Here is a 57,671-nt window from a genome sequence, read left to right as displayed (position 1 = left end):
TACTATCTAATAGTATGGGATTTCATAAACTACGCCAAAAGCCACGATATCCCTGTTGGTCCCGGCAGAGGTTCGGGCGCGGGAAGCCTTTGCGCCTACTGCATCGGCATCACCGATATCGACCCGCTTAAATATGACCTGCTGTTTGAACGTTTCCTAAACCCCGAAAGAGTTACCATGCCCGACTTTGATATCGACTTCTGCGTTGAGGGCAGGCAGAGAGTCATTGATTACGTTGTTGAAAAATACGGTGCTGACCACGTTGCACAAATAGCGACTTTCGGCACACTTGGTGCAAAGCAGGCACTCCGCGATGTTGCAAGGACTATGGGCGAGCCCTATGCCACAGGTGACAAACTGGCAAAAGCCGCTCCACGCTCAATGGCGCTGAGTGTTTCGGTGGAAAAGATACCCGAGCTGAGAGATATGTACAACAGCGATATGAAGCTCAGGAAAATAATCGATACAGCCATACTAATAGAGGGTATGCCGAGGAACGTTTCCACCCATGCGGCAGGCGTTGTTATCACAAAAGAGCCTGTTGACTTCTATGTGCCGCTGTATGCCCGCGACGGTGCAGTTTCCACCCAGTACACCATGACGGTGCTTGAACGGCTGGGGCTTTTGAAAATAGATTTTCTGGGGCTGAGCAACCTTACTATAATCAAGCACTGCTGTGACGAGATAAAAAAGACTCACCCCGACTTTGATATCGAGCATATCCCGCTGGACGACAAGGCAGTCTACGAAATGCTCTCCCGCGGCGAGACAGAGGGTGTTTTTCAGTTTGAATCAGGCGGAATGACGGCAACTATAATGAAGCTTCGCCCATCGGGTATAGAAGACCTTATCGCGGTGCTTTCGCTGTACCGTCCAGGACCTATGGATTCCATACCGAACTATATCCGCTGCCGCCACGACCCAAAACTCGTGACCTACAAGCACCCCATGCTCCGCCCGATACTTGAAGTCACCTACGGCTGTATAGTCTATCAGGAGCAGGTAATGCAGATATTCCGCTCACTGGCGGGGTACTCATTCGCAAGGGCTGACCTTGTAAGGCGTGCCATGTCGAAGAAAAAGGCTGATGTGCTTGAAAACGAGCGCAAGGCTTTCGTGTGGGGCGATGATGATGTCTGCGGTGCGGTAGCCAACGGCGTACCCGAAAAGACAGCCAACGAGATATTCGATGAGATGACAAGCTTTGCCAGTTACGCATTCAACAAATCCCATGCGGCGGCATACGCTACTGTAGCTTACAGAACAGCTTATCTTAAATGCCACTTTTTCAAGGAATATTTCTCGGCGCTGATGACGGACGCTATCAACGAAAGTACGGAAAAGCTTTACGGATACATCTCAGCCGTTAAAAAGCGGGGCGTGGCTGTGCTCCCCCCGGATATCAACAAGAGCTTCGGCGGTTTCAGGGGCGAGGGCGATTCCATACGCTTCGGACTTCTGGGGATAAAGGGGCTTGGAAGCAATTCGATAGCTTCGATAATAAGAGAGCGTTCCCTCAGCGGCGAATTTGTCAGTCTACAGGATTTCTGCCGACGTATGCAGGGCAGGGATATCCACACCAAAACAGCCGAAGCCCTGATAAAAGCGGGGGCGATGGATTCTCTGCCGCTGAACAGGCATGAAAAGCTGATAAACTGCGGCGTGATACTTGGCGACCTCAGCAGGTCGGCAAACGACAGACTTGAAGGTCAGCTGGACTTTTTCAGCAGCGGTTCAGGCGGTGGAGATCTTGAAAAGCCACTCATTGATGCAGAGGAGTTTTCATCGGAAGAACTTCTCGCTTTCGAGCATGAAGCGCTGGGAATGTATCTTTCAGCCCACCCCATAGACCCCTGCGAGCCTTTTGCAAAAGCGGCGGGCTTCACGGCGGTAAGGACTATACTTGACGCAGGACTGAGCGGCGAGGGCAAAACGGCTGATATACTCGTCATGGTGACAAAGAAACGCGCTTTCGCCACCAAAAAAGGCGATATGATGTGCTTTGCCGCCTGTGAGGACAAGTCAGGCGAGATCGAGATGGTGGTATTCCCGAAAGTATACATGGCTACAGGCAAACTGATAAGCGAGAACGCAGTCCTCCACGTAAGGGGCAAGGTATCGGTGAAAGACGACGAACCCCCGAAGATTATGGCTGACCTTGTGGAAACAGGCGAAAGATTCGTAACACAAGCGCTGGGCATGGGGATATGTCTGCGACTGGATTCAAGGGACAAGCCCCGACTTGAAGCATTGAGCGCGGCGGCACACAAATACGCCAGCGAGAGCGGCACCGGGCTGACGGTCTATTTTTCAGACCTGAACCGCCGAACCGCCATAAAAGGCGCCCGCAGGATACGAATAAACGACAGGATAATGAACGAACTCACCGAGATAGTCGGCGAGGGCAACACAGCATTCGGATAAGGAGAATAAACTATGGGACCTATAATTTACAAAGTTGCAAGGATAGACGGCGATTACGCTCATCTTACAAACACCGAAACAGGCGAGGATATCCTCGTTGCGATGGCACTTCTGCCCGATGAGACAGACGAAGGCATGGTGCTCAGGTGGGAGAATTTTGAATACAGCGTGGAGGATTAACCGTATCGCAACTAACTTCAAACACAGCGTATGCAATTATTTCTTCATCAAGTATGACCCCGAACCTGACATAAGTCATCTTTAATACTATTTATCGGGTGAGGGAGCCGCGTGTCCGCGCGAGGGCTTTACTTTTATCGAAAAATATGCTATAATTACTTTATAAGATAAAAGGCAAAGGTGAATATATGATATTTTTTTTCAAACCGACATATGTTTTTGACAAGGTGAAGGATATTACTCCCGATTTTCTTAAAAAGCATGGTATAAAAGGGCTTCTGCTCGACCTTGACAACACACTGACTACCCACAACAATCCCGTTGTGCCGCAGTCGAGCCTTGACTGGATAGAGCTTATGAAGCAGAGCGGCATAAAGCTGATGATAGTATCCAACAACCACGCACCGAGAGTTACACCCTTTGCACAGCAGCTGGGTATCAACTTTGAGTGCGAGGGCGCAAAGCCCCTTACTTTCGGGTACAGCAGAGCTATTAAGCGCATGGGGCTGAAAAAAAGCGAGGTTGCCGCCGTTGGCGACCAGATATTCACGGATATAATGGGGTCAAACCTCAAGGGTATACGCTCGTTTTTCGTTTTTCCCATCAAGCCCGAGGAAAGCCTGCCTTTCAGGTTCAAGAGAGCCTGCGAGAAGCCGTTTCTGCCAAAGCTGAACAAGTAGCTTACGGTCGGAAGGACCGAATAAATAAACGGAGGTATGTAACATGAGTGATTTTTTCAGAGAGCTTATAGGAGTCAAATGCAACTTTGCCACCAATGACGGTGAGTACCGCAATTATGTGCTGAGAGATATCTCAAACGAATGGATAGTTGTTGAAAAAGGCGCAGAATCAGTATATCTCAATCTTTCTCACGTTATTTCCATCAAAGTTGCAAACAGCAAGGAAGAAGCATGATCTTCTGACACAGGACAGCAAAAAGCCCGTGCATCACGCACGGGCTTTCTTATTTCGATCAAAATACAAACATATATCCTGCGGCGGCTACCTTATCGCCTATCTGCATGCGCTGCCACTGGCAGATACAGCTGCCGTGGTTTTTGGAGAACTCTTTCTGTGCTTTTTTGAGCATATCTCCGCCTATCTGCGAGGCATTAAGATACGTCTCCGAATCATCGGCTTCTTCAAGCGACCAGCCCTCAGGGTCTTCGGGAATGATATACACATTCATGGAACGCTTATCAAATGCGGCTTCCATAACATTAACTATATCCTCGGTGGAACTAACTGTTACAAGTTCGTGTGCGGCGTAGCTGTCCTCATCTGTATCGCAGACAGGGTCGCTGCTGCTGTCCCAGAGGTGACGGTCAGCCATTACCTCCTTTGAGGTGTTGAAATACTTGTGCTGTTCGGGTCTGCCCTTACTATCCGGTACAGGGTCGTCCCAGGTAACATCCATATAGTACCAGTGACCGTTTATCTGCACCATGTTCCATGCGTGTGCTTCATTAGCGTCAGCAGCCGCAAGTGTGGAAGTGCAGGGTATCTCCAGCATATCCATGAACATATTGAACGTAGTGGTATATCCGCTGCATATGCATTTGCCGTCAACAAGTGCGCCGTAGGGGTCGGCGGCGTGTTCGCCGTGTTCTTCAAATATGCCCAGCATATTTATATCATAGGTGACGTTCTGCACGATAAAATCGTGTATCGCAAGTTCCTTGGCATAATCGTCCATATCATCGGTGATAACTTTATCGATAACATACGATGCCCTTTTGTATATCTCTGTCTGCATCTCATCGAGACCCGAGGGGTCGCCTGCAAGATACGCCTTTGATATGGGTGTCCAGTCATAGAGGGTGTCTTCCTCATCACTTGTGGTATCCTCAGCCGGGCTGGGAGTGTCATCTGCCTTGGCGGTGACTGCTGTTGTCTCGGCAGTGCTTTCCTCTGCCGAACTGTTTTCTGCTTTTTCGGGTGTTTCAGAACAGCTGCCCAGCATGAGCGCTGCCGCGAATATCGCTATCGTTTTGTTTCTTCTCATCTTTATTCTCCTGTCTTTTTATTTTGCCTTGCCTTTGACAATGGCAGCTATCTTTGTAAGGTCGGTGATATTCACCTTGCCGTCGCCGTTCATATCGGCATACTTAAAGTTTTCTTCACTGAGGAGCTTCTTGCCTTTTATATTGGCAGCGGTGATCGTGATATCGGTAATGTTGATAAACCCATCGCCGTTGACATCACCCTTTACTCTCGATTTTTTTATCGCAGAAGCGTCATAATCCGTATCCGAGATATCGGGGAGCTCAATAAAGAACCGCATGGGGTCATCTGTCGGGACATCGACTGTGTGATCTTTGCTCATGGTGTTTTCGCCCTTTGCAAAGTAGAAATCTGTCTCCAGCATATCGTTCCAGGTGCAGTCAACATAATAACATTTGCCGTCATCAAGCCTTACTGCGTTCCATGCGTGGTCACCGCCTTCGGCTATGCCCGAAACGATATAATTGTCGATGTCAAGATAGTTAAGCACAGCCTGATATACCCTTGCATAGCACTCACAAACACCCTTGCCGTTCTGACAGGCACCCAGAACATTGTGCGCCCAAGCCTCACGTTCGGGTTCACCGTATGTGTCATATGCAAATTCCAGGTCTTCATTTATAGCATCATGAACTATCTTTGCTTTTTCATAATCCGAACCTGCATCCTCGGCTTTTTCGGCTACGCTTATGATATAATCCATTATATCCTGCTGAGCCTGAGCCCTTGTGCTGCCATTTGCATAGCTGCTGTCAGATATCAGATAAAAATTCGTCTTATCCCCTACCATCATACAATCAGTAAAATAATAAAGTGGGAAATCGTTCCTGAAAGTCAGGTAGACTATGCCGACAGTATTATAATCAAGACCGTCGTAGGGAATAGCTGCATAGGTGTGGTATACCGATATTTTGTCAAGAGTCTTGTTGGTATTGCACCATAGCTCTGCAGCGGCTTCGCACATACGGTCATAGGCTGCCTGCAGGGCTTCGCCGTTTTCCATAGTGCCCAGATAGTCATAGCCTGCCCTGCTTCCGCAGTCCAGCAGAAAATTGTTGCTGTCCTCAGCCGCAGGTATACCCGCAGCGGCTGCGCTGATGCCACTAACAGCCGTAGCTAATGTCATTACCGCTGCTGCGGCAAGTGCAGTTATCTTCATTTTCATTTTTACCCTCTCCTAACTAAGTCGGGAATAACATTTACTGAAAACCCGCAGGTGCGGTACGAATGGGGGCAGTCAACTTTGAACACTGCTGCCTTATCGGGAATTATCCTCCACCAGCATAGCATAAAGCTCGCCTTTTGAGAATCCTGTTGACTTCGCTATCTCACGGCAGGCATCTGTGCCGCGCACGCCCTTTTCCACAAGAGCCTTCACCTGCTCATATGCCTTTTCTATTGTATCAGCTTCTTCTGTATCCTCGGGGGCAGCACCCTCGATGACAAGCACGAACTCGCCCTTTGCGGTTTTATTGTCGGGATACATCTCCAGCGCCTGCGAAAGTGTTGTGCGTATCACTTCCTCGTGGAGCTTTGTAAGCTCTCGGCACAGAGATATACGCCTGTCGCCGAAATAATCCAGCATATCTCTCAGGGTCTTGTGAAGCTTGTGGGGTGCTTCGTAGAATATCAGGGTTTCCTCAGCGTCACGCACCTGGGCTAAGTGATCGAATCTCTGGCGCTTGTTTACCGAGAGAAAGCCCTCGAACCTGAACCTTGATGTATTCAGTCCGCTTATTGCCAGTGCGGATATTACCGCCGATGGTCCCGGAACTACCTCGACTTTGATATCATTCTCGGCGCAAAGCTTCACCAGCTTCTCACCGGGGTCGGATATACAGGGCATACCCGCATCGGTGACGATAGCGGCATTCTCTCCGCCTATCAGCCTTGCGAGTATCTGCTCGCCAGCCTTTGCGGCATTATGTTCCTGATAGCATATCAGCTGTTTTTTTATCTCAAAATGGTTCAGCAGTTTAAGAGTGACACGGGTATCCTCGGCACAGATGAAATCCACATTTTTAAGGGTCTCAACTGCACGGAATGTCATATCCCCAAGATTGCCTATGGGAGTTCCCACAACATAAAGCTTGCCCATCAGACCTTATCCCTCCCCACTGTTTTTCCGCCTATCATCACAAGGACGGGACTGCTCATTACCTCGAATGGGTTGCCCTCAAAAAGTACCAGATCGGCATCTTTTCCAACTTCGACAGAACCTGTTCTGTCGAATATCCCCGCGATCTTTGCGGGTGTGCAGGTCACGGATCTGAGACCGTCATAAAAGCTGAGACCATGCTTTATGCAGATACCCACCGATATGGGCAGATACTCTATAGGTACTTCCGAATGATCGGTGCATACCGCAACTTCAAGACCATGGCTTTTAAGCACAGCCGCATTTGCTGGAGTAAGTCCTGCCATTTCGGGCTTGCATCTGTCGCATATCACAGGTCCCACAACACAGCTGACCTTTTCATCAGCAAGTTCTTCCGCTATGATGTGACCATCGGTACAATGGATAAGGGTGTAGTCAAGGTCAAACTCATTTGCTATCCTGACCGCGGTGAAGATATCATCTGCGCGGTGGCAGTGGAAATGCGCCTTTATCTCACGTCTAAGCAGAGGAAGAAGAGCTTCCATAGCGCTGTCATAGTCGGGCAGGTCGCTTTCGCTCTCAGCCTGCTCGATATCCTGCATATATCTCTGCGCCTTATAAAGATTATCCCTGATAATGCTTGCCACAGCCATTCTGGTTGCGGGGGACTGCTCGTGATCCATATAAGTCAGCTTGGGATTTTCACCCAGCGCCAGTTTCATGCCCACGGTCTTGACGACCATTTTATCTATGCGCTTGCCTGCTGTCTTTACAGCGGCTATACTGCCCGCTATGGGGTTTGTTGACCCGGGAGATACTATAACGCAGGTGATGCCCGCCTGCCTTGCCATCTCAAAGCTGTGGTCTATGGGGTTTATACCGTCGATAATCCGCAGCTGAGGTGTGCAGGGGTCGAATTCCTCGTTCAGGTCTTCACCCTCGATGCCAACGCCTGCCGAAGTCAGACCCATGTGGGTATGTGCATCGATGAATCCCGGGTAAAGGGTCATTCCTCTGCCGTCGATATCATCCTCACCGCACTCCGAGGGACTTCCCTCTTCCACCGCTGTGATAATGCCGTTTTCAACTGTGACAAAACCATTATCTATCACGCGGTCATTATCGTCCATCGTATATATCCTGACATTTTTTATGCGCATTTCATTTCCTCCGACGTATTTGGTTAAATATATTATATCATACAAATTTATATATTTCAAGCCCCCTAGCCCGGGGCATCGTTTCCCTCGCCCTGTACATTGCAATACAGGTAACTCTCGCAAGGCTCGGGAACAGGTGTTAGTGTATATGACAGCTAAAGCTCGGTTTAATTTTGAACAGCAAAAAAGCGGACACATTATGTATCCGCTTCCTGATGTCATTATCAATACTTGCGCTTACGAGCAGCTTCGGACTTCTTCTTACGCTTTACCGAAGGCTTTTCGTAGTGTTCTCTCTTACGGACCTCAGCGATAACGCCGTCTCTTGCGCATGATCTCTTAAAACGCTTAAGAGCGGTATCCAGAGTTTCGTTCTTGCCAACACGAATTTCTGCCAAAATGTTTCCCTCCCTTTGCCACCTATGACAGAGGTAATCCTCCGACCGCTCCCGCACACCGCAAGGGTGATAGTGAAGGTCTGCTAGTGCAAACTTAAACGCTTTACGCTTTCTCTGTCTAAGATATGCGAGAACCTTGCAGCCGAAATAATTACAAGATAAATTATACTATATTTTGCCTGAAAAGTCAATAGCATTGAAGAAAAATTTAAAAATTATCTGAAAATATTTTCGTTCATAATTTGGTTATTTTGACAATAAAATACACGACTCACATAAAATCGAATTGATTCAGAAGGTCATAGTATACCTCGCTGTGACGCTGTTTTGTTCTTCAATGTCTGTATGCTGTACAATCATAATATATTTCTAACAGGTTCTGCACATTATCCTTAATTTTCACGAAAACGAGCATACATCAACAGGAAGATGCCTCAACCGAAGCATCTGCCTGAATTGTACTTATTTAACTACGATGTTAACCAGCTTGTTGGGAACGACTATCTCCTTGACAACGTTCTTGCCTTCCATGACCTTAGCAACTGCTTCATCAGCCTTAGCCTTTGCGAGAACGCTTTCCTTATCCTCGTCCTTGGCGATGTTCAGCTTAGCCTTGATCTTGCCGTTGACCTGTACGACTATCTCAACGGTATCCTCTATCAGCTGTGCCTCGTCGTAGGTAGGCCACTTCTCGAATGCGATGGTATCATTATGACCCATGATGCTCCAGATCTCTTCACCGATGTGGGGCGAAATGCAGGAAAGCATCTTGATAAGACCCTCAGCATACTCTCTGGGGCAGGTGCCGTTCTTGTATACTGCATTGACGAATATCATCATCTGTGCGATAGCTGTGTTGAATGCCAGTGTCTCGAAATCGTCGGTGACTTTCTTAACAGTCTGGTGGTATACCTTTGTGAGTGCGCCGTCGTTATCGTCGGTGAGGTTCTTGTCCTCAGTGAAGAAATTCCATACACGGTTGAGGAACTTCTTTGCGCCCTCAACACCGCTCTGGCTCCAAGGCTTGGAGACTTCCAGAGGTCCCATGAACATCTCGTAAAGTCTCAGTGTATCAGCACCGAAATCTCTGATGATATCCGAAGGATTTACAACGAACTCAGGGAAACGCTTGCCCATCTTTATGCCGTTTGAACCCAGTATCATACCCTGATGAACCAGCTTCTTGAAAGGCTCCTTGGTAGGTGCAAGACCCTTATCATAAAGGTATCTGTTCCAGATACGTGAATATATCAGGTGACCTACGGTATGCTCAGGTCCGCCGATATAGAGGTCAACAGGCATCCAGTGCTTCAGAAGCTCGGGGTCTGCGAACTGCTTATCATTTTTGGGGTCGATATATCTCAGGAAGTACCAGCTTGAACCTGCGCTTCCGGGCATAGTAGATGTTTCTCTAACGCCATTTACGCCGTTGCGGTCGTACTGCTTCCACTCTGTTGCATTTTCAAGAGGAGCCTTGCCGTTCTTGCCCTTGTAGTCATCAAGCTCGGGCAGTACCAGAGGCAGCTCTTCATCATCAAGTACGTGAATGCCGTTCTCGGTGTGTACCACAGGTACAGGCTCGCCCCAGTATCTCTGACGTGCAAATATCCACTCACGGAAATGATAGTTAACAGTGCGCTTAGCTCTGCCCATCTTTTCCAGCTTAACGGTGATAGCTTCCTTGGCTTCCTCAACGGTAAGACCTGTGAACTCCTCGGAATTTATCAGCTTGTAGCCCTTGCCGAGATACTCGCCCTTTTCCATAGCAGCTTCGGAAACGTCAATGTGACCGTCCTTGCCGTCAATTACCTGTATCATATCTATGTTGTGAGCAACAGCATACTCAAAGTCACGCTGATCGTGGCTTGGCACTGCCATTACCGCACCAGTGCCGTAGCTTGCAAGTACGAAATCGCCGATGAACATACGAACTTCTTTGCCGTTAACAGGGTTTATACAAGTAACGCCCTTCAGCTCGCAGCCCGACTTTGTCTTGTTGAGTTCGGTACGATCCATATCGTTTTTCTTCTTGGTCTCGTCGATATAAGCCTGAACTTCCTCGCGGTTCTGTACTCTGTCAAGAAGTCTCTCGGTTATCTCGCCATCGGGAGCCAGTACCATGAAAGTGATACCGTAGATGGTCTCGATACAAGTGGTGAATATGGAGAACTTTCCGCCGCCGACGATATCGAACTCTACCTCAACACCTGTGGATTTGCCTATCCAGTTGCGCTGCATACTCTTTGTAGACTCGGGCCAGTCGATCTCGTCAAGACCTTCCAGCAGCTTTTCAGCGAAAGCAGGCTGGTCGATTACCCACTGCTTCATGTTCTTTCTTACAACAGGGAAACCGCCGCGCTCGGATTTGCCGTCGATAACTTCATCGTTGGAAAGAACTGTACCCAGTTCCTCGCACCAGTTTACGGGCATATCTATATACTTAGCATAGCCGTCAAGATACAGCTGCTTGAATATCCACTGTGTCCACTTATAAAAAGCAGGGTCAGAGGTCGCAAGCATCTTAGACCAGTCATAGTCAAAACCCAGCTCCTTCAGCTGCTTGGAGAAAGTCTTGATATTCTCCTGAGTGAAGCCGTTGGGGTGATTGCCTGTATTTACAGCATACTGCTCTGCGGGCAGACCGAAGGAGTCATAACCCATTGGGTGCAGTACGTTGAAGCCCTGCATACGCTTCATACGCGATACTATATCAGTAGCGGTATAGCCCTCCGGGTGACCAGCATGAAGACCCACGCCCGAAGGATAAGGGAACATATCCAGCGCATAGAACTTAGGCTTGCTGAAATCCCATACATCAGTCTTGAAAGTTTCATGCTCTTCCCAGTACTTCTGCCATTTCTTTTCAATGGCACTGAAATCGTAATTGCTCATATTGATTCATCTTCCTTAATTTTAGTATATGCTTCCAATGAAGCAAAAAATCCGTTTACTATTATAGCATAGTTTTCCTAAAATGTAAAGCCGGCGTTAGGACTCCTTTGTGATGAACTTGGAGATATCTACCTCTTTGCCGTCTGTCCAGAGTCTTTCCAGCTTGTACTGGTCGCGTGTTTCCTTGTTGAAAACGTGTACCACGATATCGCGGTAATCCAGCACTATCCAGTTGTTGGGACCGTAGCCCTCGGTATGATGAGGCTCGATGCCCTGCTGAGAGAGCTTGAACTCAACTTCTTCAGCCATAGCCTTTGTCTGCACGGTAGAACCGCCGTTTGCTATGATGAAGTAGTCTGCAAGTATCGTAAGGTCGCCTATGCCTATCGCCTGTATATCTTCTCCGCGCTTTGAATCCAGCGCCTTGACTGCAATTTCGAGTTTCTGCTCGGTTGTTAACTCTGCCATGTTATTCCTCCTGATTTCGGTTTGTTTTGAACTTTATTATATCACGACTTCCTGCCATTGTCAATTTGTGTTCCATGCAGCAAGTCCTCGTATTTGACAAATAATTATGAATTATAGATCACTTCTTGTACTTTATGTACTCGTTGTATGCGTCAAGGGTGGCTGTGGGAATAGTGTTGCCCTTGCTGACGGAATCCGATATGGAAAACCTCAGCGCTTCGCACATGGCGCGTTCAAGGCTCTTGTCAGCCAGCTTGCGCATACGGTTAACGTCCTTGTAATCCCTGTCAGCGGATATCAAGTCGGCAAGATATATTATAACATCCAGCTTGCTCATGTTCCCTGCTGCCACGGTATGCCTGCGTATCGCAAGTATTATCTCTTCATCGTGTATATCGAAAAGCTTCTGTATCAGTTCCGCTCCCGCTATCGCGTGGAAAAGCGGGGCTGCTTTTGTTTCTATCTCGCTGACATCCAGCGCCGAAGCCATCACAAGTTCAAGCTGTTCATCAGCGGGAAGTTCCTTTGCAATATCGTGCAGAAGTCCTGCCGTGTATGCCTTGTCGGTATCTCCGCCATACTTTTTGGCAAGCTCCACTGCGGAAAATGCCACATTCAGCGAATGGGTGTACCGCTTTTTCGATAAATGCTCCCTGAGATACTTTTTGTATATCCCTATCTGCTTGGATTCTTTCAATTTTACCCCTCACGCTTTCTGTAAAGACCTTTGCTGTTTATATACTTTCTCACCCTGCTGTCAAGATACTCCTTGCAGTCATCACCCTGAGCGATAAGCTTTCTCAGCTGTGAACTGGAGACCTCAAAAGCTTCGGCGGGAAGTATCTTTATCTCTCCGCCTTTTGCGCGAAGTTCTTCTGCCGCCGCTTCAAGCTCATCACTGTCACCGCTGTACCTAGTCAGACATATCAGCCCTGCCAGTGTGAGTATCTCCTCATAGCAGTACCACTGTGTAAAGCTTGTCAGCATATCACTGCCCATTATGAACCACAGCCTGTCCCGGGGATACATCTTTTTCAGATGCCTGAGCGTCAGCACGGAATAACTCTTGCCTTCCTGACGTATCTCGTAATCGCTGACTTCGATATCATCCTGTCCCGAAAAAGTCAGCCTGCACATTTCAAGCCTGTCCTCGGGTGAAGCCATATCGTCCCGCTGTTTGTGTGGCGGTATCCTGTCGGGCATGACTATAACCTTGTCAAGTCCGCCCAGAGTTTTTGCAAGCTCCAGCAGCCTTGCATGACCCTTGTGTATCGGGTCGAAAGTGCCGCCGTATACGCCTATATCCATCATTTGCTCTTGAACTTGATAACAGGATCTTCCTCGTTGCGCTTATAAAGCACCAGATTTGAACCTATCACCTGAACTACCTCAGCATTGATCTTTTCTGCCAGTTCCTCAGCTGCTTCCCTTGCGGTGTACAGCGAGTTATCCAGCACCTTTACCTTTATTATCTCGTGTACCCTGAGATAATCGTCTATCTGAGCGATCTGCGCATCATTAAGACCGCCCTTGCCTATCTGGAATGACGGCTTCATTTTCATTGCTATACTTTTAAGTTCTGCTCTCTGCTTAGTTGTTATCATATTCTTTTCCTTTCATTATATCATCGAGCCTGTCGAATATCCTCTTCCGTGATTTGGAAGCTCATTGGATCTCATCTTGCTTTAAGCTTTTCTTCAAGCTGTTTCAGCGCATTTGCTCTGTGTGATACCCCGTTCTTTTCCTCGGCAGGTATCTCAGCAAAGCTTCTGCCCTCGTACATGAACACAGGGTCATAGCCAAAGCCGTTTCCGCCCACTGGCGCACGGTTTATACTGCCGTATACCCTGCCCTCGACACATATCTCGCTGCCGTCGGTATCTATAAAATGTATGGTGCAGACAAAGTGTGCTCCCCTTTTGTCATCGGGAACGTTCTCCATCTTTTTAAGCATATACAAACATCTTTCCTTGTCGTCATCGATGCCGCCGTACCTTGCCGAGTATACTCCCGGTTCGCCGTTCAGCGCATCAACCGAAAGTCCGCTGTCATCTGCCAGTACAGCACAGCCAAGTTCTGCATAAGCCGCCCTTGCTTTCAGCGCTGAATTCTCCGCGAATGTAGTGCCTGTTTCCTCAACTTCAAGGTTCAGCCCTGCCTCGGACTGGCTCATGACCTCATAACCCAGAGGTTCGAGTATCTGCTTGTATTCTCTTATCTTGCCCTTATTGTTGCTTGCTATTACAAGTTTCATTATTTCACTTCCGCTCTATTATTTTCGCCGATGTTATACAGCTCGTTCCACCTGATATCTCCCGCTTTCAGCTTATCCATGAACTCATCGAGAGTACATTCGGCATGGGTCACGTTTGCTGACCTGTCCTGTATCCTCGGCAGTACCGCTATCTTGTGTATCGGTGATGCCTTGAGATAAAACGCAAGTATCGCCCTTACAGTTTCTTCCCATTCGGGAACGGCATAAATCCACGGACTGCCTTTATCCGCAATATCGAAGAAACTCTGTTCAAGAAATATATCATCGGTAAGCCATGCAAAATACCATATGCCTGTAAGCTTGTCGGCAGCTTCAAAATGGTAGAAATCATCGTACATGGCCTCGGAGTTCTCTCTCCTGATATGGCTCTGAAACCGCACTTTGGGTATACTGCGCGGAAAGGAACGCTTTTTCTGTTCACGGCATATTATACCAAAATCGATAAGTATCATTTATTCAAACAGTGCGTCAACAAAATCCTTTGCTATAAATGGCTGTATATCGTCTATCTTTTCGCCCACGGTAACGAGCTTTACAGGTATCTTCAGGTCATCGCAGATAGTGATCACGATACCGCCCTTTGCAGTGCCGTCCAGCTTTGTCAGGATTATGCCTGTGATATCAGCAGCCTCGTTGAACTGCTGTGCCTGATTTACTGCGTTCTGTCCTGTGGTAGCATCCAGTGCCAGAAGAACTTCCAGCGCACAGCCCTCAGCCTGCTGATGTACTATACGTGAGATCTTTTCCAGCTCTTTCATAAGGTTCTTCTTGTTGTGAAGACGTCCTGCGGTATCACAGATAACAACGTCAGCCTGTCTTGCCTTTGCAGCTGTCAGTGCATCGAATACTACCGCAGCAGGATCGGAACCCTCCTTGTGCTTGATAAGCTCAACACCTGCACGTTCTGTCCATACCTCCAGCTGATCGATAGCTGCTGCACGGAAAGTATCAGCTGCTGCCACGATAACGTGCTTGCCCTGGTTTTTCAGCTGATTAGCCAGCTTGCCGATAGTAGTGGTCTTGCCTACGCCGTTAACGCCGATGACCAGTATAACGGAAGGTACTGTTGACATATCAAGGGGCTGTTCCTCGCCCAGCATCTCTGCTATAACTTCTTTCAGGATATCCTTTATCATAGCAGGGTCGGTGATACCCTTCTGCTTTACATAATCGCGCACCCTGTCGCATATCTTCACCGAGGTATTGACACCGATATCAGAGAGTATCAGTGTTTCTTCCAGTTCCTCGAACAGGTCCTCGTCTATCTTTGTAAATGCATGGAGCAGTCTTTCTATCCTGCCCATCATCGATTCCTTTGTCTTTCTCAGACCGTTTTTCAGTTTTTCAAAAAATCCCATTATTACAAACCCCTTTCGGTTATAGTTTACTTGCCTGTATTATCCGATAAGCGCTTTCCATTCGCCGTCCTCGATTATGTACCGAAACTCCGAAAGCTTATCCGAATTCATCACTTCCAGAAGTTCTTCAAAGTCAGCGACGGTGCTTATCTCGGAAAGCCTGCTGTACTCTACCCACTCCATTCTGCCCTCTTCCGAGGATACCACCTCGCCCGAGAACTTTGTAGCCTTGTACAGCATAACGATGTACCTTCCGCCGTCTATCGGGAACTGCTTGACACCTACAAGTTTCGGTTCAAAGATATCAAGTCCCGTTTCCTCTTTCATCTCGCGAATCACCGCATCCACAAAGGACTCGCCTTTTTCAACGTGTCCCCCGGGGAGAGTGTAGCCTTTCCAGTCAGCTTTTACCCTGTCCTGCAAAAGCACCCTGCTGCCATCCTCTATCAGGCACAGCACAGTGAATTCCGCATTTTCAGTTCTTCCCATACGTACCGCCTATTCAATATCTCCGTTACCAAGTATCGAAGTCTGTCCTGCGTTCATTTTCAGCAGTTTGGATATGCCTTTCTCCTGCATGGTAACACCGTACAGAACATCGGCTTCTTCCATTGTACCGCGTCTGTGCGTTATGGTTATGAACTGCGTCTTGTCCGTAAGCCTATGAAGATACTGGGCGTACCTTGTAACGTTAACATCATCCAGCGCCGCTTCTATCTCATCAAGCAGACAGAAAGGTGCGGGCGAGAATCTGAATATTGCGAAGTATATGGCTATCGCCGCCATAGCCTGTTCGCCGCCCGAAAGTGACATCAGGCTTGTTATCACCTTGCCGGGAGGCTGTACGCTTATCTCTATGCCGCATTCAAGGACATTTTCAGGATCGGTGAGTATAAGCTCACCGTTTCCGCCGCCGAATAGTTCCTTGAATATACTGCTGAAATTCTTGTTTATCGTATCAAAGCTCTGCATGAATACGGACTTCATTTTCTCGGTGAGTTCCTCTATCATCTTGCAGAGTTCTTCCTTTGAGACCATAACATCATTCAGCTGTACCGAGAGGAAATCATATCTTTCCCTGACCTCGGCGTACTCTTCTATTGCACCGAGGTTGACACTTCCCAGTGCGCGTATCTTGTTTTTCAGCTCTGTCAGATGCTTTTCGGCTTCTGTCATATCATCAACAGGCTGTGCCTTTTCTGCGGCTGTGCTTCGGGTGAGTTCGTACTCGTCCCACAGCTTGTTCACCAGCTTGTCGAAGTCCGCCGTTAGTGCGTTTTTGCGCTCCTCGCCACGGCTAAGCTGTGCCGCAAGGGTTTCCTTTTCTTCAAGCTTGTTCTTCTGTGAAGACCTGAGCTTTTCGGCGCTGTCGGAATACTCCCGCTGTTTTCTGCGGGCTTCTTCCATGTCATCTTTCAGCTTTACCGCAAGAGCTTCGCTGTCCTTTATCTTCTGCTTTATAGCTTCGATATCGGTGTTCTTGCCCTTTATTTTTTCCTTTTCGCTCTCTATCTCAAGAGCCAGCTTGCCGCCGTCACTGTCGCGGTCGGTGATGGTCTTTTCAAGGCTCGCTATCGATTCCTTGCAGGTCTCGATATCCTTTGAGAGCTCCGCGCCCTTTACGCGCAGTTCCGAAAGCTCGCCGCTTATCTCGTTTCTTCGGGATTTCAGCTTTTCCTGCTCCTCCTGAGAACCTGCCAACTCGGCTTCCTTTTCAAATATCTTCTTATCCACCTCGGCGGTGTCTTTCAGCGTCTTGTCAAGTTCCTTGTCAGCCTGTTCGCCCTTTTCACGGAGTTTCTTTTCTTCCTCGCCGCTGTCGGAGAGTATCTTTTCATAGCTCTCAGCCAGCCCGTTGACACGCTTTATCTCGGCTTCAATACGGATACAGTCGCCGTTCAGAACAGTGAGCTGCTCCTTTGCGCCCTCGATATCCGCCGCCATCTTGTTGACTTCGTTTGTCAGCTTTTCCTTTTCCTCAGCCGCCGCAGAGCGCTCTGCTTCAAGCTTGCCGCGCTTTGATTCAAGGTCGTTTATCTCGTTCTTTCGGGTGAGTATTCCCGTGCTTTTCGATACGCTGCCGCCCGTGTACGAACCTCCGGCGTTTACAACCTGACCGTCCAAGGTCACTATGCGGAATTTATATCCGTAGGCTTTTGCGATACGCGAAGCCGAGTCGATGTCCTCAGCTATGCATATCCTGCCCAGCAGACTGCGGACTATGCCCTCATACTTTTTGTCGTAGGTGACGATATCACAGCCCAGCGCCACGAAACCGTCCTCGTTTTCCAGCCTGTCATTTTCAAGGCGTGTACCCTTTACCGAGGTTATAGGAAGGAAAGTCGCTCTGCCCGCCTTGCTTTCTTTCAGCAGGCGTATACCGCGCTTTGCAGAATCCTCATTCTCGACAACGATATTCTGTAATGCACCGCCAAGTGCGGTTTCCACCGCCACGGAGTACTCACTTTTAACGCCCACAAGCTGTGCCACAGTTCCGCAGACACCACTTATGCGCCCCTGCTTCACTGCATTCATTATGTGTTTTACCGCATACCCGAAGCCTTCCATGGAGCGCTCCAGGTCTTTGAGTATGTTCAGTCTGCTGTTTATCTCCGTGAGTTTGCTGTCCGCCTGTGCAAAGGTGCTGACTGCGGTATCCAGCTTTTCTTTTCTCTTGTCCAGCAGCTTCGTCATGCCGCCCAGAACGTTTTCCTTCTCACTCTTTGCGTCCTGCTTTTCTGTCTGCTGTTTTTTGAGCTTTGCAAGTTCCTTGTCAGCAAGCTCCTTGTTTCTGACAGTTTCCGCGTTGTCCTCAGCAAGCTCTGCCAGTCTTTCAGCAGTTTCCTGTATGGTATTTTTCAGGCTCTCAGCCGTGAAGCTAAGCCTTGATTTTTCCAGATAAGCCGCGCTTATGGCAGAATTGACTTCGCTTACCGCCTTATCCGATTCGTCGGCTTCGGTCAGCAGTCTGTCAAATTCCTTTTCCTTTTCTGCCACTGCTTCTGCGGCTTCCGTCTGCTTTTTGCCCAGAGAATCCAGTTCTTCCCTGCGCTGTTTCAGCTCCGATTCAAGAAAGTATTTATCAGCCCGTGAGTTTTCTATCTGCTCTTTCAGCCTTGAAATATTTTCCTCAATATGAGCTATGTCGTTCTCGCATACGGCTATCTCAGCTTCGCCGCCCCTTGCGGAAAGCTCTGCTTCATGTATCTTCTCGGAGATATCGTCAGCATTCGCCGCACACTCCGCGCTGCTGCGCAGGTCTTTTTCTATCTGAGCCTCGGCTTCTGCCAGCTCGGCACTCAGAGTTTCATACTGCTCTTTCAGCAGGGCGATACGCTCCTCATTTTCAGCCAGTTTAGTTCGGTACTGTTCCAGCTTTGTCACCCACACCGATACTTCCAGCGTGGTCTTTTCATCGTCCAGCACCTTGAACTTCTTAGCCTTTTCGCACTGCTTCTCCAGAGGTCCGATACGCGATTCAAGCTCTGCAATGATATCGTTAAGGCGGGAAATATTGTCCTCCGCATCGATAAGCTTGCGCTCTGCCTCCTGCTTTTTATAACGGAATTTCGCAACGCCCGCTGCTTCCTCGAAGATCTCTCTCCTGTCGCTGCCCTTGCCGTTGACGATATCCGCGATACGTCCCTGACCGACTATGGAATAGCCGTCCTTTCCGAGACCCGTATCCATGAACAGCTCGTTTACGTCTTTAAGACGAACAGGGCTGCCGTTTATAAGATATTCGCTGTCGCCGTTTTTATAGAGCTTTCTCGACACTGATACCATATCGCTGTCAACGCCGAGAGCTCCGTCCTCATTATCTATGGTAAGGGTCACCTGTGCAAAAGGCGACTCTTTCCTTGTGGCACAGCCGTGGAAAATAACGCCTGCCATCTTCTCGCCTCTCAGCGCCTTTGAGGACTGCTCGCCCATTACCCAGCGCATAGCATCGGAGATATTGCTTTTTCCCGAACCGTTTGGTCCCACCACGGCAGTTATTCCCTTGCCGAAGGTCAGCACCGTCTTATCGGGGAAGGATTTGAATCCCTGCAATTCCAGTCCGCGCAGATACATTATTTTTCACCGCCTTTCATAATTACTTTGTTATCTGAAATACTATATCCACCAAAAATATCAGCACATACACTCCCGGAAGAAAAGTGAACACCCACCATGTGATAACAGCATCCCTTGATTGCTTTTCATCCAGTGCGAAAAAACGTCCGTCGCTTTCCCCGACAATGACCTCTTTCTCGTCCTTTCGGTGGATATAGTGCATCGAGCAAGCGCATATCATACTGCACTTTATCTTCCTGCCGTCCTTATCATAAACTCCCCGCGCCATGCTGCCCCGCGGTTCGACCGAAAATCTTACCAGCGTTATCCTCGCTTTGACCTTTTCAGTCTTGCCCGCCTTTACATCACAGCGTAATGCCCGCGCCTTTCTCAGCATGAAGATATTCCGCACCAAAATTATCGTCAGTATCGTCTCATACAATATCGACTTTATCAGTTCGTCATGCATCAGAACCACCGCTCATGCATTTTCTGCATGAAGTCCTCAGTTATGGGATAACCGCTTGAATCACCAATAACGCTGTCGATACCACAGCGGGGACACAGTGCCGTTCCGCAGCCCTCGTTCAGATAGTTCGTTATCTCATCGGGAGTAAATATCTCGCCGCAGTAAAAGCACCCGCATTTCTTGCTTTTGCCAAGCTGTTTCCTGTTGTGTATGCTGAACTTGTGTGCCAGAGTCACATCATCGACCAGCCTTACCTTATACAGCGGTATATCCTTGTCCTCGGTAAACTTCACCCTCAGCCCGTACTTTTCAAAATACTCTCTGTTAGCCCGCTTGTGACCCACAGCCTTGCTGATACAGCCCTTGCTAACTGCAAAAATGTACTGTCCCTTTTCTATGGGCACACCTGCTTTTTTCGCATTGCTCAATGCATTTTCGATCGCCAGCCTGTACAGTACGCCCTCGCATAGTTCCCTGAAAGCGGGGTGATAGAATCCTCCCACCATGTCCTTTTCAACGAACTCGCTTGCATGGAGACCGCACTTTATGACCTTTATGCCCGCTTCCGTGAAAGCGCCCAGCGCCCTTGTTGAAAGGGAAAGCACTTCATCGAAGCTCATGGGCTTATACTCACCGCTCGCCAGAAGTTCCGCAAGGCGGGTGTGTTTCAGTATCACCACAGGATATATCCTGACGGTATCGGGGTGGATAGCCATTATCTCGTTAAAAGTCTCGTCCTCCTGCTGATGACCGCTTTTATAGAGCCCCACCATCATCTGCAAGCCCAGTTCAAAGCCATATTCGCGGATAAGCTTGCTTGCCCGCCTTACGTCCTCAGCGGTATGACCTCTCTCGTTGGCTTCCAGAACTTCATCTGACATTGACTGTGCGCCAAGTTCGATAGCAGTAACGCCGTACTGTTTCAGGATATCGAGTATCTCGCTGTTGATATAATCGGGGCGGGTCGAAAGCCTTATCCCCTTGAATTTACCATCGCCAACGAACTTATATGCCGCTGTCAGCAGTTCAAGCATATAATCCCTGGGTATAGCAGTAAAGCTTCCGCCGAAGAATGCTATCTCGGTATCGGAGATATCCCTGACTTCTTCCAGAGCCTGCAAACAGGCGCGTTCAACATCCTCTTTATGGGGGAGTTTCTGCTCACCTGTGATAGTCCTCTGGTCACAGAATGCGCACTTATGCGGACACCCAACGTGGGGTACGAATATTGATATGTTGCTGTGCATTTGTGCGCCTCTTTTCTGTTGGTTTATTATTCTAGGGACTGCGGTGGACAGGGTCGCCCCTCGTTCCTCGGGTCGAGAAATCAACTAACAGCGACTGCGTCGGCTGTGCTGCCGCCGTTGATTTCGGGCGCGTGCGGTCATTCACGCGGGAAGTTTGTGCGGATATCATGCTTTTGCAGACGCGGTATTTTTTGTGACCGCCCGCGCCTTTATTGGTCAGTAGTTTGCTATGCTCTCATAGTTCGCTATGCATCTTGGCTTTGCGCCTTGGTGATTGAGGGCTCTGCCCTCAAACTCCCGCAAGCCTTTCGCGAAAGGCTTGCCCCAAAGCTCTCTTCGCCCACTTCTTTGTTGTGCTTATCAAGCTCAGTCTGCGTCAAAGTTTCGTGTGCTTTCTAATGCGTTTTTTCGCCATGCTATGACCCGCCGTCGCACAATCTTACCGCCCTAACATAACTATAAATAGGCGGAATCGGCCCGCCCGGCCGAGGGCAATTATGAATTAAACTTTGATTCCCATCAGTGCCAAAGCTTCTTTTGCCGCATTCTGCTCGGCATTCTTCTTCGACCTGCCTATGCCCTCACCTATCACATTGTTGTTCAGCTTCACCTGTACCGTGAATCTCTTGTCATGGTCGGGACCGTCCTCGCCCTTTAAAAAGTACTCAACTTTTTCCTCGGGATTGCGCTGGATTATCTCCTGCAATACCGTCTTGTAATCATGGAATGTATCAGTGTGCGCAGGGCTGATATCCTTTGGCAGAAAGTTCATTATGTGCTTTCTTGCCGCTTCGATTCCGCCGTCAAGATATATGGCTGCTATTACTGCTTCCATCGCGTCCGATACTATCGAAGCACGCTCTCTGCCGCCTGTCAGCTCCTCGCCCTTGCCGAGAAAGATGAACTTTCCAAGCTCTATCTTGTGGGAGAACTCAAACAGTGCTTTCTCACATACCAGTGATGCTCTCAGCTTTGTCAGCTCACCCTCGGGCAGATGCTTGAAATGCTCGAAGATGTAATCAGATACTACTATCGAAAGCACCGAATCTCCCAGAAATTCAAGGCGCTCGTTGCTGTGGCGCTGTTTTTTGTTCTCGTTGGCAAAGCTGGAATGTGACAGTGCTTCATAAAGCAGCTTGTCATTCTTGAATCGGTAGCCTATTTTCTTCTGAAATACTTCAAGGCTCTTCTGCTCGTCCATTATTCCTGCACCTTCTTCATCTGCGCGAGAGCATCTGTTATCGTATCGATAACGCCTGTCTCGGTAAACTGTTTCGCCTGCCTTACTGCATTATAGAATGCCTTTGCATCTGAACTTCCGTGAGCTTTTATAACGGGCTTTGCTGTACCCAGCAGGGGTGCTCCGCCGTACTCTGAATAATCAACTTTTTTCTTGAAATTGTTGATATCTTTCATTACCATAACAGCCGCAAGCTTGCTCTTTGCACTGCTCTTGAATATGCTCTTCAGCTCGCCCGAGAAGAACTTGCCCATGCCCTCGTAGAGTTTCAGCATAAGGTTTCCGCAGAAGCCGTCAGCCACGCATACATCGCAGTCACCCAGAGGGAGCTGTCTTGCTTCGATATTGCCCACAAAATTCACGGGAGCTGTTTTCAGCTGTTTGTAGGTCTCCAGTTCAAGCTCTCTGCCCTTGGATTCCTCAGCGCCGATATTTGCCAGTGCTACTCTGGGCTTATCCACACCCAGTATCTTATTCATGTAAGCACTGCCCATTATGCCGAACTGTACCAGCATCTCGGGACGGCAGTCCGCATTTGCGCCGCTGTCCAGAAGCATGGTAGGCTTGCCTGCGGTAGGCAGTATAGTCGCCAGCGCGGGACGCTTGATGCCCTTTATCCTCTTTACGATGAAAGTAGCACCCACTACCAGCGCACCTGTTGAGCCTGCGGAAACGAAAGCGTCGCCCTCGCCCTCAGCAAGCAGCTGCATACCCACAGCCATCGAGCAGTCCTTTTTGCCCTTGATGACCTCGGTAGGTTCTTCGCATATCTCTATAACGGTATCGGCATGGCGTATTTTCAGTGCCGATATATCAAGGCTGTTCTTAGCCGCACAGTCCTTTATCTTCTTCTCATCGCCCACCAGAGTTATATCTACACCGAAATCCCTGTGAGCGTCAACTGCGCCCTTTATAACTTCCAGCGGTGCGTTATCGCCGCCGAATGCGTCCATTACTATGTTCATTGTTTTACCTCCCTGTCTGTGATACAGCCGAGCCATACCATTCTGTCATCGTATACCCCTCGGGTAATTTTATCTCACCGCAGTCCTCTGCAAAGCTGTTCACAGCTACCTTTATCACGGCTTTATTGTCACCGAGTATAGAATCTGTTTCATATTCTATGTCTGTAAGTCCGCCTGTTTTTTCATCATAAGTAAAAACTGTCCTGATCCCGTCAATATCAAATATTTCCCGAATGTTCCCGTCTGAAATTTTTTCCGCCGAAACGAAGTCCCCGCTTTCTGGCACATTTTCCAGAACATTTTCCAGAACAGTTTCTGCATTGTTTGCTCCGAAAAAGCCGTTGCTGTTCAGAGGCTTTATCTCCTTTTTTTCGGGATAGACTACCCATGTTTTGCCTTCAGTCTGATAGAATTCAATATCGCCGCTTTCAAGACCTACAACAAGATGTCTGTTTTCTCCGTTAACTTCAAGTACTCGTGACATCCTGTCTTCGCCTATTTCCTCATTTTCATAGTCAATGGTAACAGTTACATCTATCGTGAACTTTTCGCCCTCCAGCTTTTCGGTAAAGGCTTTTGTCAGGCTGTCCTCATAGCTGTCAGCAGTCTCCATTGTCACAGTATCACTGTCACCGATGGCTGAGGAAACATTCTCATCACTGCTGTTTTTTTCGCAGCCCGATAATGCCAAACATATCACAACCGCGGTCAGATATATAAATACTCTTCTCATTATGTCCGTTAGTTGCCCTCAGGCAGTTTTATCTCGTCAACACCGCCCTCGGTGAAGCCCTTGTAATCGCGCAGATAACCTGCACCCTCGCAGGATGTCAGTTTGCCGTCAGCATATGTGCATACGAAAGTCACGTTGGTCTCATCGAGGAAAGTTTCCTGAACCGTGCCGTCGCTGTATGTTTCAGCGCCTTTGAATTCAGATTCTGCAGGTGAGAAACCAAATACCATGGAGCATATATCACCCATAACATTTCCCATGGCAGTGATCTGGAGCTCGCCGTTTTCATCAGCCGAATAGCAGACACCGTCTACGATGTAGACCTCGTTTATGGAACCGTCTGCATTGATGATGGTCTGGTGTCCGCCTGTGCCGTTGACCTCTAAGGTCTCCTCATACTGCAGCTGCATACCCTCGCCGCTGTCGATATCGTTCTGTGCATAAGTCACCGAGAAATTTCTGGTGTTCAGCTGATCTGCAAAGGCTGCTGTAAGGCTGTGCTCATAGCTGTCTGCCCCTGTGGGACCCTGAGCTTCGCCGTCATCATCGGAAGCTTTGCTGTCTGTATCCTCAGCCTTGCTTTCCTCGGCTGCTGTGTCCTCTTCCTGAGTAGTCACCTTAGTAACTGCTCCGCCTGCAACTCTTGAATCGTTGTCAGCCGATGATGTATCATTTTTATTTCCGCAGCCTGCCATACATATGCACATAACTGCCGCGATCATACCCGCTTTTATCTTAATGCTCATGTTATTCTCCTTTATCCGTAAATATCCTTATTTTCTATCGCAGAACGAACATTTTCGGGCAACTGCAGTTCACCAATGCCCTCTCTGAATTCAAGCACCTCATAGTGCGCACCGCTGCCGTCATAGCTTCTGAGGACACCGTCATCACCGTAGGTGAAGAACGATTCAATATCATCGCTCTTACCGAGCATCTTCTCGGTAGACCCCTCTGTCCGTCCGCCGTACTTTTCGGCATCGCCTACTGTAACGCAGTGGAAGACACATTCTCTCACATGGTCGTCGTAGCCGTTGTCAAAGCCCTGATAGGTGACATTTGAACTGCCCTCGTTAGTCACGCACCATATGCCGCCGTCAACTATATAAAGCTCGGCAGTAACAACGCCCTCGGTATCCTTGTATACGTCATGCAGTACATTCCCGCTGACTTCCACCTCTTCGATGACCTCACCGCCACCCGAGCGTTCAGACTTCAGCTTTATGGCAAAGTCGTGGCTGTCTATCTTAGCAAGAAATGCCGCAGTGCGGCTGTTGCCGTAGGTGTCATCAGCATAGACTTCTTTCTCCTCAGCAAGCTGTTCGGGAGTTTCAACTTTCAGCCCCGCATTGCTGTTATCATCGGAAGTACCCTCTGCCGCCTTGCCGCAGCCTGCCAGCATCATCAGTGCCAGCACAGCCGCCAGTGTTTTTATCTTCATACTCTCTCCATATCAAAATCCGTTTTTCTTTTCCCTGATAATGTGTACATCACAGCACATATGGTCAGCCCTATTGCCGAAATAATGGCGCACTGCTTTATACATTCGGGCACTGTCACATGAAGCACCGTTCCGTTCTCCCAGAAAAACCTGTTTTTAAGTTCAAACAGCACATACGCCCCGTACCAGCCTATCGCCAGCACCGCGCCTGTGAATATATGCGCTAGAAAGTTCTTTACCAGTTCCTTTATCCCGTCTTTCAGGCTGAAGCTTATGTACTCGATAAGCACTGCCGCACGAACTCCCAGCCATATCGGCATTGAGCTGTCACCGCGTATTATCGTTGCCGTAAGCAGTACCAGCACGACCAGCCTTACAAACGATCTCACGAACTCTATCTTATATTCTTCACGCCTGTCCATCAGGATCACTCCCCGCTTTCACAAAAAGTGTTTATCATCTTTACGTTTTCTTATATGAATTCCCGTCAGTACATATCCCTGCGGTCACGTATATGCATTTCTTACAGGTCTGCTATGAACCTGTCCAGGTCAGCAAGACCTCTCTCAGCCAGCAGCTTGTATTTCAGCTTCTTGTCCTTTACGCGCTCGCCCCATTCGGGAAGTATGCCCATATTACAGCCCATAGGCTGGAAGTTCTCGGTGTCGGGAGAGCTTATGTACTTGCTGAGTGCCCCCAGCATAGTGGTATCGGGCAGGCTTGCGGGAAAAAGTCCCTGTATCTGCCTAGCCATGTTAAGCCCCGCGAATATTCCGCTTGCCGCACTCTCGATATAGCCCTCAACGCCTGTCATCTGCCCTGCAAAGTAAAGCGAGGGTCTTGTGCGCATATTGAACTGCTCGTTCAGCAGTTTGGGTGAATTCAGGAATGTGTTCCTGTGCATAACGCCGTAGCGCATGAACTCAGCATTTTCAAGACCCGGGATAAGTGAGAATACTCTCTTCTGCTCACCGAATTTCAGATTGGTCTGGAAGCCCACCAGATTGTACATACTGCCCGCAGTGTTCTCAGCCCTCAGCTGTACCACCGCCCATGGACGTTTATCCGTACGGGGGTCTCTCAGTCCCACAGGTTTCAGCGGTCCGAAGCGAAGTGTGTCCTCGCCCCGCTTTGCCAGCACCTCAACAGGCATACAGCCCTCGTAGACCTTGAAACCGTCCTTGGCGAAATGCTCCTTGTCATGCTCTTTCAGCGGTGCGCTCTCGGCGTTGATGAGTTCGTTGTAGAAGCGCTCATACTCCTCCCTGTCCATGGGACAATTGATGTAATCCGCATCGCCTCTGCCGTAGCGTGAAGCGAAGAACGCCTTGTCCATATCTATGCTCTCAAATGTCACGATAGGTGCGGCAGCATCGTGGAAATACAGATACTCTCCGCAGAGCTTGCCTATGCTCTCAGCCAGACCGTCAGAGGTCAGGGGACCCGTGGCTATTATCACATTACCCTCGGGTATCTCGGTGATTTCCTCCTCGATGACTGTGATATGCTCATTACTGCGTATGCGCTCGGTAACGGCATCGGAGAACTTCTCCCTGTCCACCGCCAGTGCGCCGCCTGCTGATACCCTTGCTTCCTCGGCACATTCCATCGTCACCGAACCAAGCCTGCGCATCTCTTCTTTAAGCATACCTGCCGCCGATTCTATCCTGTCGGCTTTAAGGGAATTGGAGCAGACCAGCTCCGCAAAGCCCTTGTATTTATGCGCAGGGGTGAACTTCTTGGGCTTCATCTCATAAAGCTCGCAATCGATGCCCGCTCTCGCCAGCTGCCACGCAGCCTCACAGCCCGCCAGCCCCGCGCCTATAACTTTTACTTTTTCACTCATTTATTGATTTCCTTATTATCAAAAGTCTTGCTTTAGTGTGCTAAACAATTTCTTGAATTTCTTGACATTAATTGACACCCATTTGTCAAAAAAAGATTTCCCGAAATTACGGCGTTTCAGCCCTGTTTTTGAATAAATTGGATTTCTTGACAGGGGTATGCTATCTCATGAATTCGATAGCTCTAAAATGAAAAAACAGTAGTTATTTACCAATATATGTAAAATTATTATTTTAAAGTTTCCGTACTACCCTGTCAATTTATTCAATTAATTGTTTTTTGCCCCTAAAAGCCCGTAAAATAGGGATTAAATTATTTGACACTTTCGTGTCAAGTTTTGTCAAAGAATTCAAGAAATTATATTTTCTCAACCCTGTATCCCATATCATTCCCCGCAGATGTTGATAACTTTAGCGCAGAAAACAATATTTCTCATATTTCGCAATTATCCACAAGGGTCTCCGAGAATGGATTTTCCCCGATATTACGCCGTTTCAGTGATAATTCGATTATTTCGTATATTTCGGTGCAGTATATCCTAAAAACATAAAGTATCAGTTATATTGGTAATATATGGAATATTTATTTTTTGAACTTACTATATTACCTCTGCGAAGAATACGAACAATTGATTTAGACCTCTCAAAGCCCGTAAAACAGGGGGTTTTGAATTTCTCGGGAGTGTCTTCGGAATAATCCTAATAATGCGAATAATTACTCTCTGCCTAATCCAGCGGACATTCCACAGTCTTCATGGTCTCGGTAAATCCGTTCTTCTCATAGAACCTCAGTCCGTCACAGTTCTGCGGAAAGACCTGCGTCCTCACGAATACTGCACCATGTTCGGCACCGTAACGCTTCACAGCTCCCATCAGCAGAGAACCTATGCCGCGGCTCCTGTGCCTTTCATCTACCGCCATATCCTGTATGTAGATGTTCTTCTCAGCTTTCAGACAGCCTATGTCCTTGGACTTCATCAGCAGTATATGCACGAAGCCAACAACTTCACCATCGACCTCTGCCACATATACCGCCTGTCTGTCGTCCTCAAACATACCTTCATCAACACGTCCGCCGCTCATCACAAAATGCTGTGGCTGATAGCGCACCGCGTCCTTTTCCAGCTGTGTGTACAGCCTTTCAAGGCTATCGGTATCACTTCTCTCAGCCCTGCGGATATTCACCACGGCTTATTCCTCACCCTCGGCGCTCTCGCCCGAAAGGCTTCTCTGGTAGCCGCAGTCCTGCTTGTGGCATATGAGTATGCCGTTCTTTCCGCCCTTCTGGAACAGTGTGCTGCCGCATCTGGGACATTTCTCCTCGGTGGGTATATCCCATGTCATAAAGCTGCACTCGGGATTGTTCTCACAGCCGTAGTACTTCTTGCCCTTCTTGGATTTCTTCAGCAGTACTCTCTTGCCGCAGAAAGGACAGTCTCCGCCTGTTTCCTGAACTATCCTCTTGGTGTTCTTGCAGTCGGGGAAGCCCGAACAAGCCATGAATTTGCCGAATCTGCCTATCTTTATCACCATAGGCTTTCCGCATACCTCACAGACCTCATCGGTAGCTTCATCGGGGACTTTTACGCGCTTGCCCTCCATCTCCTTTTCAGCCACACCAAGCTCGCTGTCGAACTCCTTGTAGAACTTCTGCAAGGTATTTACCCAGCCTATCTTGCCGCTTTCGATATCATCAAGGCTCTTTTCCATGTTCGCCGTGAACTTCACATCAACTATCTTGTCGAAATGCTCGCTCATCAGCTCGTTGGTAACTTCACCAAGACTTGTGGGCTTCAGCTGTTTACCGTCTCTCTCAACGTAGTTTCTGTTGATTATGGTAGTAACAGTCGTAACGTAGGTGGAAGGTCTGCCGATGCCTGTTTCTTCAAATGCCTTTACAAGAGTAGCTTCGGTATACCTCGGGGGCGGCTGTGTAAAGTGCTGGTTGCCCGTTATCTCCTTGGGTGTCAGCTTATCGCCCTTTGCCAGCGGGGGAAGAACGTTCTTCTTCTCCTCTTCCTCGTCCTTGCTCTCTTCATAAAGCACAGTAAAGCCGTCAAACTTCACCGAATATCCCGTAGCCTTGAACATCACGCCGTTAGCCGCAATATCCACCGACATGGTATCCATGGTGCAGTTAGCCATCTGTGAAGCTATGAATCTCTCCCATATCAGCTTGTAAAGCTTGTACTGGTCGTTGGTCACACCGCTCGCCTTAACAAGCTCGGGGGTTATGGCAGGGTTTGTGGGACGTATAGCTTCGTGTGCGTCCTGTGCACTGCCCTTTGTCTTGTATACCCTTGGCTTCTCGGGGATATATGCATCGCCGTACTTCTCCTTGATGAAGTCATAGGCAGCTGCCCTTGCTTCGTCGGAGATACGCAGGCTGTCTGTTCTCATGTAGGTGATAAGACCCGTAGGACCCATATCCTTGATATCAAGACCTTCATAAAGCTCCTGAGCGGCTTTCATGGTACGTCTGCCCTGGAATCCCAGTCTCCTCGAAGCTTCCTGCTGTAAGGTGGAAGTTGTGAAAGGTGCGGCAGGGTTCTTCTTGCGCACGCTTTTCTTCACCTTGTCAACAATGAACTCTGCACCCTCAAGCCTTTTCAGCACGGCATCAGCATCAGCCTTGCTTTTAAGGTCGGGCTTTGCACCGTCAACTGTATCAACCTTTGATGCAAAGGCTTTCTTGCTTGTACCCGCAAGGAACAAAGCATCTATCGACCAGTATTCCTGTGATACGAAAGCCCTTATCTCATTCTCTCTGTCGCATATCATCTTCACCGCAACGGACTGTACACGTCCCGCGGAAAGTCCGCGCCTTATCTTTCTCCACAGGAAAGGTGAAAGCTTGTAGCCCACTATCCTGTCGAGTATACGCCTTGCCTGCTGTGCATTAACAAGATTAAGGTCGATGGTGCGGGGATTCTTCATGCCCGCATCTATACCGCTCTTGGTTATCTCATTGAAAGTCACACGGTTCTTGTCGTTCATATCCAGCCCGAGAAGCTGTGCAAGATGCCAGCTTATAGCCTCTCCCTCGCGGTCAGGGTCTCCCGCCAGATAAACGTGGTCGCTGGCTTTGGCTTTCTTCTTTATCTCCTTGATAAGGTTCTCCTTATCCTTGATGTTGATATACTGCGGTTCAAAATCGTTATCTATATCTACGCCCAGCTTGGATTTCGGCAGGTCTCTCAGGTGTCCCATGGACGCCACTACCTCGTAATCACCGCTGAGATATCTCTTTACAGTTTTCGCCTTGTGGGGCGACTCTACAATTACAAGATCTGACAATTTATTTCTACTCCGTTTCCTGATTTAATTTATGCTTCACAGAACGTGACCGAATAATTGTTTATGAGGAATATCACACAGATATTCGTAGTTCCTGTCATGCACTGTGAATCATGAATCCAATTCGTATCTTTTTCCGGGGAGCGATATCACTATCCCCTCCAGTTCAAGCCCTGTCACACAGGTAAGCACTTCCATCATCGAAAGTCCGCTCCTAGCCGTCATCTCATCAAGAGACATGGGGCTCTTTTCTTTCAGGAGCTCATATATCTTGCTTTCCACACCACTAAGCTCCCTTATGGGCTTTCTGATCTTTTCCTGTTTCTCCTCGGTATGAACCTCACTGACACCCGCTTTCAGCCCATACCTCTCAGCAGATATCTCCTGCCTTTCAGCCAGCACCCTTACAGCGTCCGAACCGTCAAATATGGGTATACAGCCTTTCCTCAGCAGGTCTCTCTGCCCGAAATACCTCTTGCTGTACAAAAGATGCGGCGGCACTACCATCACAGATCTGCCCGTATCCATGGCACGCACAGCATTGTCAAGCCCCTTGCTGTCCTCGGAGGCTTCCGTTATCACCACCGCCGAAGCCAGTGCAACAGCCAGCTTGTTTCGCCTGTGAAAATTCATTCTACCGCCGTATTCAGGGGAATATTCGCTTATCAGCAGACCTTTCTCCGCAAGCTTATCTTTCAGCTCCCCCACATCCTTAGGGTACTCCCTGTCAAGTGAAGTGGGATACACCGCCAGCACCCTGCCCTCTCGCCCGAGAACAGTTTCAGCCGCACAGGTATCAGAACCCTCAGCCAGCCCGCAGGATACCGTGAACCCCCTCAGCGCAAAGTCTGCACAAAGCACGTTTATCAGCGATAGCGTATACTTCGATGGTTCTCTCGTTCCCACGGTATGTATCACCGTGCTGTCATTGGCTATGCTGATATCTCCGCGGTAGAACGCCAGCGCAGGGGCATCTTCAAGCTCGTACCACCTTTTCGGATAGTTCTCGTCACCTATGCACACCACCTGCTGACCAAGTTCATGAGCCCGTTCTATCAGCCTTTCAGCTTCATCAGCACTCACCCGCTCAGCCTTTTCCTTTTCGCTGTCGCTCAGGAAATCAGCCTTGCCCGAAAGTATCCTCTCGCACATCTCAGCTGGGTCATCGGTCTTTTCCATTACCTGCCAGAGCCTCTTACCGCCCGTGCCGAATATCATTCCAAGCAGGAGCCAGTCGCTGTATCTGTCCAACCTCAGCCCTCCAGTCTCGTCATCTCCCACAGGAAGATAGTTGCCGCCGTTGCCGCATTAAGCGAGTCGATATGACCGTGCATGGCGATGGATACCTTGTCACTGCAAAGCGCCACATGGCTCTCCGCCAAACCTCTACCCTCGTTGCCGATGACAACAGCACAGCCCCCCGAGAAGTCGAACTTCAGCACATTTACACCGCCGCTGATAACAGCCGCCGCAGTAGGTATGCCTTTCAGCCTGAAAGCCTCAGTCACACGCTCAAAGTCCTTCTCCACGAAGATATCCACCCTGGGCATACTTCCCACCGCCGAGCGCACTGTCTTGGGATTGTACAGATCTACACAGTTGCCTGCCAGCACTATGCCATCAAGTCCCACCGCATCCGAAGTACGTATCATCGTACCCAGATTGCCGGGGTCCTGCACCTCATCCAGTATCAGATACTTGCCGCCCTTTTTCAGCGCGTCCTCCGAGAACTTCTTATCCAGCATCTTAGCCGCAACGAATATTCCCTGACAGCTGTCGGTATCGCTTATCTTGTCGGCTATCTCGCGGGTTATAACGAAACGCCTGCTCTCGTCCAGCAGTTCAAGCTCACGCTTGTTTTCCGCCATAACGCCCTCAAAAAGCTCTTCAAGATAATATATTCCCTCTATCTCCATGCGCCCGCCGTTGAGGGTACTGTCCACCAGCGCATCAGTACAGCCCCTTATGCCCTCTATTACGAAAAGCCCTGTTTCACGGCGATATTTGCGGTTTGAATACAGCTTCGCCAGCTGTTTTATCTTAGGGTTTTCCTTGGAAGTTATGACCATTGGGACGCACCTCTCCTCGTTATATTAGACAAACTTTCTTCAACATCATTGTAACAGTTTATACAAATATTACAATTTAGTTACAACAGCATTCTGTCCTCATTATAGAACAAAACACGCATAGCCGATAACGACCTGCGTGTTTCCTTACTATCAAAGAGCTGCCTTAGCCTTCTCAACTATTGCAGTGAAGCCTGCGGGGTCGCTGATAGCGATCTCGGAAAGCATCTTTCTGTTCAGGTTGATGCCTGCCTTGTTAACGCCGTTCATGAAGGACGAGTAGTTGATGCCGTTCATCTTGCAAGCAGCAGAGATTCTTGTGATCCAGAGTCTTCTGAAATCTCTCTTCTTCTGCTTTCTGCCGATGTAAGCATACTGACCGGACTTCATCACAGCCTGCTTAGCCATCTTGAAATGCTTGCTCTTAGCGCCGAAATAGCCCTTTGCAAGCTTCAGTGTCTTATTTCTTCTCTTACGAGTCATCATTGCTCCCTTAACACGAGCCATAGTTATTACCTCCTAGAATTATTACTAAAATTTTACTTCCCTACAACTCGTCTTACTTCTTGTAAGGGATAAGAGCCTTTATGTTTGCTATGTTGGTATCGTCAGCATAAGCACCGTTTCTCAGAATTCTCTTTCTCTTGTGATCCTTCTGATTGAGTCTGTGTCTCTTGTTAACGTGCTGGAACTTTACCTTGCCGGTACCTGTTACTTTGAAACGCTTCTTAGCGCCCGAATGTGTCTTGATCTTAGGCATTTGATTTATCCTCCTTAAAACTTATTACTTGCCTGCTTTCGGCGCAACGAACATTACCAGGCTGCGCCCCTCCATCTTGGAAGGCTTATCAACAACTCCCACCTCGGAAACAGCTTCCTTGAACTTCACCAGCAGTTCTTCACCGAACTGAGGGTGTGCAACAGTACGCTTGCGGAATCTTACTGATACCTTCAGCTTATCTCCGCCCTTGAGGAACTTTATCGCCTGATTTACCTTGGTCTCAAAATCGTGGGTATCGATGGTAGAGGACATTCTTATCTCCTTTATCTCGATGACCTTCTGATTCTTTCTCTGCTCCTTCTCACGCTTCTGCTGTTCAAACAGGAACTTACCGTAATCCATTATCTTGCAGACAGGCGGTGTAGCCTGGGGCGCGATCTTAACCAGATCCAGGTCTTTTTCAAATGCGATCTTCAATGCTTCCTCCGCACTGAGTATACCGAGCTGTGCTCCGTCAACGTCGATGACTCTGAGCTCCTTGTCTCTGATCTCTTCGTTGAGCTGATGTTCTTTGCTGCTAATAGTCAAGCACCTCCAAAATAAAAATTAAACGGGCACAGAACTTTCCGTACCCGTAATGATATCAATATCAGGCAGACCCACTGCCAAGTATTTATCACTGCGACCTTTTCGCTGCCCGTTGGCGCTCGAGGTGAGAACGGAAATGTTCTGCTTTGTTTACTGATTAATTATATCACCCTCACCGACATTTGTCAAGGGGCATTTGTAAATTTTTTGTTATGCGCCGAACAGTTGTCCTCTTGCGATTCCATGCGGTCGCTTGCGTTCTCACCCGCTCGCATTCAAACAAATATTCCACGTGGAACATTTACGCTCATCAGCATACGTACTGCTGTGGGCAGGTCGCCCCTCGTTTCTCGGGTCGAGTCATCGGAAACGCTTCGCTGTCCGATGACGGCGCGGCAATAATTTACGCAGATAGAAAGAGCATGGACGGTCGATTGTCCACGCTCTGATTTTTGTAGCGGTGACTGCGTCGACCGCGTGCCGCGCCCCTTTAGGTCGATAGTTCGCCGTTCTATTTACAGCACTATTGCTACGTCGCTTTTGCGCCTTGACCGAGAGGCTCTGCCTCTAACAGTCAGCTTTGCTGACTGTGGCTCCCCGCAAGCCTTTCGCGAAAGGCTTGACCCAAAGCTCTTCTCCTTGGCATTCTATCCTCAGTACAGCAACGTTATCTTCCTGCCAACAATTGTGAATTATGAATTATGAATTATGAATTAAGAAAGCAGTGCTTTCAGTCTCTCGTCAACTGCCTTCAGGAAGTCCTCGGTGTTGACTTTCTTCTTATTCTCCAGCTTGGAGAGCAGATACAGGTCACCTGTCATTATGCCGTCCTCAATGGTCTGGATAGTTGCCTTTTCAAGACAATCAGCAAAGTTAACCAGCTCGGGCAGCTCGTCCAGCTCGCCTCTCTTGCGCAGAGCGCCTGTCCATGCGAACAGTGTTGCAACAGAGTTTGTGGAAGTCTCTTCGCCCTTCAGGTGCTTGTAGTAGTGTCTCTGAACTGTGCCGTGTGCAGCTTCGAACTCGTATACACCGTCAGGCGATACCAGTACGGAAGTCATCATAGCCAGTGAGCCGTAAGCTGTAGCTACCATGTCGGACATAACGTCGCCGTCATAGTTCTTGCAAGCCCAGATGTATCCGCCGTTGGAACGTACTACTCTTGCAACAGCATCATCGATAAGGGTGTAGAAGTACTCAATACCTGCAGCTTCAAACTTAGCCTTGTACTCGTTCTCATATATCTCATTGAAGATATCCTTGAATGTGTGGTCATACTTCTTGGAGATGGTATCCTTTGTAGCGAACCAAACGTCCTGCTTGGTATCCAGCGCAAAGTTGAAAACGCTCTTTGCGAAAGATGCGATAGAAGTAGACTTGTTGTGCATACCCTGTATAACGCCGTCACACTCGAAGTTGTAGATAGTCTCGCGTGTCTCGTTGCCGTCCTTATCGGTGCATACCAGTTCAGCCTTAGCGCCTGCGGGGCACTTCATCTCAACGTTCTTGTAAACATCGCCGTAAGCGTGACGTGCGATGGTTATAGGCTTAGTCCATGTGGGGATATAGGGAGTGATACCCTTAACAAGTATAGGTGTTCTGAACACAGTACCGTCCAGCATAGCACGGATAGTGCCGTTAGGGGATTTCCACATCTCCTTCAGGTCATACTCTGTCATTCTTGCAGCGTTAGGTGTGATGGTAGCACACTTAACTGCAACACCGTACTTCTTGGTAGCGTTTGCAGAATCAACAGTTACCTGATCGTTGGTCTCATTTCTGTGAACCAGTCCCAGATCATAGTAATCCGACTTGAGGTCAACATACGGTGTTATCAGTATGTCCTTGATCTCCTGCCAGATGATCCTTGTCATCTCGTCGCCGTCCATCTCGACCAGCGGTGTTTTCATCTGAATCTTAGCCATAAAAATAGCCCTCCTTACTAATTTGCAAACAGCAGGGTCGCACCCCGCCGAATTTCCCATATCATCATAAATAAAAACCCAGCTGTTAACTCTGCTTTAAGCTGCAGCCGTAGTTTGAAAGCATTACCACAACTATCATAATGCCCCATACAACCCTTACGATCGCATGATAAAATTTCTTATCCCTGTTTGGCATGATCTTTTCGACAGCCACTCTTATAATACCTACTGCCACCAGACAGATCAGCAAAATCACAACTACTCTCATAATGATCTATACTCCTCGCGAAGCCCTGCGCATCTCTGCAAAGACCAAGGTCACAAATATTGTCGCTATCACAAAGAACACAGTTGCGACAGCAAATGGTATCATCTTGTGTAAACATTCCTTGGCAGGACGCGCAAGCGTCTTTCTCAGTTTGATAAATTCAGCTATCAAAGCACCTATGCCGCCCAGCACTATGCCCACAGGCAGCATTGGTGTATCCTTTTCAACAAAAGGCAGAAGGCTAAGCAGCCATGTAACAGCCAGTCCCCCCAGTATACCTACTTCCACCGCGCCCATCACAAGGGATTCGCTTATGGTGTAGTTCTCTTTTCCGTTATAGCGGATTATCGCGCCGATAACGCCGCCTATTCCCCATGGTATCATAAGGTCTGCACCCTTTGCGCCGAAACAATAAAAAGCGCCCAGCATAGCCGCGGATGTCAGCACATACCACACCGCTGTCTTGAACATATTGACAAGCTCATCGCGGTTGCCCGAATAATTACCGTGATTATTAAGGATAGTAGCAAAGAACATAGCTTTGTGTATGTTCTCATCACGGGCTTCATTGATGCTGTCACGGGCTTTCAGACCGCGTATCAGCGCAGTGGTCTCTTCCTGCCATTTGTCATATTGTTCGTATATCGAGCCTGCATAGCTGTCCTTTTCCTCGGGTATCTCACCCACATATGTATCCTTGGTGCCGTAGCCCCTGTCATATTTCAGACCTTCTTCTATCCACTGCTCATACTCGGTAAGCTCTTTTTCCTGAACGGGAGTCTGGTTTTCCTCCATCTCCTTTATCTTTTCATCAAAGTATTCATCGTCCAGCCTGATATCATCAGTGCCGAAGAGCTTGCTCATCTTATCATCGCGGGTCGTTCCGAGGGCTACCCTGCCGTCAGCCAGCGAAGCAATATCCTCTTCAGGCTTTTTCATCCTCGCACGGCTTGCAGTGCCTTTCGCAGGGATATCTCCCATTTCCATTATTTTCTCTTCAAAGTATTCCTCGTCCAGCGGAATATCGTCCGTCCCCATAAGGTCAGCCATATCCACACGACGCCTGTTTATCTTGCTATCGGGCATAATATCCCCCTCTTCTTCATAATTCTAAGTTTCAGTCAGCAGCAGAATAATTCCACCTGCCAGCTCATGTGCCACATAACGCTTCCGCCGAAAAAAAGTATTTTAAGCGCAAGAACTGCCGCCATACCAACGTCCCTTTTCCGTCGGTACTGATTTTTTCATTCCTTAAAAGATCCACGCACCTATAAGTACTGCTGCAAGCAATATTATCCTGGCAAGCGTGAGCCTGAGAAAAGCAGGTATCACATCTTTTTTCACCAGCAAGTCACACAAAAAGTATGCACCGATGCCGAGTACCGAAATTATCACCGTCATCACAAGACTGCCCGCGAACTGCCGTTTCAGCCACGGTATAACGTATGTCATCAGCAAAAGCCCAAGCCCAGTCGCCACGACCACCGCCATTATCCTGACTGTGTCCGCGATCTCTTTTCTGCGTTCTTCTTCGCTTATTACAGATGCGTCTTTCTTTTCTTCGTCCATATTCTTTCACCGCTTTCTCTGACAAGCCATCGCCAATGCGATAGCCCGTCACAGAAAACATAAACATCATATCTGCGGGACATTATGCCCCGCAGACCGATGTATGATTTACTATATTACTTGGAGAGCTGCTCTCTGGTGTAGTCCAGCAGACCGCCTGCAAGTATGATATCCTTGGTTCTGCCTGTCAGTTCGCAGAGTACGGGTATCTCAATATTCTTGGACTTGTTTACAACAGTCAGCTGAGTCTTGCCTGCTTCGATATCAGCGCGAACATTTGCGATCTCGATCTCGTCGCCCTGCTCAATCTTGTCGTAGTCAGCCTCGTTTACGAATGTCAGAGGCAGTATGCCTGCATTGATGAGGTTTGCTCTGTGGATACGTGCAAAGCTCTTAACAAGCACAGCCTTGATGCCCAGATACAGAGGAGCAAGTGCAGCGTGCTCTCTGGATGAACCCTGACCGTAGTTGGAACCGCCAACGATGATGGACTTCTCCATGTTCTTTGCTCTTCTGGGGAAATCCTCGTCACATACTGTGAAGCAGTGCTGTGAGATAGCGGGGATATTCGATCTCAGAGGCAGTATCTTTGCGCCTGCGGGCATGATGTGGTCGGTGGTGATGTTGTCGCCCACCTTCAGGGATACCTGACAACCGATACTCTCAACCAAGGGAGCAGTCTCAGGATAGGGCTTGATGTTGGGTCCGCGCAGAACTTCAACGCTGTCCATATCAGCCTCAGCCACAGGAGGTACTACCATATTGTCGTGTATCTTGAAGTGCTCGGGCACCTTGATCTCAGGCATATCGCCCAGAGTTCTGGGGTCAACCAGTACGCCTGCAACTGCGGAAGCAGCAGCCAGCTCAGGAGATACCAGATAGATCTGACCGTCCTTGGTTCCAGAACGACCCAGGAAGTTTCTGTTGAAGGTTCTCAGGGAGATACCCTTGGAGTTAGGAGCCTGACCCATACCGATGCAGGGACCGCAAGCGGATTCCAGTATTCTTGCACCTGCTGCGATCATATCAGCCAGTGCGCCGTTCTCTGCGATCATGTTCAGCACCTGCTTGGAGCCGGGAGCGATAGCCAGAGAAACGTCAGGGTGAACGGTCTTGCCCTTGAGGATATGAGCCACTTTCATCATATCAACATAAGAGGAGTTTGTACACGAACCGATACATACCTGATCGATCTTCATGCCGCTGAGTTCCTCTGCGGTCTTGATATTGTCAGGGCTGTGAGGACATGCTGCCATAGGTGTCAGCTTGCTGAGGTCGATATCGATAACTTCATCGTATACAGCGTCATCGTCAGCCTTCAGCTCTGTCCAGACCTCAGCTCTCTCCTGTGCTTTCAGGAAAGCCAGTGTGATCTCATCAGAGGGGAATATAGAAGTAGTAGCACCCAGCTCAGCGCCCATGTTTGTGATGGTAGCTCTCTCGGGAACGGACAGGGTCTTAACGCCCTCGCCGCAGTACTCTATTACCTTGCCTACGCCGCCCTTAACGGAAAGTCTTCTGAGAACTTCCAGTATAACGTCCTTAGCGGATACCCATGCAGACAGCTTGCCTGTCAGGTTCACCTTTACGATGTTGGGGTAGGTGATGTAGTAAGCGCCGCCGCCCATAGCAACAGCAACATCAAGTCCGCCCGCACCGATAGCGATCATGCCGATACCGCCGCCTGTGGGAGTATGGCTGTCAGAACCGATAAGGGTCTTGCCGGGGATACCGAATCTTTCAAGATGTACCTGGTGGCAGATACCGTTGCCGGGTCTGGAGAAATAGATGCCGTGCTTTTTGCAGACAGAACCGATGAATCTGTGGTCATCAGCGTTCTCAAAGCCGGACTGGAGAGTGTTGTGGTCGATATAAGCCACGCTCTTCTCGGTCTTTACGCGGGGCACGCCCATAGCCTCATATTCAAGATAAGCCATAGTGCCGGTAGCGTCCTGAGTAAGAGTCTGGTCAATGCGAATACCTATCTCCTGACCCTTGACGAATTCACCGTCAACAAGGTGCGCTTTAAGAATCTTTTCAGTCAGTGTAAGTCCCATAAAAAACTTCCTTCCATGTTTATGATCGGGGGCGTATGCCCTCTATATATAATAATACATTATTTATTATATACCAGAATGGGTTTTATGTCAAGATAAAAACACGTCCCCGAAGTACTCATCCGTATTTTTGGGTATTTCTAACACGGTGGGGGCAGGTGTGTGAATATTTTTTATATTTTTCTTCCGCCGCGTAACAGGTTTGACATATATTACATGGTGTGGTATAATATCTTGTGGAAAAAGCGGGCGGCAGGCGCGGAGACAGTATTGTTTTTAAAGGGCTTCCCGCAGATATTTTTAACTTTTGTGATGTAAACAAGACAGCGGGTGAATTAAATGACAGGAGAAGAATTTGTAAAACTCTGTTATGAAGAAAAAGAATCAACTCTTCGCGAATACTTCGATAAAAGCTCAAAGTCCGAGGTCGCTGAAAAAATAAGAAAACTGATACTATCGGGAGTAAGCGAAAGTGATCTTCATGAGCTGATAGATCTGGTCATGACAGAAAGCTATTACACACTGCTTCTCGGATTAGACGGCGAGACATCTTTAGGCGGCAAACAGATAACATATCAATTATATGATGAAAATAATGAGCTTCTGAATGAGTGCGGAGAGATCGAAGAAAATGCTTTTTCATATTTCATAGAAGAATAATGCAGATCCCTGTTTGCCTTATGAACACTCTTTATATATTGAATTTTTCTCGTTAACGGAGGTATGAGCGTATGCGATTCAGACCATGTATAGATATACACAACGGCTGTGTAAAGCAGATAGTCGGCGGAAGCCTTGCAGATAAAGGCAACCATGCCCAGGATAATTTTGTATCCGAACAGGACGGCAGCTACTACGGCGAACTTTACAAAAGCCGCGGACTGACCGGGGGACATATCATAATCCTGAACCCCGCAGGGAGCGAGTTCTACGAAAAGGACTTGCAGCAGGCGTACTCCGCACTGAGTGCCTTTGAGGGCGGCTTGCAGATAGGCGGAGGTATAAATGACAAAAACGCCGCAGGATTCCTTGACAGGGGTGCCAGCCACGTTATCGTCACAAGCTTCGTTTTCAGGAACGGCGAGATAGATGAACACAATCTCACACTGATGAAAAACGCTGTTGGCAAGAACAGGCTTGTCCTTGACCTTTCATGCAGAAAGCGGGGCGAGGATTACTACATCGTTACCGACAGATGGCAGAAGTTCACCGACACAAAACTCTGCCCCGAAACCATAGAACGTCTTAGGGACAGCTGTGATGAATTTCTTATACACGCGGTAGATGTCGAAGGCAAGGCTAAGGGCATCGAGGACGGCGTAGCGACCCTGCTGGGAGATATCGAAGGTATGCCCGCCACCTATGCGGGAGGGATATCTTCCTTTGATGACCTTGAAAAGCTGAAGACCCTTGGCAAAGGCAGGGTGGATTTCACCATAGGAAGCGCCCTTGATATCTTCGGCGGAAATATGCGTTTTGAAGAAGTATGCGGGTTTGACAAATAACGCAAGTCACCCTGATGTACATATGCGAAAGAAGGAACATAAAAATGAAAGAATACAGACCCTACCGCCGCAAGGCATATTACTATGAAACGGACAGAATGGACATCGTCCATCATTCCAACTACGTCCGCTGGCTGGAGGAAGCAAGGATAGACCTGATGGAACAGGCAGGCTGTCCCTTTGAATTCACCGAGAAGCAGGGCATAGTATCTCCTGTGCTCAGCGTTTCATGCGAGTATAAATATCCTGTAAGGTTTGGGGACGAGTTTGAAGTAAAGTGCAGACTGCTCAGCTTCAACGGATGCAGATTCAAGCTGGAATACGAAGTCAATAATCTGACAACAGGTCAGCTGTCACTTACCGCAGTTACCGAGCACTGTTTCACGGGCACAGACCTGCGTCCAATACGTATGCAAAAGAAGTATCCCGAACTTTACGAGAATCTTTTGGAAGCACTGGAGGATAAGGGCGAATGAAGAAAGCTTTAGCCATAGCAGCAGCGGCACTTATGCTGGCAGGCTGCGGAGCGGATATCGAACCGAAAAAGGACGACACTTCTGCCGTTGTCACAGATAAGCAGACCACAGGTGACGAGGACAAGGCAGACAAGATAGTTGTGGAAGTTCAGGAAAAACCTGCCGAGACCACAGCTCCCGAAAAGGACGAAAGCAAGCCCGAGACAAAAGCTCCCGCCAAGAAAAAAGCAGACCCCGACAAAATAAATGTTGGGTGCATGGATACGGTGGAAGTCTACCAGCGGATAAGGCTGAAAGACTTTGTTTTTGACAGCAACGCAAAACTGAAAAACGGCGACGAGTACCTGAAGACCGACGAAACAGGCGAGCAGGAAGTAACCCTGAGAATGGAGCTTGACGGCGGCGAAGCCGAAAAGAAAGTAAAGTATAACGTGGTTGATACCACCCCGCCCGTTATGCTTCTGGGTGATGATATATCCCTGAGCGTCGGCGACGATTTCAATATCGATGACTATGTGAGTTATGCCGACAACCTTGACCGCGCACCTGTGCTTACCGTTGAGGGCGATGTTGATACATCGGCTGAGGGCAGTTATCCCCTGACGCTGTATATCGATGATGCCAGCGGCAACAGGCTCACAAGGTACATAAACGTGAACGTGGGCGTGCCATCGTCTTCATCAGATGATGAAACCTACGATGACAGCGCCATTGAATTCGGTGACTTTGTAGAGAATTACAGTGCCGACGGCAGAGAGTTCGGCATTGACGTTTCACGCTGGCAGGGAGATATCGACTTTGATGCCGTTGCCGAAGCGGGCTGTAAGTTCGTTATAATCAGAATGGGCTACGGCGAATCAGGCGGCACCGACCTTGACGAATACTATTATAATAACATCGAGGGTGCGACAGAAGCAGGGCTGAAAGTCGGGGTATATTTCTATTCCACCGATACCACCATCGAGGGTGCGCGTGCCACCGCAAAGAAGATAGTCAAAACTCTTGACGGACACAAGCTGGACTTCCCTGTTGCTTTCGACTGGGAAGAATTCCAGAGTTTTCAGCGCTACGGCATGAGTATCCACGATCTTTCCGAGGTATACGAAGCCTTCGCAAGCGAACTTGAAAAGAACGGCTATGCGGCTATGCTTTACAGCAGTAAGAACTTCCTGGAACTTTTCTGGGAAAACAAGAATGACAGACCCATATGGGTAGCCCACTACGTGGAAGAAACTACCTACGAGGGCGACTGGTACATCTGGCAGCGCTGCGGTACGGGTCGCATCGACGGCATAAACGGCGCAGTTGACCTTAACGTACTTCAGGGAGAGTGATGGGCTTGGCTGTAAAAAACGAACTTATAAAACTGTTTGAACAGAACAGGGGCAGATACCTCTCGGGTGAAGAGATAGCTGAAAGTCTCGGCTGTACCCGCGGCGCAGTGTGGAAAGCTGTTAAAAAACTCCAAAGCGAGGGCTATGATATATCCGCTGTGACCAACAGGGGCTACCGTCTTGACAGCGCCGATATGCTGTCTGCGGCGGGAGTAGAGAAATACCTCGGCGACAACAGCGGTATCAGCCTGACGGTCTATAAGGAAACGGATTCCACCAATACCAGACTTCGTGAACTTGCCACAAATGGCGCTCCCGAGGGCACTGCGGTAATCGCCGGTATGCAGACAGGCGGAAAAGGCAGGCTGGGCAGAAAATTCTTTTCACCCTCGAACACAGGGCTGTACCTCAGCATATTGTTAAGGCCCGAAATGACAGCCGCAGATGCTGTACGCATAACTACCGCGGCGGCCGTGGCAGTTGCGGAAGCCGTTGAAAAGATAAGCGGCAAAAGATCCGATATCAAGTGGGTAAACGATGTGTACATGAACGGCAGAAAGATCTGCGGCATACTCACGGAAGCTTCATTCAACCTTGAAAACGGCGGGCTTGACTACGCAGTCTGCGGTATAGGCATAAACGTCTACGAACCCGAGGGCGGTTTCCCCGAGGATATCAAGGATATCGCAGGGGCGGTGCTGGACACTCCCGCCGAGGATATCCGCAACCGCATGGCGGCGATGGTACTGGAAAACTTCATGGGCTATTACCGCCACCTTTCCGAAAACAGCTTTTTGCAGGGATACCAGAGCAGACTTATGTGGCGCGGCGAGGACATCAACCTTATACGCGGCAGTGAGATAACTCCCGCAAAGCTTATCGACGCCGACGAAAAATGCCGACTTATGGTGAGATATGAGGACGGCACCGAGGATACCATATCCAGCGGCGAGATAAGTATCAGAAAAAGGAAATAATCAGCGCATCACCCGAATAGTATAATGATGGGTGATGAAAATGTTCCGTATCAGCGTTGGCGGCGTACAGTTGGGAATAAGCTTCAGCTTTCCCGCGGTGCTTGCACTGGTGCTGCTCACAGGCTGTGATGAAGGCAGTCTGCTGACAGCACTGCTGTGCTGCTGTCTTCACGAATGCGGACATCTTTTTTTCATGCTGATATTCGGTCGCAGACCGGAAGCCATTACCCTTTACGGCGGCGGTATACGCATAACTCCGCCAAAAGGCAGGATCGACAGTTTCGGCAAGGACCTAACCGTACTGCTTGCGGGCTGCGTGGTGAATTTTCTGCTTGCTTGGACAGGGCTTATAACTCGGGGCATGACTTCATTCGTGCAGATAAATCTTTTGCTGGGGGCATTCAATCTTCTGCCTTTCAAGCATTTTGACGGCGGCAGAGCATTGGAACTTCTGACAGAGGGAAAATCGCTTCGGGCGGTGAGGTATACATTTATAATGCTAACGGCGGTGCTGATAGTGGTTATGGCTGTGCGTGGGCAGATGAGTGTGAGTTTGCTGATAACATTTGTGTTCGCAATCGCTGCTGAAGCAGCGGATGATGCATAGAAACACCATGTTGCGGAAGCTGCCAAGGAAACAAAGCGCGCGGTTTATGCGACTGCGTCGGCATATGCCTCGCGCTAGCAGGCTTGCGGGAGCGCGAGGGCAGAGCCCTCGCATCAAGGCGCAAAGCAATAATGCACAGCGAACAATAAGAGAACAGCGACCTCCCGACCCTGTCAAAAAGGCGCGGCAATAACAACAATATGAGCGTGGACAAAACAACCGTCCACGCTCTTTCTATCTGCGTAAATTATTGCCGCGCCCGTCATCGGACAGCGACAGCGTTTCCGATGACTCGACCCGAGGGACGAGGGGCGAAACGTCCACCGCAGTATGTATGTTGATAAGTGTAAATGTTCCACGTGGAACGTTTGTTTGAGTTCAGAGCTGATACAAGCGCAACAAATCCCCGATCTACGATAAGTACAAGCATCAATATTTCATACATCAAAATATCAGCCCACACAAACGCGAAAACAGCAAAGCCATTCCCGCGGCGGGCAAAAAACAGGCTGCCGCATCGGATAGAACGGGCTTTTCACGGGATAAAAATTCCACCCTGCAACGACACGGCAGTGAGCCGTTTTTATATAATATGCTCCCGCACTGCATCGGGACACATTAAAAGAGAGCTGCCGTAAATCGACAGCTCTCATATTGATCCATATTAAGCCATTGGACTTTGATCCTTTCGTTTAATAAAATATATCAGTAAATCTGAAAATCCTTTATCCGCACTGCAAGTAAACTCAAAACAAACGTGCAGACCTTTTATCAAATTTCCATCGGAACTAATTTCCTTTCGGTAAGAATAAATTTTTGTCGGGAAAAAACTTAACTTCTCATCGGATTTACTACCTTTCAATATATTTTATGTATTTCACTCCGCATCAGCGGAAAATTAAAATCAAGCCATTGGTTCAAAACCTTTCGTAGAAATTTAACGCACACGCGTTATAAATTCGGGACGTTCCGCTAAGCTTCGGAACTAAGCTGCATACACCTTCGGAATCACTCCTAACTTTCAGATATTCAGCAGTCTTGTGCGCATTTTCATAATGCACCACTCCCTATTATAAAAGTAAACGTGCTGCGGACCCACTGTCCGCCAAGGTCGGATCATTAACCAACTATGCCATTGGTACCTTTCCTTTCAGAAAAATTTACGCTTATCGCGTCATTGTCGGGATGCTTCCTATAGCTCGGAAGCTAAGCTGCAACACCCTTTGGACTCACTCCCATCTTTCAGATATTCAGCATTCTTGAGCGCATTTTCATAATGCACCACTCCCTATTATAAGATATGCGGCATTTTCAGCCGTACATTAAAATCGAAATCAAAAACCAACTATGCCATTGGTACGGTTTCCTTTCAGTAGATTTGCGCCTACGCGCCAAATTCGGGATGTTCCTCTAGCTCAGGAACGAAGCTGCGTTGTACTTGGGACTCACTCCTCACTCTCAAATTCTCAGCAGTTTGCTCTGCATCTTCAAAATGCATCACTCCCAAACCTAATATTGTATTCGGCATCTCGCCGTAACAGTATCAAATCAACTTTATGCCATTGGAATTACGCCTTTCGGTTAAATTTGCGCTTCACGCGCCATCATCGGAGTGCTTCCTCTCGCTTGGAAGCTAAGCTGAATAGAACTGTGGACTCACTCCCTTCGTTCAGATATTCAGAAATATATCGTGCACTCTGCACCACTCCTGATCAATATTAAAGTTCCCCGTTCACGACGGAGATATTCAATTTTAAGGACTTGAGTATCCGCCTTGTATAAACGAATTAGTAATGCCTTCCGCCGACCCGCTTATCTCTTACTTAATAAAATTTCACTGTCCGGAACTGTCAGCCCCTACGTCTGAGTCTTGTCCCCGGTAATTAAGAGATGCACGAGCCCTGAATACTCACAAGGCTTTCGCTTACATCCATCGGACTCGCTCCTTTCATATGATCTAAGATCTTACGGAGTCTGTACCACTTTGTAAGATGGACCCTCGTCCTGCACGAACTATGGTACCTTTACTTTTACCCATATAGATCTCGATTCAAGGAACTATCAGCTTTATTATCAAGACCCGGCGATAACAACGTGCCCTAAGGCTCATCTCCGCCATCGCCTTATTGATTTTTATCTGCTTTCCTTTTCCTTGAATATACTATACCACATTTCTTGTGAGTTGTCAATAGTTTTTTTCAACATTTTTATAATTTTTATATTTAACATACAAAGAAAAGTGTTACAGAGCCTTCAGAAAATACCGCTTGACTTATTTTGCCATTTGTAGTATAATATAAATGTTGCGGCGGTCAAATTATGCCGCATATGGTCTTAAAGGAGGTCATTAGGTATGGACGAGCAGAAGAATGAATACACCCCCGATCTTTACGAGCTGATGGATGAGGACGGCAACAAGCAGACTTTTGAACTGCTGGACTGCATGGACTTTGAGGGCGAAAGATATTATGCGCTTACTCCTTTTTATGAGGAAGAGGATGCTGACAAGATACTCGACGAGGCTTCGCTGCTGGTGATACTGAAGGCGGAGTACGATAACGAGACCGGTGAAGAGATACTGGCTTCTATCGAGGACGAGGATCTGTTCGATCGTGTAGGCGCAGCTTTTGAAGAGCGTCTGGACGAGATGTTCGATTTCGAGGACGACGAAGAAGAGGGAGAATAAGCCTCCCGCATTTGCCAATAATTTATAATGTACAATTTTTCAGACGGTATTTTGTCTAAATTACCGTTTGAAATTTACGATCGATTATGGTATAATGTAAACAGATCAAAGGAGCGGAAAACTCCTGTGAACAAGGTTTTTAGATTGCTACCTTGTTCGATCAAGCATAGCTTTTTAAATCCAACACTTATTAAAAGGGATTCGCACTCTTTCCGAAGATTGAAGACCTCCCGCCCGAACCGCATTTGCCGTTCGGTCTACGGACGAAGGGATCATGAGGCTGAAAGGTCGTTTTACCCACCCTGCACGTTGATGCGGGTTTACATTCTATGCGACGGCAAGGCGGCAATTTATCTTAAAAACAGAGCTGACAGGTTTCTGATCTGTCAGCTTTTCTTTTGATATAAAGACATTATTTCCAAATTATGCGACCGCATATTTTCGTATCAGCACCTACTGTGTCGTATGCGATGGCAGCGAGCGCATACCTGAAATAAAAGTCGTATAATATGGTATAGGGAGGTAACATCATGCAGATGATAGTTGACAACAGCACAGAAGCGCTTGACACCTATTTCAGAGATACGGGCGCTAAGCGGATACTTCTGGTGGGCGGCAGATCAATGGATGGGCTTGCTGTCGGCAGATATTTTAATGAACTTCACGGGCGCACAGGCATAGAGGTCATCAGATTCTCGGATTTCAAGCCAAACCCCGATTATACGTCTGTTCTGGCAGGCGTGAAACTCTACAAAGAAACTGGCTGTGATATGGTGGCGGCTGTTGGCGGCGGTTCGGCAATGGACACTGCGAAATGCATAAAAATGTACGCCACCATGGATGACAGCACCGATTATATAACGCAGAAGATAATTCCCAACGATATTGAATTTTTCGCCGTGCCCACAACAGCCGGCACAGGCAGTGAAGCCACACGCTACGCCATAATCTACCACAACGGCAACAAAGTATCTGTGACGGACAACAGCTGCATACCAACAGCAGTGATGTTCGATGCTTCGGTTTTACGCACTCTCCCAGACTATCAGAAGAAAGCCACCATGCTGGACGCACTTTGTCACGCAGTTGAAAGCTACTGGTCGGTACATTCAACGCAGGAAAGTCAGGCATATGCGGCAGAAGCCATAAAGCTGATATTCTCGTCCATGGGCGGATATCTCGCCAACACCGATGCAGGCAACTCGGATATGCTGAAAGCTTCAAACATCGCAGGAAAAGCCATAAACATCACTGCCACCACGGCAGGTCACGCCATGTGCTACAAGCTGACCACGAAGTACGGTCTTGCCCACGGACACGCGGCGGCGCTGTGCGTAAAGGCGCTGTTCCCTTTCATGGCCGAAAACACTTCACTTTGCAAAGACGACCGCGGTGAGGAATATTATAAAAATATGCTGAATGAACTGGCGCACATAATGGGCTGTGAATCAGTATCATCAGCCGCAGAAAGTTTCGGTTCTCTGGTGGATAGTCTGGGACTTTCAGCACCGAAAGCGGCAGATGGAGATATAGAACTTCTGGCATCCTCGGTAAACACCGAGCGCCTTAAAAACCACCCCGTCAAACTGGACAGCGACACCATCAAAGCTTTGTACAAAAAGATAGTTTTGTAATATATTTATGGGACTGCTTAGGCAGTCTCTTTTTTGTGTTCAGCTTCTGCAGTATTTGCCCGTAAACGGTAATTTATTACACATATTGCGGATTTTCCCCAGTAAATCCCGCAGTCCGTAGGCTACCCCATCGCTCAAAGCAAAGAATGCAGGCTCGGGAGATGGCGCTGGGATAGCAGGCGGCATTGTTCGGAGATGGAGTCTATCTGTTCGATCAGGTCGGCGGGGTCGGCTGAAGCAAGGGCGGGCAGGCGGCTCATTTCGGCGGAGATGGCTGTGACGCTGTTGAAGTTTTCGAGGAATGAGAGTATCTTGCAGTGTTCCTGCCAGCAGGTGCAGAGTTCTGTGATTGCGGAAGACGGGTCGGTATCGGATATGACTTGTTCCCTTATCTCGGCACAGAGATCCTGTATGCGGGCATTGGTGTTTCGGACATAGGCGGCGGAGAATATACCCGCGGCAAGGATAGTGGTCAGGAGAGTGAGGCATATCAGCAGACGTTTCATTTTCTTGGCTCCTTTTTTATAATAGTATATTTTGTGGGATTTTCGGCGGTCATTATGAATATCTCGGGGATAGATGCGCCATCGGCTTTGACTACTTTGTTCAGCCATTCCATATCAAGCCCGAGAAAATTCAAAGCGGCGGTGGAGACTTCACCGTCGCTTATCAGCATGACGGGCGGGTCGGTGTCAGCAGGGGCAAGACCTAAGTCCTTGGCTGTTGGCGGGGCGGCAGTCTTCTTCGGGCAGACGGAGATGGTGCCTGTTGTTTCGGCTACTGCGAACTGGACATCTGCAAGGTCGAATATCTGCTGGGCGCGGAGTGCCGCCATGAGGTCATCAGTGGTGAAACGGAGTTCCCGCATGGCTTTCTGGTCTATCTTGCCGTTGGATATTATCAGCTTTGATGAACCGCTGACAGTTCGGCGGATACGGCGCGACCTCAGTGAGAGGTATGACACTATCACATCGATGCTGACAAGTGTGAAAACAGGGACGATACCCATTATCATGGGTATGCTGATATCTTCCACCGTGAGGGTGGCGATGTTGGAAAGCAGCATGGTTATCACAAGTTCTGATGGCTGGAGGTCACCTATCTGGCGTTTGCCCATCAGCCGAATGGCGGCGGTTATTACGAAATACAGGATGATCGAGCGGATAAAAACTATAAGCATAGTGTACCTCACTTTTTATAATTATTGGCAATAGCGATTTACAGTACAGAACACAAAACTCCCGCCCCTGTCAATAATTATGAATTATGCATTATGAATTATGAATTAAAAATTTACCCCGTTGCATTTTTCTGCGGAGTGTGATATAATATACTGTGTATGTATAATTGGGCGGTCAGAATGACTGCTGCAACGTTTATCTCGGAAAGAGTGATGTTTCAATGACCGATTTTTCGGATAAATACAGCGTGTTGCGCGATTTCTTCGGGCATACGGATTTCCGCGAGGGACAGCTGCCTCTGATAGATGCGCTTCTCAGCGGACGCGACGCTGTGGGCATAATGCCTACAGGTGCGGGAAAATCCATGTGCTACCAGATACCTGCGCTGATGCTTGACGGCATAACGCTTGTCATATCTCCGCTGATATCACTGATGAAAGATCAGGTCAACAGCCTTATACAATCGGGAGTGAGGGCGGCTTATCTCAATTCTTCCCTCACCACACAGCAGTACAACACCGCTATCGCAAATGCTTCGCGTGGAATGTACAAGCTGATATATGTTGCCCCCGAAAGGCTTTGCACACCATCTTTTATGAGTCTGGCGAGAAATGTGAGGATATCCCTTGTGGCGGTGGACGAAGCCCACTGCGTATCACAGTGGGGACAGGATTTCCGTCCCCATTATCTGAGGATATCGGAATTTCTTGAACAGCTTCCGTACCGACCCACAGTTGGTGCTTTCACGGCAACGGCTACTGACCAGGTAAGGTCGGACATTGTGCGTATGCTTGGACTTCACGACCCTGTCAGCGTGACCACGGGATTCGACCGTGAGAACCTGTATTTCGGGGTAAAGCACGCCAAGGACAAGTACGCCGAGACGAAGAAGATTGTTCTTGAAAACAAGGGCAGCTGCGGTATAATCTACTGTGCCACCAGAAAAGCGGTGGACGAGGTCAGCGAGAAACTGACGGCTGACGGAATCGCCTGCACCAGATATCATGCGGGGCTTTCAGCTGAGGAGCGCAAGAAGAATCAGGACGATTTCATATATGACCGCGTGAACATCATCGCGGCGACCAACGCTTTCGGCATGGGTATAGACAAATCCAACGTCAGCTTTGTTGTCCATTATAATATGCCCAAAAATCTTGAAAATTATTATCAGGAAGCAGGACGTGCGGGACGTGACGGCAGTGAGGCTAAGTGCATACTTCTGTACGGTGCTAAAGATATCGTCACCAACAAGTATCTTATCGAAAATTCACGGGACAATACCGACCTTGATGATGAAGCTCAGGAGCTTATAAAAAAGCGGGATATGCAGAAGCTTCGGCAGATGACGGATTACTGCAACACAGGCAGATGTCTGAGACAGTTCATACTTGATTACTTCGGTGAAAAGCGAGTATGTAACTGCGGCAACTGCTCCAACTGTCTGGGAGAGACGGAGCTTACGGATATAACAGTGGATGCCCAGAAGATACTTTCCTGCGTATACAGGCTCCATCAGAGGAATATGCATTTCGGTGCTGTGGTGGTATCCGCGGTGCTGAAAGGTTCGGCTAATGCGAAGATAAAGCAGTTCGGGCTGGAAACACTTTCCACCTATTCTATAATGAAAGATGTATCCACGGCGCAGATACGGTCGGAGATACAGTACTTGCAGGCAGAAGGCTATCTTACGGAGGGCGAGCACAGCACGCTGGTGCTGACACGCAGATCTGCTGAGGTGCTGATGCAGAACAAAAAGGTAAGTATGCGCTTGCCCAAGCACAGCAAGGAAGAGCCCGAGCGCAGGAAGAAAGACCTCGGCGTTACTGCCTTCGACAGGGAGCTGTTTGAACGTCTGCGGGAGCTTCGTGCAAAGCTTGCGGAGGAGATATCCATGCCTGCCTACATAGTTTTCGGAGATTCGGCTTTGCGTGAGATGTGCGTGCGTATGCCTGTTACACAGAGCGATTTTCTGGAAGTGCCCGGTGTGGGCAAGGTGAAGCAGGAGAGGTACGGAATGTACTTCACGGCGGAGATAAACAAGTATCTCCATGAACACCCCGAAAGGAAAAATGCGCAGTCCGATTCCGCTGACAGCGGAAGTCTGGCTGATATGATAAAGAGCGGTGCAGAGGGTCTTCAGGGCATGGACGAGGAATTGTCACTGCCGCAGATGTGTGACGAGATACTCACTCAGCTGGGACTTAACGCCGATAAAAAGCCTGTCAGCGAGGCTATAAAGAGCTGGCTCATAAGCGAGAACTACCTCACGGAAAAGGTGGAGAACGGTCAGAAACGTCTGGCGGCGACCATACTTTCGGAGGAAGCGGGGATAATCGAGCGAGAGAAGATATCATCTCTCAACAGGGCTTACAAAACGGTACTTTTCCCTCGTGCCGCACAGGAATTTGTGTATGAGAATCTTGGGGAGATACTTTGAGCATACAGACGAAAGAGGTAGATCAAATGTCATATTTAAAAGATAAAAAGAGAGTTGTCGTAAAGGTGGGTACCTCTACGCTGACACACCGCACGGGCAGACTGAACATACGCCGCGTTGAAGGGCTGGTCAAAAATCTGGCTGATTTGCAGAATGCGGGTCACGAGATAATACTTGTTTCCAGCGGTGCCATCGGTCTGGGTATGTCTAAGATAGGTCTTGTTGACCGACCTAAGGACACACCGACCAAGCAGGCGTGTGCGGCTGTGGGTCAGTGCGAGCTGATGTACCTTTATGACAAGCTTTTCGCGGAATACAGCATAAATGTGGCACAGCTTCTGCTGACAAAGTTCGTGCTGATAGAGGACAGAAGACAGAACGTGCAGAACGCTCTGGAGCGAGTTATACAGCTGGGCGCTATACCAATAGTCAACGAGAATGACACCGTTGCCATCGATGAGCTGGAGCTTGAAGTGGGCGAGAACGATTCTCTGGCGGCTACTGTGGCTAAGATAGCGAATGCCGACCTGCTGATAATAATGTCCGATATTGACGGACTTTACGATGCCGACCCTCGTCTTGACCCTGATGCGAAGCTGATACCCGTAGTTGAAGAACTTACCGACGATATCAGGAAGCTGGCAGGCGGTGCAGGCACAAAGATGGGCACAGGCGGCATGATAACCAAGATAAACGCCGCTGAGATCGCTGTAAACAATGGTATCGATATGATAATACTCAACGGCAAGAACCCTGATAATCTGTACTATCTGTTTGAGACAGGAAGTCTGGGAACAAGGTTCAAGGCTAAGGGTTCACCTGCTGAAAAGAAAGATCCTGAGGTGGACGAAAGCAGTGACAGCGATATCGTAGAGGATATATGATATACATACCTTTCATCCCCACAGAGATCGTATTTGCGGTGGCATGGGTACTTATAAGAGCTGTATCTGCTGTTAAGAAAAGGGAGTTCCATATAAAGCGGGAGCTGATGCTTCTGCTTATGTATGTTAATCTGGCTGTACTGCTGAGGATAACATTTTTTCCGATGGAAACGGCCAATGGCAGAGTTCTCCCACTTGAACTGGATACCGCGCATATATTTCCGCTAAGGATAAATATAATACCTTTTATGAATATACTTGATTACATCGACCCCACCGATATTCTGCTGAATATAGCGGGAAATGTGATGATGTTCATACCAAGCGGGATAATACTGCCCATACTTTACAAGCGGCTGAACAGCTTCTGGAAAGTGACCGCGGCAGGGGCTATGATGTCACTTGGCATAGAGATATTACAGCTTCCCTTTGCGGTAAGGGCAAGCGATGTTGATGACCTTATACTGAACACCGCGGGTGCTATGGCAGGTTACGGGATATATGCACTGTTTCGGCATATGAGAGGTCACAAGAATAAAGATAACCGTACAGGAGGGATAGCATGAAGTATTTCGTCCATAACAGCCAGCGCATCAGCACGGTATACTATGAGTTTTTCAAAGGCGAATGGGACTGGGATAAGGGCGACCGCTACCATAATGACGGATCGATATTCCTGCATGACGATATAATGTATACCTGCGGTCTGGAAGAGATACTGAAAAATGTTCTTTCCGAGTACGATGACTGCGGCGTTAATCTCATCTATCCCGAAAAATGGGAAGAAGTATGCCGTCTTGCCGAAAAGCGCGGCGGCGATGTTAAAGCGGTAACCGATGAAGCCGCGTTCTGGGTGGAGGACGCATTTGAGAACTGCGGGTGCTTCACGATACTGGGGCTTTGACGTTCACGGAGGTGCGCTATGACATCAGCTGAACTAAGAGAAATGACATTGCAGACGGCAAATACTAAGGGTCTTGAAAGCTGTATGAGCGTGGAAAAGTGGGATATCCTGCGGCGGGCTATGATGAACGAGATGCCATTTCAGCCGCCTTACACTTTGAAATTTCTTACAGATGAAAGTCCCTGTGCTGAGGACATGAACTGGCACGAAGCTTATGTATACGAGGGATTATTCAACGGCGCTTTCGCGGTGGAATGGGTGAAGATACGACCATGCACCCAAAAGGTGCGCGGTAAACTTATTGCCCCCGAGATCATCGATGCGGGGAAAGAACTTGAAGGGATACTTAAAAAGTATTCCATACCTTACGAAGAAGAAAACGGCGTTTACTGTATATACGGATATCGCTGATAAACAGAATAAATGATGCTTGAAAGGAGCGTTAATTATGGGTTACATAGACACACTTGGTCAGAAAGCGCAGGCAGCTAAGGGCACTATCGCTTTCGCTTCATCTGACATGAAAAACGACGCACTGCTGGAGATCGCGCATATTCTCCGCAGCAGCAAAAAGGAGATCATCGAGGCTAATGCTGTCGATCTCGAAAACGGCAGGATACGCAAGATGAGCGAATCTCTGCTGGACAGACTTGCACTTAACGATGCAAGAATTGAGGGCATGGCAAATGCCTGCGAAGCACTGGCTAAATATCCCGACCCTGTTGGCGAAGTTGTTGACGGAAGCACTCGTCCCAACGGCATGAAGATCGAGAGGGTTCGCGTACCTATGGGCGTTGTTGGCATGATATACGAAGCACGTCCCAATGTTACCGTTGATGCGGCTATACTCAGCCTTAAGAGCGGCAACGCAGTTATTCTCCGCGGCGGCAAGGAAGCTATAAATTCAAACAAATGCCTGGCTGACCTGATGCGTGTTGCAGTAAAGAGGGCTGGTTTCGACCCTGACATAATCCAGCTTGTTGAGGACACCGACAGAGGTATCGCCCACGATATGATGACAGCAAACAAGTACATCGACATACTTGTGCCCCGCGGCGGCGCACAGCTTATCAAGGCTGTTGTACAGACAGCTACCGTACCTGTTATCGAGACAGGCACAGGCAACTGCCATGTATATGTTGACTCTTCGGCTGATCTGAAAATGGCTGTTGATATCGTTGACAACGGCAAGACCCAGAGACCTTCTGTATGCAACGCTGTGGAGACCTGTCTTGTACACCGCGATGTGGCTGAACAGTTCCTGCCCAAGCTGAAAAAGCGTCTTGACGAGCACAATGTTGAGATACGCGGATGCGAGCTGACCAAGCAGATACTTGGCGACTGTGTCGTTCCTGCTGATGAGGACGATTATGCAACAGAGTTCCTGGATTATATCATAGCTATAAAGGTAGTTGATGACCTGGCTGAGGCTATCGAGCATATATCCAAGTACAGCACAGGACACTCCGAGTGCATAGTTACCGAGAGCCTGTTCTCTGCTCAGGAATTCCAGAAGAGGATAGATGCTGCGGCTGTATACGTAAATGTATCCACACGTTTCACCGACGGCGAGATGTTCGGTCTGGGTGCTGAGCTGGGTATATCCACCCAGAAGCTCCACGCAAGAGGACCTATGGGTCTGCGCGAGATGACTACAACAAAGTATCTCGTTACAGGCAACGGTCAGATAAGAAAATAATTCGGGATAAGTCAGCAGACGTTTTCGGTGCTTGACATCTCTTTTGGAAAGTAATATAATTCCCTTTTGACTTTTGTGCCGTTAATACGACATTGGGATTCTTTGGAGGATAATATGAAAAAAACTAGATTGATTTCACAGTATAGCATTGACATAGAAAAAACTTTGACTGATTGGTTTTATTCAAATACAGATTCCAGAGACGGTGTTTTTATAAAAAAGATCATTGAACCAAAACGGAAAGTAATGATCTTTATAGCTGAAGATTATTATCACAGAATAGGCTCTACCCTTACTTTGACAGTAATTGTTGAACAAACTTTAAATCAAACATCTGTTGAAGTTGTTTCAAGTGGCGGAAAAGAGGGATATCGTTATTTCAGTTTTTCATACGGAGCAGAACAGAGTGCGGTCAACCGCATTGTAAATTTTTTAACAGTAAAAGGGTTTACAGAGATAGAATCTGATTGATATTAGGGACACGTTTGTAAAAAGGGAGTATTATAAAAAACGAATTAAAAAGGTAAGGTCGTGTAAATATGAAAGATCTTGTATCGGCGTCTCTGCTGGGCTGTGACCTGGCAGATCTGAAAAACGAGATAAAAAGCATTGAAAGCGCAGGTGCTGACTGGCTGCACTGTGATGTCATGGACGGCGTTTTCGTAAACAATATAAGCTTCGGCACACCTGTGCTGAAATGCGTAAGAAAAGCGGCATCGGTGCCCATGGACACTCATCTTATGATAACCGATCCTATACGCTACATCGATGATTATGCGAATTTAGGTTCGGATAATATCACATTCCACCTTGAAGCGGCAAGCAACCCGCAGGCTGTTATAGACAAGATACATTCCCACGGGATAAGCGCGGGCATATCCATAAAGCCCGGTACACCTGTTTCAGCAGTAAAGCCATATCTTGGCAGTGTGGACATGGTGCTCGTGATGACTGTTGAGCCGGGATTCGGCGGACAGAAATTTGTGGCAGACACTCTGGAAAAGATAAGCGAGATACGCTACATTCTGGACAGCATGGGCCGCACTGAGGTCAACATCGAAGTAGACGGCGGTGTGAATGGTGAGACTGTGAAGCTGTGCCGTGAAGCGGGCGCGAATGTATTTGTTTCGGGCTCCTACATCTTTGGCGCTGAAGACAGAGCTGCAGCGGTGGATTCTCTGAAATGATATAATGTTATATGATTTTGCCCCGGAGCATTTTTTAGTGCTTTGGGGCGATTTTGCGTAGGGGCTGAAAAACTATAGGGACTGATAAAGCTCTATTCCATATTTAGTCTCTCCTCAACAAGCCTCTAAAATCCATGGCATACCGGCTGGCGATATGAGAAGCGAATATTTATCACTATTTTCCAGAAGCGCAAAAGCATCGCCGCCAGGCGGTCGATGTTCATTGCGATAACGCTGAGAACTATCGATGCTCTTGTTGTGTCTTCTCTTTTTGTGAGCAGCAGACCAAGACCGAATTTGCGCTTTGCGAGACTGAACTTACGCTCCACTTCGATCCTGTCGGTATTATCTTTATATGCTGCCTTCTTTTCAGCCTTGCTGTCGGCGTAATTCTTCGGTCTTCCGAGTTTTTTG

The 57,671-nt window shown here is 48.3% G+C and carries 59 protein-coding genes (1 of these 59 running past the window's edge); 20 read left to right on the top strand and 39 right to left on the bottom strand.

Going from position 1 to position 57,671, the window contains the following annotated elements; all coding sequences use genetic code 11:
• The 4 genes from BM265_RS11545 to BM265_RS11535 form a co-directional block, all read left to right on the top strand.
• Positions 1–2,424, top strand: the 3' portion of a protein-coding gene (locus BM265_RS11545) for a DNA polymerase III subunit alpha (protein WP_074961955.1). It extends 999 nt beyond the left edge of the window; only the last 2,424 of its 3,423 coding nucleotides appear in the window; its start codon lies off the left edge, out of view; the stop codon is at positions 2,422–2,424.
• 12 nt (positions 2,425–2,436) lie between these two features.
• Positions 2,437–2,604, top strand: a complete 168-nt coding sequence (locus BM265_RS20095) for a hypothetical protein (protein ID WP_177219583.1) — start codon at positions 2,437–2,439, stop codon at positions 2,602–2,604.
• A gap of 188 nt (positions 2,605–2,792) precedes the next feature.
• A complete protein-coding gene (locus tag BM265_RS11540) occupies positions 2,793–3,284 on the top strand; it encodes a YqeG family HAD IIIA-type phosphatase (protein WP_074961953.1) in 492 nt (163 codons plus the stop codon).
• A 43-nt stretch (positions 3,285–3,327) separates the two neighbouring features.
• Positions 3,328–3,519 (top strand): hypothetical protein, encoded by a 192-nt coding sequence (locus tag BM265_RS11535; RefSeq protein WP_074961951.1) that lies wholly within the window; start codon positions 3,328–3,330, stop codon positions 3,517–3,519.
• A 58-nt stretch (positions 3,520–3,577) separates the two neighbouring features.
• Here the strand turns inward: BM265_RS11535 and BM265_RS11530 are convergent, their stop codons facing one another.
• The 36 genes from BM265_RS11530 to BM265_RS11355 all read right to left on the bottom strand — a co-directional run bounded on the left by BM265_RS11530 (position 3,578) and on the right by BM265_RS11355 (position 39,746).
• Positions 3,578–4,609, bottom strand: a complete 1,032-nt coding sequence (locus BM265_RS11530) for a transglutaminase domain-containing protein (protein ID WP_074961949.1) — start codon at positions 4,607–4,609, stop codon at positions 3,578–3,580.
• 18 nt (positions 4,610–4,627) lie between these two features.
• Positions 4,628–5,773, bottom strand: a complete 1,146-nt coding sequence (locus tag BM265_RS11525) for a dockerin type I repeat-containing protein (RefSeq protein ID WP_074961947.1) — start codon at positions 5,771–5,773, stop codon at positions 4,628–4,630.
• A 93-nt stretch (positions 5,774–5,866) separates the two neighbouring features.
• Complete coding sequence (gene rsmI, locus BM265_RS11520; RefSeq protein WP_170844243.1) at positions 5,867–6,706, bottom strand: 16S rRNA (cytidine(1402)-2'-O)-methyltransferase; 840 nt, start codon at positions 6,704–6,706, stop codon at positions 5,867–5,869.
• Entirely contained in the window at positions 6,706–7,866 is a 1,161-nt protein-coding gene (locus BM265_RS11515) for an amidohydrolase (protein WP_074961945.1), read from the bottom strand. The genes rsmI and BM265_RS11515 overlap by 1 nt, the downstream gene beginning before the upstream one ends.
• A gap of 224 nt (positions 7,867–8,090) precedes the next feature.
• Positions 8,091–8,264 carry a 30S ribosomal protein S21 gene (gene rpsU / locus BM265_RS11510; RefSeq protein ID WP_002847085.1) on the bottom strand — a complete coding sequence of 58 codons (174 nt, stop codon included), beginning with the start codon at positions 8,262–8,264 and terminating at the stop codon, positions 8,091–8,093.
• A gap of 462 nt (positions 8,265–8,726) precedes the next feature.
• On the bottom strand, positions 8,727–11,156 hold the full coding sequence (gene leuS, locus BM265_RS11505) for a leucine--tRNA ligase (protein WP_074961943.1): 2,430 nt from the start codon (positions 11,154–11,156) through the stop codon (positions 8,727–8,729).
• Between the two features lie 96 nt (positions 11,157–11,252).
• Positions 11,253–11,624 (bottom strand): ribosome silencing factor, encoded by a 372-nt coding sequence (rsfS, locus tag BM265_RS11500; protein WP_074961941.1) that lies wholly within the window; start codon positions 11,622–11,624, stop codon positions 11,253–11,255.
• Positions 11,625–11,742: 118 nt separating this feature from the next.
• A complete protein-coding gene (gene yqeK, locus BM265_RS11495; RefSeq protein WP_074961939.1) occupies positions 11,743–12,321 on the bottom strand; it encodes a bis(5'-nucleosyl)-tetraphosphatase (symmetrical) YqeK in 579 nt (192 codons plus the stop codon).
• 2 nt (positions 12,322–12,323) lie between these two features.
• Positions 12,324–12,935: a nicotinate (nicotinamide) nucleotide adenylyltransferase gene (gene nadD / locus BM265_RS11490; protein WP_242940830.1), complete on the bottom strand. Its 612-nt coding sequence runs from the start codon at positions 12,933–12,935 to the stop codon at positions 12,324–12,326.
• On the bottom strand, positions 12,932–13,228 hold the full coding sequence (gene yhbY, locus BM265_RS11485; protein ID WP_074961937.1) for a ribosome assembly RNA-binding protein YhbY: 297 nt from the start codon (positions 13,226–13,228) through the stop codon (positions 12,932–12,934). Before yhbY ends, nadD begins: the two co-directional genes overlap by 4 nt.
• A 71-nt stretch (positions 13,229–13,299) precedes the next feature.
• Positions 13,300–13,878 carry an RdgB/HAM1 family non-canonical purine NTP pyrophosphatase gene (rdgB, locus tag BM265_RS11480; RefSeq protein WP_081358438.1) on the bottom strand — a complete coding sequence of 193 codons (579 nt, stop codon included), beginning with the start codon at positions 13,876–13,878 and terminating at the stop codon, positions 13,300–13,302.
• Positions 13,878–14,351: a hypothetical protein gene (locus BM265_RS11475; protein ID WP_074961933.1), complete on the bottom strand. Its 474-nt coding sequence runs from the start codon at positions 14,349–14,351 to the stop codon at positions 13,878–13,880. Before BM265_RS11475 ends, rdgB begins: the two co-directional genes overlap by 1 nt.
• Positions 14,352–15,257, bottom strand: coding sequence for a signal recognition particle-docking protein FtsY (ftsY, locus tag BM265_RS11470; protein WP_074961932.1), 906 nt, complete (start codon positions 15,255–15,257; stop codon positions 14,352–14,354).
• A gap of 39 nt (positions 15,258–15,296) precedes the next feature.
• Entirely contained in the window at positions 15,297–15,746 is a 450-nt protein-coding gene (locus BM265_RS11465) for an 8-oxo-dGTP diphosphatase (protein WP_074961930.1), read from the bottom strand.
• A gap of 9 nt (positions 15,747–15,755) precedes the next feature.
• Positions 15,756–19,331 carry a chromosome segregation protein SMC gene (smc, locus tag BM265_RS11460; protein ID WP_074961929.1) on the bottom strand — a complete coding sequence of 1,192 codons (3,576 nt, stop codon included), beginning with the start codon at positions 19,329–19,331 and terminating at the stop codon, positions 15,756–15,758.
• Between the two features lie 22 nt (positions 19,332–19,353).
• On the bottom strand, positions 19,354–19,782 hold the full coding sequence (locus BM265_RS11455) for a hypothetical protein (RefSeq protein WP_074961927.1): 429 nt from the start codon (positions 19,780–19,782) through the stop codon (positions 19,354–19,356).
• Complete coding sequence (locus BM265_RS11450; protein WP_074961925.1) at positions 19,782–21,029, bottom strand: elongator complex protein 3; 1,248 nt, start codon at positions 21,027–21,029, stop codon at positions 19,782–19,784. Before BM265_RS11450 ends, BM265_RS11455 begins: the two co-directional genes overlap by 1 nt.
• 502 nt (positions 21,030–21,531) lie before the next feature.
• Positions 21,532–22,230 (bottom strand): ribonuclease III, encoded by a 699-nt coding sequence (rnc, locus tag BM265_RS11445; protein WP_074961923.1) that lies wholly within the window; start codon positions 22,228–22,230, stop codon positions 21,532–21,534.
• Positions 22,230–23,234, bottom strand: coding sequence for a phosphate acyltransferase PlsX (gene plsX / locus BM265_RS11440; RefSeq protein ID WP_074961921.1), 1,005 nt, complete (start codon positions 23,232–23,234; stop codon positions 22,230–22,232). Before plsX ends, rnc begins: the two co-directional genes overlap by 1 nt.
• Before the next feature lie 4 nt (positions 23,235–23,238).
• Entirely contained in the window at positions 23,239–23,967 is a 729-nt protein-coding gene (locus BM265_RS11435; RefSeq protein ID WP_074961919.1) for a hypothetical protein, read from the bottom strand.
• Positions 23,968–23,975: 8 nt separating this feature from the next.
• Positions 23,976–24,713 (bottom strand): hypothetical protein, encoded by a 738-nt coding sequence (locus tag BM265_RS11430; protein WP_074961917.1) that lies wholly within the window; start codon positions 24,711–24,713, stop codon positions 23,976–23,978.
• Positions 24,714–24,724: 11 nt separating this feature from the next.
• Positions 24,725–25,408, bottom strand: a complete 684-nt coding sequence (locus tag BM265_RS11425; protein ID WP_074961915.1) for a hypothetical protein — start codon at positions 25,406–25,408, stop codon at positions 24,725–24,727.
• A complete protein-coding gene (locus tag BM265_RS11420) occupies positions 25,405–25,830 on the bottom strand; it encodes a hypothetical protein (RefSeq protein WP_074961913.1) in 426 nt (141 codons plus the stop codon). Before BM265_RS11420 ends, BM265_RS11425 begins: the two co-directional genes overlap by 4 nt.
• A 101-nt stretch (positions 25,831–25,931) precedes the next feature.
• A complete protein-coding gene (trmFO, locus tag BM265_RS11415; RefSeq protein WP_074961911.1) occupies positions 25,932–27,254 on the bottom strand; it encodes a methylenetetrahydrofolate--tRNA-(uracil(54)-C(5))-methyltransferase (FADH(2)-oxidizing) TrmFO in 1,323 nt (440 codons plus the stop codon).
• A gap of 724 nt (positions 27,255–27,978) precedes the next feature.
• Entirely contained in the window at positions 27,979–28,437 is a 459-nt protein-coding gene (locus tag BM265_RS11410; RefSeq protein WP_074961909.1) for a GNAT family N-acetyltransferase, read from the bottom strand.
• A gap of 6 nt (positions 28,438–28,443) precedes the next feature.
• The gene (topA, locus tag BM265_RS11405; RefSeq protein WP_074830012.1) at positions 28,444–30,549 is read right to left on the bottom strand and encodes a type I DNA topoisomerase; all 2,106 of its coding nucleotides are present in this window, start codon (positions 30,547–30,549) and stop codon (positions 28,444–28,446) included.
• A 111-nt stretch (positions 30,550–30,660) separates the two neighbouring features.
• On the bottom strand, positions 30,661–31,800 hold the full coding sequence (locus tag BM265_RS11400; RefSeq protein ID WP_074961907.1) for a DNA-processing protein DprA: 1,140 nt from the start codon (positions 31,798–31,800) through the stop codon (positions 30,661–30,663).
• A 2-nt stretch (positions 31,801–31,802) separates the two neighbouring features.
• Entirely contained in the window at positions 31,803–32,618 is an 816-nt protein-coding gene (locus tag BM265_RS11395; RefSeq protein ID WP_074961905.1) for a TrmH family RNA methyltransferase, read from the bottom strand.
• 153 nt (positions 32,619–32,771) lie between these two features.
• Complete coding sequence (rplT, locus tag BM265_RS11390) at positions 32,772–33,125, bottom strand: 50S ribosomal protein L20 (protein ID WP_002847137.1); 354 nt, start codon at positions 33,123–33,125, stop codon at positions 32,772–32,774.
• A 52-nt stretch (positions 33,126–33,177) separates the two neighbouring features.
• Positions 33,178–33,378, bottom strand: coding sequence for a 50S ribosomal protein L35 (gene rpmI, locus BM265_RS11385; RefSeq protein ID WP_074830003.1), 201 nt, complete (start codon positions 33,376–33,378; stop codon positions 33,178–33,180).
• A 24-nt stretch (positions 33,379–33,402) separates the two neighbouring features.
• The gene (gene infC / locus BM265_RS11380; RefSeq protein ID WP_024857901.1) at positions 33,403–33,927 is read right to left on the bottom strand and encodes a translation initiation factor IF-3; all 525 of its coding nucleotides are present in this window, start codon (positions 33,925–33,927) and stop codon (positions 33,403–33,405) included.
• Between the two features lie 713 nt (positions 33,928–34,640).
• Entirely contained in the window at positions 34,641–35,852 is a 1,212-nt protein-coding gene (locus BM265_RS11375) for an NADP-dependent isocitrate dehydrogenase (protein WP_074961903.1), read from the bottom strand.
• Positions 35,853–35,937: 85 nt separating this feature from the next.
• Positions 35,938–36,120: a hypothetical protein gene (locus BM265_RS11370; protein ID WP_074961901.1), complete on the bottom strand. Its 183-nt coding sequence runs from the start codon at positions 36,118–36,120 to the stop codon at positions 35,938–35,940.
• A gap of 6 nt (positions 36,121–36,126) precedes the next feature.
• Positions 36,127–37,206: a DUF456 domain-containing protein gene (locus BM265_RS11365; RefSeq protein WP_074961898.1), complete on the bottom strand. Its 1,080-nt coding sequence runs from the start codon at positions 37,204–37,206 to the stop codon at positions 36,127–36,129.
• Between the two features lie 165 nt (positions 37,207–37,371).
• Positions 37,372–37,689: a hypothetical protein gene (locus BM265_RS11360; protein ID WP_074961896.1), complete on the bottom strand. Its 318-nt coding sequence runs from the start codon at positions 37,687–37,689 to the stop codon at positions 37,372–37,374.
• Positions 37,690–37,805: 116 nt separating this feature from the next.
• Entirely contained in the window at positions 37,806–39,746 is a 1,941-nt protein-coding gene (locus BM265_RS11355; RefSeq protein ID WP_074961894.1) for an aconitate hydratase, read from the bottom strand.
• Between the two features lie 339 nt (positions 39,747–40,085).
• On the opposite strand from BM265_RS11355, the gene BM265_RS11350 reads away from it, so the two are divergent.
• From BM265_RS11350 to BM265_RS11315, 8 genes are all read left to right on the top strand, one after another.
• On the top strand, positions 40,086–40,406 hold the full coding sequence (locus BM265_RS11350; RefSeq protein WP_074829981.1) for a hypothetical protein: 321 nt from the start codon (positions 40,086–40,088) through the stop codon (positions 40,404–40,406).
• A 71-nt stretch (positions 40,407–40,477) separates the two neighbouring features.
• Entirely contained in the window at positions 40,478–41,251 is a 774-nt protein-coding gene (hisA, locus tag BM265_RS11345) for a phosphoribosylformimino-5-aminoimidazole carboxamide ribotide isomerase (protein WP_074961892.1), read from the top strand.
• 44 nt (positions 41,252–41,295) lie between these two features.
• Positions 41,296–41,727, top strand: a complete 432-nt coding sequence (locus BM265_RS11340; RefSeq protein WP_074829972.1) for an acyl-CoA thioesterase — start codon at positions 41,296–41,298, stop codon at positions 41,725–41,727.
• Positions 41,724–43,061: a GH25 family lysozyme gene (locus BM265_RS11335; RefSeq protein WP_074961891.1), complete on the top strand. Its 1,338-nt coding sequence runs from the start codon at positions 41,724–41,726 to the stop codon at positions 43,059–43,061. The genes BM265_RS11340 and BM265_RS11335 overlap by 4 nt, the downstream gene beginning before the upstream one ends.
• 5 nt (positions 43,062–43,066) lie before the next feature.
• Positions 43,067–44,038: a biotin--[acetyl-CoA-carboxylase] ligase gene (locus BM265_RS11330; protein WP_074961984.1), complete on the top strand. Its 972-nt coding sequence runs from the start codon at positions 43,067–43,069 to the stop codon at positions 44,036–44,038.
• 40 nt (positions 44,039–44,078) lie between these two features.
• Positions 44,079–44,645 carry a site-2 protease family protein gene (locus BM265_RS11325; RefSeq protein ID WP_074961889.1) on the top strand — a complete coding sequence of 189 codons (567 nt, stop codon included), beginning with the start codon at positions 44,079–44,081 and terminating at the stop codon, positions 44,643–44,645.
• 2,353 nt (positions 44,646–46,998) lie between these two features.
• Positions 46,999–47,331, top strand: coding sequence for a DUF1292 domain-containing protein (locus BM265_RS11320; RefSeq protein ID WP_074829960.1), 333 nt, complete (start codon positions 46,999–47,001; stop codon positions 47,329–47,331).
• Between the two features lie 530 nt (positions 47,332–47,861).
• Entirely contained in the window at positions 47,862–48,965 is a 1,104-nt protein-coding gene (locus tag BM265_RS11315) for a phosphonoacetaldehyde reductase (protein WP_074961887.1), read from the top strand.
• A gap of 134 nt (positions 48,966–49,099) precedes the next feature.
• On the opposite strand, the gene BM265_RS11310 is transcribed toward BM265_RS11315, so the two are convergent.
• Both BM265_RS11310 and BM265_RS11305 read right to left on the bottom strand, forming a co-directional pair.
• Positions 49,100–49,471, bottom strand: a complete 372-nt coding sequence (locus BM265_RS11310) for a DUF4363 family protein (protein WP_074961885.1) — start codon at positions 49,469–49,471, stop codon at positions 49,100–49,102.
• Entirely contained in the window at positions 49,468–50,145 is a 678-nt protein-coding gene (locus BM265_RS11305; RefSeq protein ID WP_074961884.1) for a DUF421 domain-containing protein, read from the bottom strand. Before BM265_RS11305 ends, BM265_RS11310 begins: the two co-directional genes overlap by 4 nt.
• Before the next feature lie 221 nt (positions 50,146–50,366).
• Between BM265_RS11305 and recQ the strand changes: the two genes are divergently transcribed.
• From recQ to rpe, 8 genes are all read left to right on the top strand, one after another.
• Positions 50,367–52,583, top strand: a complete 2,217-nt coding sequence (gene recQ / locus BM265_RS11300; protein ID WP_074961982.1) for a DNA helicase RecQ — start codon at positions 50,367–50,369, stop codon at positions 52,581–52,583.
• A gap of 26 nt (positions 52,584–52,609) precedes the next feature.
• Positions 52,610–53,467, top strand: a complete 858-nt coding sequence (proB, locus tag BM265_RS11295; protein WP_074961882.1) for a glutamate 5-kinase — start codon at positions 52,610–52,612, stop codon at positions 53,465–53,467.
• Positions 53,464–54,033: a VanZ family protein gene (locus tag BM265_RS11290; protein ID WP_074961881.1), complete on the top strand. Its 570-nt coding sequence runs from the start codon at positions 53,464–53,466 to the stop codon at positions 54,031–54,033. Before proB ends, BM265_RS11290 begins: the two co-directional genes overlap by 4 nt.
• Positions 54,030–54,371: a hypothetical protein gene (locus BM265_RS11285; protein WP_074961879.1), complete on the top strand. Its 342-nt coding sequence runs from the start codon at positions 54,030–54,032 to the stop codon at positions 54,369–54,371. Before BM265_RS11290 ends, BM265_RS11285 begins: the two co-directional genes overlap by 4 nt.
• A gap of 18 nt (positions 54,372–54,389) precedes the next feature.
• Positions 54,390–54,782: a DUF6678 family protein gene (locus tag BM265_RS11280; protein WP_074961877.1), complete on the top strand. Its 393-nt coding sequence runs from the start codon at positions 54,390–54,392 to the stop codon at positions 54,780–54,782.
• A 37-nt stretch (positions 54,783–54,819) separates the two neighbouring features.
• Positions 54,820–56,070, top strand: coding sequence for a glutamate-5-semialdehyde dehydrogenase (locus BM265_RS11275; RefSeq protein WP_074961875.1), 1,251 nt, complete (start codon positions 54,820–54,822; stop codon positions 56,068–56,070).
• A gap of 114 nt (positions 56,071–56,184) precedes the next feature.
• A complete protein-coding gene (locus tag BM265_RS11270) occupies positions 56,185–56,541 on the top strand; it encodes a DUF6054 family protein (protein ID WP_074961874.1) in 357 nt (118 codons plus the stop codon).
• A 68-nt stretch (positions 56,542–56,609) separates the two neighbouring features.
• A complete protein-coding gene (gene rpe, locus BM265_RS11265; protein ID WP_074961872.1) occupies positions 56,610–57,257 on the top strand; it encodes a ribulose-phosphate 3-epimerase in 648 nt (215 codons plus the stop codon).
• A 125-nt stretch (positions 57,258–57,382) separates the two neighbouring features.
• Here rpe and BM265_RS11260 read toward each other — a convergent pair.
• Positions 57,383–57,671: transposase (locus tag BM265_RS11260; protein WP_143098714.1), on the bottom strand; the 289-nt coding region annotated here is incomplete at its 5' end.

The sequence above is a fragment of the Hominimerdicola alba genome, from assembly GCF_900112155.1.
In the GTDB taxonomy this organism is placed as follows: domain Bacteria; phylum Bacillota; class Clostridia; order Oscillospirales; family Ruminococcaceae; genus Hominimerdicola; species Hominimerdicola alba_D.
This window is presented reverse-complemented; position numbering and strand designations above follow the sequence as displayed.

Bases quoted from the DNA above. Each gene is read 5' to 3' on its own strand.
- rdgB (WP_081358438.1), bottom strand. From the start codon at position 13,878: ATGAAACTTGTAATAGCAAGCAACAATAAGGGCAAGATAAGAGAATAC.
- nadD (WP_242940830.1), bottom strand. From the start codon at position 12,935: ATGATGGATATAGGCGTATACGGCGGCACTTTCGACCCGATACACAAG.
- BM265_RS11530 (WP_074961949.1), bottom strand. From the start codon at position 4,609: ATGAGAAGAAACAAAACGATAGCGATATTCGCGGCAGCGCTCATGCTG.
- ftsY (WP_074961932.1), bottom strand. From the start codon at position 15,257: ATGGGATTTTTTGAAAAACTGAAAAACGGTCTGAGAAAGACAAAGGAA.
- BM265_RS11270 (WP_074961874.1), top strand. From the start codon at position 56,185: ATGAAAAAAACTAGATTGATTTCACAGTATAGCATTGACATAGAAAAA.
- rplT (WP_002847137.1), bottom strand. From the start codon at position 33,125: ATGGCTCGTGTTAAGGGAGCAATGATGACTCGTAAGAGAAGAAATAAG.
- BM265_RS11540 (WP_074961953.1), top strand. From the start codon at position 2,793: ATGATATTTTTTTTCAAACCGACATATGTTTTTGACAAGGTGAAGGAT.
- recQ (WP_074961982.1), top strand. From the start codon at position 50,367: ATGACCGATTTTTCGGATAAATACAGCGTGTTGCGCGATTTCTTCGGG.
- BM265_RS20095 (WP_177219583.1), top strand. From the start codon at position 2,437: ATGGGACCTATAATTTACAAAGTTGCAAGGATAGACGGCGATTACGCT.
- BM265_RS11515 (WP_074961945.1), bottom strand. From the start codon at position 7,866: ATGCGCATAAAAAATGTCAGGATATATACGATGGACGATAATGACCGC.
- BM265_RS11315 (WP_074961887.1), top strand. From the start codon at position 47,862: ATGCAGATGATAGTTGACAACAGCACAGAAGCGCTTGACACCTATTTC.
- BM265_RS11475 (WP_074961933.1), bottom strand. From the start codon at position 14,351: ATGATACTTATCGATTTTGGTATAATATGCCGTGAACAGAAAAAGCGT.
- BM265_RS11325 (WP_074961889.1), top strand. From the start codon at position 44,079: ATGTTCCGTATCAGCGTTGGCGGCGTACAGTTGGGAATAAGCTTCAGC.
- BM265_RS11355 (WP_074961894.1), bottom strand. From the start codon at position 39,746: ATGGGACTTACACTGACTGAAAAGATTCTTAAAGCGCACCTTGTTGAC.
- BM265_RS11360 (WP_074961896.1), bottom strand. From the start codon at position 37,689: ATGGACGAAGAAAAGAAAGACGCATCTGTAATAAGCGAAGAAGAACGC.
- BM265_RS11310 (WP_074961885.1), bottom strand. From the start codon at position 49,471: ATGAAACGTCTGCTGATATGCCTCACTCTCCTGACCACTATCCTTGCC.
- BM265_RS11350 (WP_074829981.1), top strand. From the start codon at position 40,086: ATGACAGGAGAAGAATTTGTAAAACTCTGTTATGAAGAAAAAGAATCA.
- rpmI (WP_074830003.1), bottom strand. From the start codon at position 33,378: ATGCCTAAGATCAAGACACATTCGGGCGCTAAGAAGCGTTTCAAAGTA.
- BM265_RS11395 (WP_074961905.1), bottom strand. From the start codon at position 32,618: ATGGTCATAACTTCCAAGGAAAACCCTAAGATAAAACAGCTGGCGAAG.
- BM265_RS11290 (WP_074961881.1), top strand. From the start codon at position 53,464: ATGATATACATACCTTTCATCCCCACAGAGATCGTATTTGCGGTGGCA.
- BM265_RS11305 (WP_074961884.1), bottom strand. From the start codon at position 50,145: ATGCTTATAGTTTTTATCCGCTCGATCATCCTGTATTTCGTAATAACC.
- rpe (WP_074961872.1), top strand. From the start codon at position 56,610: ATGAAAGATCTTGTATCGGCGTCTCTGCTGGGCTGTGACCTGGCAGAT.
- BM265_RS11525 (WP_074961947.1), bottom strand. From the start codon at position 5,773: ATGAAAATGAAGATAACTGCACTTGCCGCAGCAGCGGTAATGACATTA.
- BM265_RS11465 (WP_074961930.1), bottom strand. From the start codon at position 15,746: ATGGGAAGAACTGAAAATGCGGAATTCACTGTGCTGTGCCTGATAGAG.
- yhbY (WP_074961937.1), bottom strand. From the start codon at position 13,228: ATGATAACAACTAAGCAGAGAGCAGAACTTAAAAGTATAGCAATGAAA.
- BM265_RS11375 (WP_074961903.1), bottom strand. From the start codon at position 35,852: ATGGCTAAGATTCAGATGAAAACACCGCTGGTCGAGATGGACGGCGAC.
- trmFO (WP_074961911.1), bottom strand. From the start codon at position 27,254: ATGAGTGAAAAAGTAAAAGTTATAGGCGCGGGGCTGGCGGGCTGTGAG.
- BM265_RS11370 (WP_074961901.1), bottom strand. From the start codon at position 36,120: ATGAGAGTAGTTGTGATTTTGCTGATCTGTCTGGTGGCAGTAGGTATT.
- leuS (WP_074961943.1), bottom strand. From the start codon at position 11,156: ATGAGCAATTACGATTTCAGTGCCATTGAAAAGAAATGGCAGAAGTAC.
- BM265_RS11275 (WP_074961875.1), top strand. From the start codon at position 54,820: ATGGGTTACATAGACACACTTGGTCAGAAAGCGCAGGCAGCTAAGGGC.
- BM265_RS11535 (WP_074961951.1), top strand. From the start codon at position 3,328: ATGAGTGATTTTTTCAGAGAGCTTATAGGAGTCAAATGCAACTTTGCC.
- hisA (WP_074961892.1), top strand. From the start codon at position 40,478: ATGCGATTCAGACCATGTATAGATATACACAACGGCTGTGTAAAGCAG.
- rsmI (WP_170844243.1), bottom strand. From the start codon at position 6,706: ATGGGCAAGCTTTATGTTGTGGGAACTCCCATAGGCAATCTTGGGGAT.
- BM265_RS11365 (WP_074961898.1), bottom strand. From the start codon at position 37,206: ATGCCCGATAGCAAGATAAACAGGCGTCGTGTGGATATGGCTGACCTT.
- BM265_RS11450 (WP_074961925.1), bottom strand. From the start codon at position 21,029: ATGCACAGCAACATATCAATATTCGTACCCCACGTTGGGTGTCCGCAT.
- plsX (WP_074961921.1), bottom strand. From the start codon at position 23,234: ATGAACATAGTAATGGACGCATTCGGCGGCGATAACGCACCGCTGGAA.
- BM265_RS11435 (WP_074961919.1), bottom strand. From the start codon at position 23,967: ATGAGAAGAGTATTTATATATCTGACCGCGGTTGTGATATGTTTGGCA.
- rnc (WP_074961923.1), bottom strand. From the start codon at position 22,230: ATGGACGAGCAGAAGAGCCTTGAAGTATTTCAGAAGAAAATAGGCTAC.
- proB (WP_074961882.1), top strand. From the start codon at position 52,610: ATGTCATATTTAAAAGATAAAAAGAGAGTTGTCGTAAAGGTGGGTACC.
- BM265_RS11425 (WP_074961915.1), bottom strand. From the start codon at position 25,408: ATGAAGATAAAAACACTGGCGGCTGTGCTGGCACTGATGATGCTGGCA.
- rsfS (WP_074961941.1), bottom strand. From the start codon at position 11,624: ATGGCAGAGTTAACAACCGAGCAGAAACTCGAAATTGCAGTCAAGGCG.
- BM265_RS11280 (WP_074961877.1), top strand. From the start codon at position 54,390: ATGACATCAGCTGAACTAAGAGAAATGACATTGCAGACGGCAAATACT.
- BM265_RS11430 (WP_074961917.1), bottom strand. From the start codon at position 24,713: ATGAGCATTAAGATAAAAGCGGGTATGATCGCGGCAGTTATGTGCATA.
- BM265_RS11335 (WP_074961891.1), top strand. From the start codon at position 41,724: ATGAAGAAAGCTTTAGCCATAGCAGCAGCGGCACTTATGCTGGCAGGC.
- smc (WP_074961929.1), bottom strand. From the start codon at position 19,331: ATGTATCTGCGCGGACTGGAATTGCAGGGATTCAAATCCTTCCCCGAT.
- BM265_RS11320 (WP_074829960.1), top strand. From the start codon at position 46,999: ATGGACGAGCAGAAGAATGAATACACCCCCGATCTTTACGAGCTGATG.
- BM265_RS11340 (WP_074829972.1), top strand. From the start codon at position 41,296: ATGAAAGAATACAGACCCTACCGCCGCAAGGCATATTACTATGAAACG.
- BM265_RS11420 (WP_074961913.1), bottom strand. From the start codon at position 25,830: ATGGACAGGCGTGAAGAATATAAGATAGAGTTCGTGAGATCGTTTGTA.
- BM265_RS11455 (WP_074961927.1), bottom strand. From the start codon at position 19,782: ATGCATGACGAACTGATAAAGTCGATATTGTATGAGACGATACTGACG.
- BM265_RS11285 (WP_074961879.1), top strand. From the start codon at position 54,030: ATGAAGTATTTCGTCCATAACAGCCAGCGCATCAGCACGGTATACTAT.